The 56,335-nt window shown below is 38.8% G+C and carries 61 protein-coding genes, 2 tRNA genes and 3 rRNA genes (2 of these 66 cut by a window edge); 33 read left to right on the top strand and 33 right to left on the bottom strand.

What is annotated here, in order from left to right; genetic code table 11:
* The 3 genes from abc-f to CYO92_RS01645 all read left to right on the top strand — a co-directional run.
* Positions 1-84, top strand: partial view of a ribosomal protection-like ABC-F family protein gene (abc-f, locus tag CYO92_RS01655; protein WP_103559239.1) — the final stretch only. 1,848 nt of this gene lie to the left of the window's left edge; the window shows 84 of its 1,932 coding nt (coding positions 1,849-1,932); its start codon lies beyond the left edge, outside the window; the stop codon is at positions 82-84.
* 1 nt (position 85) lies between these two features.
* Entirely contained in the window at positions 86-289 is a 204-nt protein-coding gene (locus tag CYO92_RS09290) for a hypothetical protein (protein ID WP_180997864.1), read from the top strand.
* A 538-nt stretch (positions 290-827) separates the two neighbouring features.
* Positions 828-1,187: a hypothetical protein gene (locus CYO92_RS01645; RefSeq protein ID WP_223315351.1), complete on the top strand. Its 360-nt coding sequence runs from the start codon at positions 828-830 to the stop codon at positions 1,185-1,187.
* Between the two features lie 185 nt (positions 1,188-1,372).
* Here the strand turns inward: CYO92_RS01645 and CYO92_RS01640 are convergent, their stop codons facing one another.
* Both CYO92_RS01640 and CYO92_RS01635 read right to left on the bottom strand, forming a co-directional pair.
* A complete protein-coding gene (locus tag CYO92_RS01640) occupies positions 1,373-1,858 on the bottom strand; it encodes an ankyrin repeat domain-containing protein (RefSeq protein WP_103589317.1) in 486 nt (161 codons plus the stop codon).
* Positions 1,855-3,291, bottom strand: a complete 1,437-nt coding sequence (locus CYO92_RS01635) for a catalase (RefSeq protein WP_103559240.1) — start codon at positions 3,289-3,291, stop codon at positions 1,855-1,857. The genes CYO92_RS01640 and CYO92_RS01635 overlap by 4 nt, the downstream gene beginning before the upstream one ends.
* 223 nt (positions 3,292-3,514) lie before the next feature.
* On the opposite strand from CYO92_RS01635, the gene CYO92_RS09285 reads away from it, so the two are divergent.
* The 5 genes from CYO92_RS09285 to CYO92_RS01620 all read left to right on the top strand — a co-directional run bounded on the left by CYO92_RS09285 (position 3,515) and on the right by CYO92_RS01620 (position 9,080).
* A complete protein-coding gene (locus tag CYO92_RS09285; RefSeq protein WP_180997865.1) occupies positions 3,515-3,652 on the top strand; it encodes a hypothetical protein in 138 nt (45 codons plus the stop codon).
* A gap of 400 nt (positions 3,653-4,052) precedes the next feature.
* A complete protein-coding gene (locus CYO92_RS01630) occupies positions 4,053-5,567 on the top strand; it encodes a DKNYY domain-containing protein (protein ID WP_103559241.1) in 1,515 nt (504 codons plus the stop codon).
* The gene (locus tag CYO92_RS01625) at positions 5,564-6,574 is read left to right on the top strand and encodes a DKNYY domain-containing protein (protein WP_223315350.1); all 1,011 of its coding nucleotides are present in this window, start codon (positions 5,564-5,566) and stop codon (positions 6,572-6,574) included. The genes CYO92_RS01630 and CYO92_RS01625 overlap by 4 nt, the downstream gene beginning before the upstream one ends.
* Positions 6,534-7,013, top strand: a complete 480-nt coding sequence (locus CYO92_RS09445) for a hypothetical protein (protein ID WP_223315352.1) — start codon at positions 6,534-6,536, stop codon at positions 7,011-7,013. The genes CYO92_RS01625 and CYO92_RS09445 overlap by 41 nt, the downstream gene beginning before the upstream one ends.
* Before the next feature lie 126 nt (positions 7,014-7,139).
* Positions 7,140-9,080 carry a BCCT family transporter gene (locus CYO92_RS01620; RefSeq protein ID WP_103589316.1) on the top strand — a complete coding sequence of 647 codons (1,941 nt, stop codon included), beginning with the start codon at positions 7,140-7,142 and terminating at the stop codon, positions 9,078-9,080.
* Positions 9,081-9,437: 357 nt separating this feature from the next.
* Here CYO92_RS01620 and modD read toward each other — a convergent pair whose 3' ends face one another.
* The 10 genes from modD to CYO92_RS01570 form a co-directional block, all read right to left on the bottom strand.
* On the bottom strand, positions 9,438-10,271 hold the full coding sequence (gene modD / locus CYO92_RS01615) for a ModD protein (protein ID WP_087579344.1): 834 nt from the start codon (positions 10,269-10,271) through the stop codon (positions 9,438-9,440).
* A 1-nt stretch (position 10,272) separates the two neighbouring features.
* A complete protein-coding gene (locus tag CYO92_RS01610) occupies positions 10,273-10,533 on the bottom strand; it encodes a helicase (protein ID WP_103589315.1) in 261 nt (86 codons plus the stop codon).
* Between the two features lie 12 nt (positions 10,534-10,545).
* Entirely contained in the window at positions 10,546-12,009 is a 1,464-nt protein-coding gene (locus CYO92_RS01605; protein WP_223315349.1) for an alanine/glycine:cation symporter family protein, read from the bottom strand.
* Between the two features lie 14 nt (positions 12,010-12,023).
* Positions 12,024-14,114 (bottom strand): heavy metal translocating P-type ATPase, encoded by a 2,091-nt coding sequence (locus tag CYO92_RS01600; RefSeq protein ID WP_429827515.1) that lies wholly within the window; start codon positions 14,112-14,114, stop codon positions 12,024-12,026.
* Positions 14,083-14,406, bottom strand: coding sequence for an oxidoreductase (locus tag CYO92_RS01595; protein ID WP_084042187.1), 324 nt, complete (start codon positions 14,404-14,406; stop codon positions 14,083-14,085). The genes CYO92_RS01600 and CYO92_RS01595 overlap by 32 nt, the downstream gene beginning before the upstream one ends.
* Positions 14,406-14,720 (bottom strand): hypothetical protein, encoded by a 315-nt coding sequence (locus tag CYO92_RS01590; RefSeq protein WP_103589312.1) that lies wholly within the window; start codon positions 14,718-14,720, stop codon positions 14,406-14,408. The genes CYO92_RS01595 and CYO92_RS01590 overlap by 1 nt, the downstream gene beginning before the upstream one ends.
* A gap of 9 nt (positions 14,721-14,729) precedes the next feature.
* The gene (locus CYO92_RS01585) at positions 14,730-15,041 is read right to left on the bottom strand and encodes a hypothetical protein (RefSeq protein WP_051288446.1); all 312 of its coding nucleotides are present in this window, start codon (positions 15,039-15,041) and stop codon (positions 14,730-14,732) included.
* 31 nt (positions 15,042-15,072) lie between these two features.
* The gene (locus CYO92_RS01580; RefSeq protein ID WP_103589311.1) at positions 15,073-15,723 is read right to left on the bottom strand and encodes a ferritin-like domain-containing protein; all 651 of its coding nucleotides are present in this window, start codon (positions 15,721-15,723) and stop codon (positions 15,073-15,075) included.
* Positions 15,716-16,039: an HMA2 domain-containing protein gene (locus tag CYO92_RS01575; RefSeq protein ID WP_021091233.1), complete on the bottom strand. Its 324-nt coding sequence runs from the start codon at positions 16,037-16,039 to the stop codon at positions 15,716-15,718. The genes CYO92_RS01580 and CYO92_RS01575 overlap by 8 nt, the downstream gene beginning before the upstream one ends.
* A gap of 101 nt (positions 16,040-16,140) precedes the next feature.
* On the bottom strand, positions 16,141-16,587 hold the full coding sequence (locus CYO92_RS01570) for a Fur family transcriptional regulator (protein WP_054196789.1): 447 nt from the start codon (positions 16,585-16,587) through the stop codon (positions 16,141-16,143).
* 150 nt (positions 16,588-16,737) lie between these two features.
* Here CYO92_RS01570 and CYO92_RS01565 point away from each other — a divergent pair, with 150 nt between their 5' ends.
* The gene (locus CYO92_RS01565; RefSeq protein ID WP_002942234.1) at positions 16,738-16,947 is read left to right on the top strand and encodes a hypothetical protein; all 210 of its coding nucleotides are present in this window, start codon (positions 16,738-16,740) and stop codon (positions 16,945-16,947) included.
* A gap of 91 nt (positions 16,948-17,038) precedes the next feature.
* Here CYO92_RS01565 and CYO92_RS01560 read toward each other — a convergent pair whose 3' ends face one another.
* The gene (locus tag CYO92_RS01560; protein ID WP_103589310.1) at positions 17,039-17,701 is read right to left on the bottom strand and encodes a lipid-binding SYLF domain-containing protein; all 663 of its coding nucleotides are present in this window, start codon (positions 17,699-17,701) and stop codon (positions 17,039-17,041) included.
* 117 nt (positions 17,702-17,818) lie between these two features.
* On the opposite strand from CYO92_RS01560, the gene CYO92_RS01555 reads away from it, so the two are divergent.
* Positions 17,819-18,427 (top strand): trimeric intracellular cation channel family protein, encoded by a 609-nt coding sequence (locus CYO92_RS01555; protein ID WP_103589309.1) that lies wholly within the window; start codon positions 17,819-17,821, stop codon positions 18,425-18,427.
* A complete protein-coding gene (locus CYO92_RS01550; protein WP_103589308.1) occupies positions 18,424-19,410 on the top strand; it encodes an SAM-dependent methyltransferase in 987 nt (328 codons plus the stop codon). The genes CYO92_RS01555 and CYO92_RS01550 overlap by 4 nt, the downstream gene beginning before the upstream one ends.
* Here the strand turns inward: CYO92_RS01550 and ybaK are convergent.
* Positions 19,399-19,881 carry a Cys-tRNA(Pro) deacylase gene (gene ybaK, locus CYO92_RS01545; protein ID WP_103589307.1) on the bottom strand — a complete coding sequence of 161 codons (483 nt, stop codon included), beginning with the start codon at positions 19,879-19,881 and terminating at the stop codon, positions 19,399-19,401. The two genes, CYO92_RS01550 and ybaK, sit on opposite strands and share 12 nt — an antisense overlap.
* A 58-nt stretch (positions 19,882-19,939) precedes the next feature.
* Here ybaK and fliL point away from each other — a divergent pair, with 58 nt between their 5' ends.
* From fliL to CYO92_RS09440, 3 genes are all read left to right on the top strand, one after another.
* Complete coding sequence (fliL, locus tag CYO92_RS01540; protein WP_103589306.1) at positions 19,940-20,476, top strand: flagellar basal body-associated protein FliL; 537 nt, start codon at positions 19,940-19,942, stop codon at positions 20,474-20,476.
* Complete coding sequence (acpS, locus tag CYO92_RS01535) at positions 20,473-20,817, top strand: holo-ACP synthase (RefSeq protein ID WP_103589305.1); 345 nt, start codon at positions 20,473-20,475, stop codon at positions 20,815-20,817. Before fliL ends, acpS begins: the two co-directional genes overlap by 4 nt.
* A gap of 144 nt (positions 20,818-20,961) precedes the next feature.
* On the top strand, positions 20,962-21,789 hold the full coding sequence (locus CYO92_RS09440) for a polyribonucleotide nucleotidyltransferase (protein WP_103589304.1): 828 nt from the start codon (positions 20,962-20,964) through the stop codon (positions 21,787-21,789).
* A gap of 137 nt (positions 21,790-21,926) precedes the next feature.
* On the opposite strand, the gene radA is transcribed toward CYO92_RS09440, so the two are convergent.
* The 4 genes from radA to CYO92_RS01510 are packed head-to-tail and all read right to left on the bottom strand — an operon-like array spanning position 21,927 to position 25,095.
* Positions 21,927-23,267 (bottom strand): DNA repair protein RadA, encoded by a 1,341-nt coding sequence (radA, locus tag CYO92_RS01525; protein ID WP_103589303.1) that lies wholly within the window; start codon positions 23,265-23,267, stop codon positions 21,927-21,929.
* Entirely contained in the window at positions 23,242-23,604 is a 363-nt protein-coding gene (locus tag CYO92_RS01520; RefSeq protein ID WP_084110091.1) for a VanZ family protein, read from the bottom strand. Before CYO92_RS01520 ends, radA begins: the two co-directional genes overlap by 26 nt.
* The gene (ftsY, locus tag CYO92_RS01515; RefSeq protein WP_103589302.1) at positions 23,597-24,463 is read right to left on the bottom strand and encodes a signal recognition particle-docking protein FtsY; all 867 of its coding nucleotides are present in this window, start codon (positions 24,461-24,463) and stop codon (positions 23,597-23,599) included. The genes CYO92_RS01520 and ftsY overlap by 8 nt, the downstream gene beginning before the upstream one ends.
* Positions 24,463-25,095, bottom strand: a complete 633-nt coding sequence (locus CYO92_RS01510) for a TlpA family protein disulfide reductase (protein WP_103589301.1) — start codon at positions 25,093-25,095, stop codon at positions 24,463-24,465. The genes ftsY and CYO92_RS01510 overlap by 1 nt, the downstream gene beginning before the upstream one ends.
* Before the next feature lie 49 nt (positions 25,096-25,144).
* Here CYO92_RS01510 and CYO92_RS01505 point away from each other — a divergent pair, with 49 nt between their 5' ends.
* The 11 genes from CYO92_RS01505 to CYO92_RS09625 all read left to right on the top strand — a co-directional run bounded on the left by CYO92_RS01505 (position 25,145) and on the right by CYO92_RS09625 (position 35,915).
* Positions 25,145-25,777 carry a 5-formyltetrahydrofolate cyclo-ligase gene (locus CYO92_RS01505; RefSeq protein ID WP_103589300.1) on the top strand — a complete coding sequence of 211 codons (633 nt, stop codon included), beginning with the start codon at positions 25,145-25,147 and terminating at the stop codon, positions 25,775-25,777.
* Positions 25,710-27,263 (top strand): ribonuclease Y, encoded by a 1,554-nt coding sequence (gene rny / locus CYO92_RS01500; protein ID WP_072594345.1) that lies wholly within the window; start codon positions 25,710-25,712, stop codon positions 27,261-27,263. The genes CYO92_RS01505 and rny overlap by 68 nt, the downstream gene beginning before the upstream one ends.
* Positions 27,264-27,272: 9 nt before the next feature.
* Entirely contained in the window at positions 27,273-27,869 is a 597-nt protein-coding gene (locus tag CYO92_RS01495; RefSeq protein WP_054196777.1) for a lipid-binding SYLF domain-containing protein, read from the top strand.
* Positions 27,869-28,435, top strand: a complete 567-nt coding sequence (locus CYO92_RS01490; protein ID WP_103589298.1) for a DedA family protein — start codon at positions 27,869-27,871, stop codon at positions 28,433-28,435. The genes CYO92_RS01495 and CYO92_RS01490 overlap by 1 nt, the downstream gene beginning before the upstream one ends.
* Positions 28,432-29,772 (top strand): DUF945 family protein, encoded by a 1,341-nt coding sequence (locus tag CYO92_RS01485; RefSeq protein ID WP_103589297.1) that lies wholly within the window; start codon positions 28,432-28,434, stop codon positions 29,770-29,772. Before CYO92_RS01490 ends, CYO92_RS01485 begins: the two co-directional genes overlap by 4 nt.
* A 264-nt stretch (positions 29,773-30,036) precedes the next feature.
* Positions 30,037-31,547, top strand: a 16S ribosomal RNA gene (locus CYO92_RS01480).
* Positions 31,548-31,641: 94 nt separating this feature from the next.
* Positions 31,642-31,718, top strand: a tRNA-Ile gene (locus tag CYO92_RS01475).
* A gap of 12 nt (positions 31,719-31,730) precedes the next feature.
* A tRNA-Ala gene (locus CYO92_RS01470) sits at positions 31,731-31,806 on the top strand.
* 326 nt (positions 31,807-32,132) lie between these two features.
* Positions 32,133-35,036: ribosomal RNA gene (locus CYO92_RS01465) — 23S ribosomal RNA — on the top strand.
* Between the two features lie 133 nt (positions 35,037-35,169).
* Positions 35,170-35,288: ribosomal RNA gene (gene rrf / locus CYO92_RS01460) — 5S ribosomal RNA — on the top strand.
* Together the 16S, 23S and 5S rRNA genes with 2 tRNA genes alongside form the textbook arrangement of a ribosomal RNA operon.
* Before the next feature lie 180 nt (positions 35,289-35,468).
* The gene (locus CYO92_RS09625) at positions 35,469-35,915 is read left to right on the top strand and encodes a helix-hairpin-helix domain-containing protein (RefSeq protein ID WP_103588717.1); all 447 of its coding nucleotides are present in this window, start codon (positions 35,469-35,471) and stop codon (positions 35,913-35,915) included.
* Positions 35,916-36,060: 145 nt separating this feature from the next.
* On the opposite strand, the gene CYO92_RS09390 is transcribed toward CYO92_RS09625, so the two are convergent.
* The 3 genes from CYO92_RS09390 to CYO92_RS01440 are packed head-to-tail and all read right to left on the bottom strand — an operon-like array spanning position 36,061 to position 37,994.
* The gene (locus CYO92_RS09390) at positions 36,061-36,324 is read right to left on the bottom strand and encodes an Rrf2 family transcriptional regulator (RefSeq protein ID WP_219808115.1); all 264 of its coding nucleotides are present in this window, start codon (positions 36,322-36,324) and stop codon (positions 36,061-36,063) included.
* Positions 36,324-36,668 (bottom strand): hypothetical protein, encoded by a 345-nt coding sequence (locus CYO92_RS01445; RefSeq protein ID WP_072595345.1) that lies wholly within the window; start codon positions 36,666-36,668, stop codon positions 36,324-36,326. The genes CYO92_RS09390 and CYO92_RS01445 overlap by 1 nt, the downstream gene beginning before the upstream one ends.
* A 3-nt stretch (positions 36,669-36,671) precedes the next feature.
* Positions 36,672-37,994 carry an NFACT RNA binding domain-containing protein gene (locus CYO92_RS01440; protein WP_103588324.1) on the bottom strand — a complete coding sequence of 441 codons (1,323 nt, stop codon included), beginning with the start codon at positions 37,992-37,994 and terminating at the stop codon, positions 36,672-36,674.
* A 234-nt stretch (positions 37,995-38,228) separates the two neighbouring features.
* On the opposite strand from CYO92_RS01440, the gene CYO92_RS01435 reads away from it, so the two are divergent.
* From CYO92_RS01435 to CYO92_RS01425, 3 genes are all read left to right on the top strand, one after another.
* Positions 38,229-40,373: a TonB-dependent siderophore receptor gene (locus tag CYO92_RS01435; RefSeq protein ID WP_103588323.1), complete on the top strand. Its 2,145-nt coding sequence runs from the start codon at positions 38,229-38,231 to the stop codon at positions 40,371-40,373.
* An 84-nt stretch (positions 40,374-40,457) separates the two neighbouring features.
* Positions 40,458-41,723, top strand: coding sequence for a 3-isopropylmalate dehydratase large subunit (gene leuC, locus CYO92_RS01430; RefSeq protein ID WP_103588322.1), 1,266 nt, complete (start codon positions 40,458-40,460; stop codon positions 41,721-41,723).
* An 8-nt stretch (positions 41,724-41,731) separates the two neighbouring features.
* A complete protein-coding gene (locus CYO92_RS01425; protein WP_103588321.1) occupies positions 41,732-42,199 on the top strand; it encodes a hypothetical protein in 468 nt (155 codons plus the stop codon).
* A gap of 100 nt (positions 42,200-42,299) precedes the next feature.
* On the opposite strand, the gene CYO92_RS01420 is transcribed toward CYO92_RS01425, so the two are convergent.
* Positions 42,300-42,521 carry an SWEET family sugar transporter gene (locus CYO92_RS01420; protein ID WP_258030503.1) on the bottom strand — a complete coding sequence of 74 codons (222 nt, stop codon included), beginning with the start codon at positions 42,519-42,521 and terminating at the stop codon, positions 42,300-42,302.
* Between the two features lie 127 nt (positions 42,522-42,648).
* Here CYO92_RS01420 and CYO92_RS01415 point away from each other — a divergent pair, with 127 nt between their 5' ends.
* The 5 genes from CYO92_RS01415 to CYO92_RS01395 all read left to right on the top strand — a co-directional run bounded on the left by CYO92_RS01415 (position 42,649) and on the right by CYO92_RS01395 (position 47,467).
* Entirely contained in the window at positions 42,649-43,137 is a 489-nt protein-coding gene (locus CYO92_RS01415) for a hypothetical protein (protein WP_103588320.1), read from the top strand.
* Between the two features lie 105 nt (positions 43,138-43,242).
* A complete protein-coding gene (locus CYO92_RS01410) occupies positions 43,243-43,818 on the top strand; it encodes a molybdenum cofactor guanylyltransferase (protein ID WP_103588319.1) in 576 nt (191 codons plus the stop codon).
* Entirely contained in the window at positions 43,811-44,776 is a 966-nt protein-coding gene (locus tag CYO92_RS01405) for a phospholipase A (protein WP_103588328.1), read from the top strand. Before CYO92_RS01410 ends, CYO92_RS01405 begins: the two co-directional genes overlap by 8 nt.
* 166 nt (positions 44,777-44,942) lie before the next feature.
* On the top strand, positions 44,943-46,337 hold the full coding sequence (locus CYO92_RS01400) for a GntP family permease (RefSeq protein WP_103588318.1): 1,395 nt from the start codon (positions 44,943-44,945) through the stop codon (positions 46,335-46,337).
* Positions 46,334-47,467 (top strand): glycerate kinase family protein, encoded by a 1,134-nt coding sequence (locus CYO92_RS01395; protein WP_103588317.1) that lies wholly within the window; start codon positions 46,334-46,336, stop codon positions 47,465-47,467. The genes CYO92_RS01400 and CYO92_RS01395 overlap by 4 nt, the downstream gene beginning before the upstream one ends.
* A gap of 316 nt (positions 47,468-47,783) precedes the next feature.
* On the opposite strand, the gene CYO92_RS01390 is transcribed toward CYO92_RS01395, so the two are convergent.
* The 11 genes from CYO92_RS01390 to CYO92_RS01340 form a co-directional block, all read right to left on the bottom strand.
* Complete coding sequence (locus tag CYO92_RS01390; protein ID WP_103588316.1) at positions 47,784-48,848, bottom strand: tyrosine-type recombinase/integrase; 1,065 nt, start codon at positions 48,846-48,848, stop codon at positions 47,784-47,786.
* Between the two features lie 76 nt (positions 48,849-48,924).
* Positions 48,925-49,785, bottom strand: coding sequence for an AMIN domain-containing protein (locus CYO92_RS01385; protein ID WP_103588315.1), 861 nt, complete (start codon positions 49,783-49,785; stop codon positions 48,925-48,927).
* A gap of 5 nt (positions 49,786-49,790) precedes the next feature.
* Entirely contained in the window at positions 49,791-50,081 is a 291-nt protein-coding gene (locus CYO92_RS01380; protein ID WP_103588314.1) for a septum formation initiator, read from the bottom strand.
* Positions 50,078-51,328, bottom strand: a complete 1,251-nt coding sequence (eno, locus tag CYO92_RS01375; RefSeq protein ID WP_103588313.1) for a phosphopyruvate hydratase — start codon at positions 51,326-51,328, stop codon at positions 50,078-50,080. The genes CYO92_RS01380 and eno overlap by 4 nt, the downstream gene beginning before the upstream one ends.
* On the bottom strand, positions 51,328-52,425 hold the full coding sequence (gene recA / locus CYO92_RS01370; RefSeq protein WP_002940852.1) for a recombinase RecA: 1,098 nt from the start codon (positions 52,423-52,425) through the stop codon (positions 51,328-51,330). Before recA ends, eno begins: the two co-directional genes overlap by 1 nt.
* Positions 52,426-52,487: 62 nt before the next feature.
* Entirely contained in the window at positions 52,488-52,976 is a 489-nt protein-coding gene (locus CYO92_RS01365) for an addiction module antitoxin (protein ID WP_103588312.1), read from the bottom strand.
* A gap of 8 nt (positions 52,977-52,984) precedes the next feature.
* Positions 52,985-53,782, bottom strand: a complete 798-nt coding sequence (locus CYO92_RS01360; protein WP_103588311.1) for a UDP-N-acetylmuramate dehydrogenase — start codon at positions 53,780-53,782, stop codon at positions 52,985-52,987.
* Complete coding sequence (gene fliQ / locus CYO92_RS01355; protein ID WP_223154231.1) at positions 53,779-54,048, bottom strand: flagellar biosynthesis protein FliQ; 270 nt, start codon at positions 54,046-54,048, stop codon at positions 53,779-53,781. The genes CYO92_RS01360 and fliQ overlap by 4 nt, the downstream gene beginning before the upstream one ends.
* Positions 54,045-54,860 carry a menaquinone biosynthesis family protein gene (locus tag CYO92_RS01350; protein WP_051288386.1) on the bottom strand — a complete coding sequence of 272 codons (816 nt, stop codon included), beginning with the start codon at positions 54,858-54,860 and terminating at the stop codon, positions 54,045-54,047. Before CYO92_RS01350 ends, fliQ begins: the two co-directional genes overlap by 4 nt.
* Before the next feature lie 112 nt (positions 54,861-54,972).
* Positions 54,973-55,470: a chemotaxis protein gene (locus CYO92_RS01345; RefSeq protein ID WP_103588310.1), complete on the bottom strand. Its 498-nt coding sequence runs from the start codon at positions 55,468-55,470 to the stop codon at positions 54,973-54,975.
* A gap of 8 nt (positions 55,471-55,478) precedes the next feature.
* Positions 55,479-56,335, bottom strand: partial view of a nicotinate phosphoribosyltransferase gene (locus CYO92_RS01340; RefSeq protein WP_103588309.1) — the 3' portion only. The gene runs 232 nt beyond the window's last position; only the last 857 of its 1,089 coding nucleotides appear in the window; its start codon lies off the right edge, out of view; it ends in the stop codon at positions 55,479-55,481.

Genomic DNA, 56,335 nt, shown 5'->3' with positions numbered 1-56,335 from the left:
GAGCTTGAAAAGGCAAAAGCTGAGCTTGAAAGCCTAGAAAATGAGTATTTTGAAGTGCTAGAGATTGCCGAGGAGCTAGAGTAGTTTGAAAAAGATCGGTAGGATTGGCGCGCTATATACAAGAGTTGTTAGGCAAAATTTTGTTGTAAGCCTTAGCATTGTGGTTGATGAGAAGAGATTTAGTGAGACATTTTCACCTGATATATGCAAATATGAAGTAGGTGATCTAGTGGAGATAAAATATAAAAAGGTTGGAGATAGAGAGCATTGGGCTAATCGCAACAAATAGAGAAAATTCGGACTTATATGAAAGGTTGAAAAATTTATTTTATTTGATTATGTCTTTGTATTTTTCTCTTTTTTTGTTGATGGTGATTTATTATGGGGTTTTAAAGAATTTTAGTATTATTGGAGCTATTTTAGCGTTATGTGCTGTTTGGCTATTAAATACAGTAGTTCGGATAGTATATTATGATTTTTTGATATTTCGATATTTTATATTTGATTAGGTGCTTTGAAATTTAAATGTATGAAAGGTTTTTGGCGTTTTTAAATGATTTTACAAATTTCGCCCGTAGACGGACTTTGCGTCCTATCTTGGGACGAAAATTGATAAAAAACATTTAAATTTGCTCAAAAATTCTTTGCCGCGAGCTTTGCGCTTGAAATTTGTGAAATAAATAAGCAAGCAGTTTGATAAATTTTACGCCTTTAATAAAATTTATACCAATCTAGCAAAAGGATGCAGTTAAGCCTCAAAATCCAGTTTCAAATTTCATTTCAGCGAGTGATGAGATGCTTACTTTTGTGTCAAATTTGGGCCAAAAGTGGCGCGTGAGCGACGGCGGGGCGGAGTTTATGGGGCAAAATTTAGTTTTATCGGCTCAAAGCCGGTTTTGCAAAATTTAAAAGACTACAAAACGGCTGATTATAAAAATTTTGCCGATATCAAAAACTTTCTAAACTCAAATCCAAATATCCAAAGTAAAATTTTAAGTGGCGAGATAAGTTACGTCGGAGACAATCTAAGCGGCACAGGGGTCAAATTTGCCCCCGAGTATTTTTACGATTTTTTAAAATTTACGGTTGAAAACATCCCAGAGCATCGCTATTTTTGCGCTTCCGAGGCGGGCTGGATTTTACTCGTTGCGATGGAGGGATACGTAGAATTTGGCGTTTTGGACTAACGGAGCCTCTAAATTTAACCCTTTACAAGCTTGCGTGATCAACATAAGCCAGCCTTGCTTGGGGTGCTTAAATTGTGCAAATTTGCAAAATACGTTATCGCCGTCTATCTTGAGCTACCCGCACTAAAGTTTCTAAATCCCGCCTTAAATCAGACGGAGTTTAGAAGGTTGTAAATGAGTCAAATTTAGGCGGTTTTTGCGCTCTTGTTGCCAAAAATTTCTAAAAATTTAACCGCTAGTTTTTGAAATAGATTTTTTTTGCGTTTGCTAAGTAAAAATTTTGCCGTCTCGCTTCTACCAAACATCACCGCAAAAGCCCAAGGCGTCATGCCTAGTCCATTATTTGCTTCGATATCGGCCCCAGCATCAACTAGCGCTTTTACTACATCTAAGTGCCCCTTAAACGCAGCGCCCGCAAGCGGAGTTTGCCCGCGGTCGTTGCGTTCATCTACTCTAGCGCCGTTTGAGAGCAGCATATTTACGGTATTTAGAGCATTGTTATAACTAGCCAGCATCAAAAGCGTATCACCTTTGGCTGATTTTAAATTTACGCTAAGCCCCGCCTTTATCATCTTTTCTAGCTCGTCTGCTTCGTTTTGCCTCGCAAAATCAAGCGCCATGGCGCAAAGTTCGCTATATCTTTGCTCTTCAGCCTGCGTTAAATTTGTCAAATTTTAGCCTTTAGAGCTGCTCTGACGCCGTTTGCGTACTCTGGCGAGATTTGCTCAAAATGCCCTATCGCGCGCTCTTTTATCGCTTCGCTCACACCAGCCATGCTCTCTGCGATATTGCTAAAAAGTTGTGATTTTTGGCTATCGTTCATTAGTGCAAAAAGTGCTCTAGGTTGCGAGTAATAATCCTGATCCTCGGCTCTATGGTCGTATCTTTGCATTGCGCCTTCTAAATTTATATCAGGCTCTAGCAGGCTTCTATCTTCTTTGCCGCCACCAAAGCTGTTTGGCTCATAGTAGGCCTTGTCGTCGAGTTCATACATTCCGTTATTCATCGCACCGCCCACGACGTAGGTGTTTATTTCGCTTATCGGACGATTTACGCTTAGCTGCGCGTAGTGCGTGCCTATGCGATATCTTTGAGCGTCCGGATAGCTAAAGATTCTTGCTTGAAGCATTTTATCGGGGCTAAAGCTGATACCAGGGACTATATTTGACGGGCTAAATGCGGCTTGCTCTACTTCGTTGAAGTAATTTTTAGGGTTTTCATTTAGCGTCATGACACCAACGTCGATAAGCGGAAATTCCTTATGTGACCATGTTTTGGTTAGATCAAACGGGTTAAATTTGACGCTTTTTGCTTGATCTTGGGTCATTATTTGGATTTTAAAATCCCAACTTGGAAAATCTCCTTTTTCTATGCTTTCAAAGAGGTCTCTTTGGTTGCTCTCCCTGTCTTTTGTGATTATTTGCGCGGCTTCATCGTTGGTTAAATTTTTAATGCCTTGACGAGTTTTAAAGTGAAATTTGACCCAAAATCTCTCGTTTTTGTCATTTATAAAGCTATAGGTGTGGCTGCCAAATCCATGCATATGGCGGTAGCTAGCAGGTATGCCGCGGTCGCTCATTAAAATCGTAACTTGGTGCATAGTTTCAGGGCTCAAGCTCCAAAAATCCCAAGCGGCTTCGTTTGAGCGTAGATGCGTGCGCGGGTCGCGTTTTTGAGTATGGATGAAATCGGGGAATTTATACGGGTCTTTGATGAAAAAAATCGGAGTGTTGTTTCCGACTAAGTCCCAGTTACCCTCTTTTGTGTAAAATTTAATCGCAAAGCCCCTTACGTCGCGCTCGGCATCAGCCGCTCCAGCCTCTCCGGCTACGGTAGAAAATCTCAGGAACAGTCTCGTTTTCTCGCCTTTTTGCAAAACATTTGCTTTCGTATAGCGCGAGATATCGTGCGTGATCTCTAGCGTACCGTACGCAGCGCTACCTTTTGCATGGACGGCTCTTTCCGGGATGCGTTCTCTGTTTTGGTGGGCTAGTTTTTCAAGTAGTTGATAATCTTGCAGCATTATGCCGCCGCGGCTACCCGCAGTAAGCGAGTTTTGATTGTCGGCTATCGGATTGCCTGAAGTGGTGGTTAGTTTTTTCATATTTTTCCTTTTTAATAAAAATTGTTATTTCGGAATTATACTTATTTAGAATAAAATTTTTCTTAAGTAATAAAAATTATTAGTAGAAAAATTTATAAATTGTGGATATTGGAAAATTAACTGCATTTTGGCGATAAATTTGCTATTCAATATTTTAAAATTTGACTTATTCGCTTTTTAGGATATGTTAAGAGAGTCTTATAGATATCGGCAAAAAAGAAATATGATAAAATCACAAAAGTCTAAATTTAATCTTAATGGTTTTAAAAGCATTCATAGTAGAGCATTTTGCTTCATTGATGACGTAAAAGTCTATGCTGTGGTATCAAGCGGCGTTATGGCGTGGATTGATGGCTGCTAGCTCGGGGTGGAGGCGGTTATCTGTTTTGGTTGGTTTTATTAGCTACCGGAGTTGCCGAGCTAAATGAGGGACTTAGCGATCCTATATTCTCATCGCAAAAAGCAGCGAAGAGTCAGGGCTTTCTGCAAGGATTAAAAACTTATTTTATTTGCTTGCTGCCTTGTATTTTTGTTTTCTTGCTTTGGGAGTTATCTATTATGGGTTCAAGTTGGAGTTTAGTATTTATAGGCTTTTTGTTATGTTGGCAGCTGCATGTTTTCTATTTTGGATGGGTAAATCCGCATATATTAGGTTTTTGATATTTAGATATTTTATATTTGGTTAGGTACTTTGAAATTTAAATGTATGAAAGGTTTTTTGGCATGATAAGCTCGCTAAAATTGTTTGATATGGAGCTAAAATGCTAAAAAAACATCCGCTAATTTCCGTAATGATCGCTATTGTTGTAATCTTTTTTGCTATCTATGTTTTTATCTTTGGGTTAGCTACTATTTTATATGACGACATTGGCGATAGTAAAGAGTTAAATAATAGCTTTTTTTACGTCAAAGATGACAAGGTCTATGCCATGGTGCCAAGTGGCGGTAAATTTGAGCTAATAGGCGTGAAAGCCAGCAAATTTAGATACATTGACACCGGCAAATACGACAACAGAAACGTTGGCGCTAGCGATGAGGCGGTGTATTGTGGCAACCTCTTGATGAGCGGGCTTGATCCAAATGGCGTTAGAGCGCTTGGCAACGGCTATTTTGGCGATGGCAAGATCACATATTTTTGTGATAGCGTAAGCGAGACAAACCTTGAAATATCCGCACTTAAAGAGTTTTGGGACATCTTCTCACATAAAATGTTTGATACGCCTAAAGCGCAAACTCATATCTATAAATTTAGACAGGTTGATAACGTAAATTTAGCAGCGATCTTGGGCTTTGGCTACGCAAGCGACGGAGTAAAGGTCTATCATGAGGGCAAAGAGCTAGATGGCGCAAATGCCAGCAAGATGCGATATATCGAGCAGATATCTGGCAGAAAGAGCATGCATTTCACGACTGACGGAGAAAATGTCTATTATGACAGCACAAAACTAGGGATCAAATTTAGCCCGCAAATGCGTGATATCGGCGAGATATGGCGCATTCACTATCTGTATGAGCCAAATTCTGGCATGGTCTATGCAAACGATCATGAATTTGACCCAAAATTTGCCCCATACGAGCCACTTTTTAACCTAAAAGATGAGCACTCCTATCATGCGCTCTTTCGTGGCAAAGGCGGTATCTATCACTGGGAGCGAAAGTGGCAGTGGTATAACAGCATAGATGAGGGCGAGTTTGTAAGAGACGGAGATGATCCATTTAAAGGCGAGATAACGCCGCTATATGGCGACGTGGTGATAAGTGATGGCAAGACATATTTTCTAAAAACCTATGAAATTTGGCACAACACGAAAAATGATCACAGCCTAAGCTCACGCCACACGTGTATCGTAAGGCTCGATACAAAAGAGCAGTGGCGAAAGATAGGGCTTGTAAGAAACGATGGCTACGGAGCGGTTTATGCAAACGGAGATAAGACATATTATTTTGATAACGTCGGCTACGGCTGGCATTTTAACATCAGTGTTTATGATATAAACGACCTTGGCGTGGTTGAAATTCTCACTCGTCCTTATGGTCCAAATGTTAAGAATTTAAAACTAGATGAGATAGTAAAAATGGTAGATCAAGGCGCTATGGTGCCAGCTGAGGGCGAGGTGGTGATCGATGCAGTAAGCGACTTTGATGATTACTCGCAAAAATATGCCTACTGGATATTTCTTGCCATTGCATTTATAGTCTCGGTAATTGGCGCTATTTTTAAAAATAAAAATCAAAAAAGCGAGCTTAAAAAAAGGATAGATGACTATAGATCATGAGAAAAATTACTATTAGGTTTGTTTATTTTTTAGTCATTTTGACGCTATTTTTTGTTTTGGCGATGCTTTATCTATGGCATGAGGGCGAGTATCAAAGAGGCTTTGCAAACATAGATAGTAGCGAGTTTTACCGCTCGCCAGATGGTAAAATTTACGTTCAAATTTCAGGCAGTGGCAAGTATGAGCTAAAAGGTGTTGATGAGGCTAGTTTTAGGGTCTTAAAGCTAAAACACGCATACGACTACTCAAATGTGGCGGCTGATAAAAATCATGTCTATTGCGCTAGAGAAATTTTGCCTGGTCTTGATCCAAAAAGTGCCAAAGTGCTTGGCAATGGCTATATAAGTGACGGCAAGATAAGTTATTTTTGTAGCACTAGAAGCGAGAAAGAGGCGGGATTTAGCGAATTTAGTGCCATTATGAAAAACCTTGCTCACATCTTTATAAAAAGCTACGATGATAGCACTTATTTTTACAAGACAAAAAGGGTTGAAAGCACAAATTTAGAGCCTATATTTGACGCTGGCTTTGCAAGAGATGGAGCTACGCTTTACTACAAGGGCGAAAAGCTTGACGCAGATTCTAGCGAGCTAAGATACATCACGACAGAAAGTGGCGCTGCTAGCGGATATTACACAGATGGCAAAAGCTTGTTTATGGGCTTTTATAGGCTTGATGCAAGCTACGGAGATGAGACGCGCCGGATTTGCTACGATGCTAAGCACGATATAGAATATCTTTTTGAGCCAAAAAGTGGTGCGGTGTTTGCAAATGAGTTCAAATTTAGCGCTCAAAATATGCCTTATAGTGCCATTCATAGCGTGGATAACGTGCACTCGTTTTGGCCTCTTTTTGCCAGCAAAGATGGAATTTACTTTTGGGATAGCACGAAAAACGAGCAGGCTAAAATTTCAGACTATCAGCTAAAAGGCGAGCTAAAAAGGCTCTATGATGACGTTTTTGTAGATGAGAGCTCAGCGTATTTTTTACAGCAAGGCGAAGAGTGAGTGGCAACGCTCAAAGCACGGCAGGCACTTAGTGGCGCAAACTGTCTCTTTATATAAATTTGCCCCAAGCAGCTCTTGGCGCAAGATAGGGCTGGTCAAAGATGGCGAGTATGGCGCAGTCTATGCAAACGGCGATAAGGTCTATTTTTTTAGCAGTATAAAGCCATTTTATGGCATTAGACATAGCGTTTATGAGGTGGCTGATCTTAGCGTAATTGAAATTTTAACAAGAGCGTCTAAAGAGCTTAGCGCAAAAGATATCAGTCAGATGATAAAGCGCGGCGAGCTAGTGGAGGCAAGCGGCGAAGAGGTCGCGAGATCTAGGATAGAGTTTGACTCGCCAAAGATCATCTTGTATATCACATTTGGCATCGCTTTTTTTGTCATAGTGCTAATAACTCTTGCAAAACCAAAAAGAGATAAAAGCGACTTGAGATAAATTTCAAAGTGGCTATTTTTGATGGTTAAAGCTTAAAATTTCATAAAAAATTTAAAGAGAAAATTTGACCTATTTACTCTTTTTTGTTAGTTTGAAAAGAAGCTGACATTACAAAAAGGAGGAAAAATGATCAAATTTCAAAGATCAAAATTTAATAATTCAGTATTTATCCCATCGCTTATTGTGATAGTTTTAATAACAGCATTTGCAGCGATATTTCCAAATTTCTCAAATGAATTTTTTAAGGGTATGCAAGATTACATCTCGGCAAAATTTGGCTGGTTTTACATCCTAGCCGTCGCCGTCATACTTCTAAGCGTCATCATACTTGGCTTTAGTAAGCTTGGTGAGATCAAGCTAGGGGCTGACCACGTAAAGCCAGAGCACAAAAATATCTCGTGGTTTTCTATGCTTTTTGCCGCTGGCATGGGCATAGGACTTGTGTTTTTTGGTGTGGCTGAGCCGCTCATGCACTATCTAAACCCGCCGGTCGGCGACGCGCAAACTATCGCAGCGCAAAAGCTTGCAATGAATATCACCTTTTTTCACTGGGGCATGGGCGCATGGTCGGTCTATGCTATCGTGGCGTTAATCCTCGCCTTTTTCTCGTATAGGCACGGCTTGCCGCTAACGCTTAGATCGGCATTTTATCCGATCATCGGCGATAAAATTTACGGCAAGATAGGTAGCGCCATCGATACATTTGCCGTTGTGGCGACCCTTTTTGGTGTGGCGACCTCGCTGGGATACGGCGTACTTCAGGTAAATGCTGGCCTTACGCACGTTTTTGGGCTGCCGACCATGCATATCACGCTTCTAATAGTGCTTTGTTTTGCAGCTACCATATCAGCGGCAAGCGGCGTTGATAAGGGGATTAAAATTTTATCAAACTCAAATATCGCGCTAGCTATATGTTTTATGTTTTTGATACTATTTTTGGGCGATACGACGCAGCTTTTAAAGTCGTTTGTACAAAACAGCGGCGACTACGTCTCGACGCTCATCTCAAATACATTTAATCTCTACGCCTACGAGAGGCAAAACGAGAGCTGGCTTGGCGGCTGGACGCTGCTATACTGGGCTTGGTGGCTATCTTGGTCGCCGTTTGTGGGGCTTTTTATAGCTAAAATTTCAAAAGGCAGGACGATAAGAGAATTCGTCATAGGCGTGCTTCTCGTGCCAACTGGCTTTACTTTTGCTTGGATGAGCTTTTTTGGTAACTCAGCGATCGCTTTAGTGCAAGGCGGCTTTAGCGAGCTAGCGACCACGGTAAATTCCGACCCAGCCTCAGCACTTTTTATGTTTTTGGAGAAATTTAGCTTCTCAGGCGTGCTAAGCACCATCGCAGTCTTTATGATCGTCATATTTTTCGTGACTTCCGCTGACTCTGCGGCGATCGTTATGAACATGCTTTGCTCAAACGGCAAGGACGATACACCAGTTTGGCAAAAGGTCTTTTGGGGCGTTACAGTGGGCGTCGTGGCGGCATTTTTGATGCTAGCAGGCGGTCTTGGCTCACTTCAAGCACTTACGATCACGACCGCACTACCATTTGCCATAGTGCTACTTGGCGCCATTTACGGGCTATTTAAGGCGTTACGTGTGGATCTAACCAAAAAAGAGACAAATAACTTTAACAACATGCCTATTAGTGATCTTTCAAAGCCGTGGCAAGAGCGCCTAAGTGCGATCATCACGCTGCCAGGCAAGAAAGATGGCAAGAAATTTTTAAACGAGGTTGTACTAAAAGCGTTTAACGAGCTAAAAGAGGAATTTGCCAAAAACGGCCTTGAAGCAAAGGTCACAAATGGTGAAAATTTTGTAAATTTAAATGTCGGACTTGGCGACGAGATGGACTTTAGATATGGCGTCTATCTCACCAAAAGCCAGAGCCCAGACTACACCAGAGAGCTTGACGGCGACGATCTTTACTACAGGGCTGAGGTCTATCTAAAAGAGGGCGGTCAGGACTACGACGTGCTTGGCTGGAGCGAAGCCACGCTGATAAACGACGTCATCGAGCAATACCGCAAACACATGCAGTTTTTACATGTTGTTAGAGAGTAAATTTGAGTGAAATTTGCCTGGAATTTGAAAATTTCTAGGCAAATTCTAAATTCTACTCACTCGTTATCGTTTGTTACTGAATTTAAAAGCGTGATATACTTGTTTGTAAATTTTAAAATTTGATTGAGTTTTATGCACGTGGTGTAAAGCAAGATATGAGTGTCCTTATTTTTTAGAGAAAACAAATTAGAAAATTTAACTTTATTAGTTTGTATTTTTGCTTGTAGCTATGAGATAAATTTGAAATAAAAAATGTTAATTTTTTGTTGCGTATCGTTCAAATTCCAGAGCCAAAATGCATTTTCTGTAAATTTTTAACTTTGATAGATGTTTTGCTGTATCGGTCATTGTAAAAATTTATAAAATCTCAAGTCTGGTGCTGATATCAGCAACGCCTTTTGAATACATAGCTGACGTTACTATCGCATCGGCTTTTGCGTATTCTTTTACATTTGCTAAATTTATGCCACCGGCTGCTAGTATCATTGTATTTGGCGAAATTTCATCTCTTAAAGAGAGTACGTTTTTGATAAGCTCTTGGCTAAATTTATCACACTGAACAACGTCGCAATTTGCTTTTAAAAGCTTGCTTGCTTCGTCTAAATTTTCAGCTTCAACGCAGATTTTTTTCTCAACCATTTTGGTTTTAAATTCTGGCAAAAGAGATACAAACTCATCAAAATTTCTATAAGCTTTTATATGATTTTTAAAAAATAAAATGCTATCACTAAGCCCAAGCCTATGCATTTTACCACCACCTTCAAGTACCGCTTTTACGCAAAATTTCTTAGCAAATGGAAAGCTTTTTCTAGTTGCTAAAATTTCACATTTTTCATTGATGCTCTTTGTGGCATTTGCCATTTTGTTTGTATAAGTTGCGATGGCACTGGCATATTCTAGTGCGACTTGAGCTAGTTTCCAAGCTTTATGCACATCTTCGTAGCTGCCATAAATTTTTATGATCACATCGCCAGCTTTGCAAATTTGAGAATTTTGCACAAAAATTTTACTCTCGCATCCAAGTAGCCTCGCAACACTTGCGGCTACATCAACGCAGCTAACACAAATTTCATCACGTGAATAAATTTCAAGTGAGGCTTTTTTATCGATATTTTGAAGCGACGTAGTAAGATCAAAATAAGGTATATCTTCATTTATATAGCTTAGAATTTCTGCGTCGCTAAGTATCATTTTATGCCTTTTTTACCTCATTTTTTGCTTTTATTATCATTTTTTTAAAGATTCCATTGTCATAAAGTCCAGCATGATAAAGAGCAAAGCAAGTAAATGCAATGCCTGAAGCAACGTGAAATTTCTTAACGCTTTTATTTCTTTTCATAAAAAGGGCGCTTAAGCAAACTGAGGCTAAAGTGATGCCCATACCGACCTTTGCTACCTTTCTGTGAGTATTTATGTCAAGTAGTTTGCCACTTATTTTTGTATCGTTTTTCAAATTCTTCTCCATTTAGTTTTTATTCCAGCAACTTGTATTTTTGATGCCAAGGCTTTCTGGGTCAAATTCTGGATTTAGCCCAGCCTTTCTTTGAGCTTCGTAGTCTTTGACTGCTATTATCACTACTTTTGAAAGTAAGAATATAGCGATGATGTTGATAGTTGCCATTGCAGCCATTGTGATATCAGCGATATTCCAAGCGAGCTTTAAATTCATCTGAGCGCCAATAAATATCATAACGACGGCCGTTATCTTAAATAGCAATGTAAGCTTGTGGTTTTTGGTTAAAAATTTCATATTTGCCTGAGCGTAGTAGTAGTTGCCAATAAGCGAGGTGATGGCAAAAAGTACGACTGCAAGAGTGGTAAAATGAACTCCAAATTCACCAAAATACTCTTTCATTGCAGCTTGAACGAGAGGAAGTGCTGTTAGCACCTCACCACTTGATCCAGCCTGCTTCGTAAGATAGGCCTGTGAAAATAGCACGATCATACCAGAAGCGATACATATCGTCATGTCTATAAAGACTGCCATTGCTTGAACTAGGCCTTGTTTTACTGGGTGGCTAGTATGTGCTGCGGCTGCTGCGTTTGGAGCTGAACCCATGCCAGCTTCGTTTGAGAAAAGGCCTCTTTTGATGCCTATTACGATCACGCTGCCGGCAAATCCGCCAAATATCGCTTTAAAATCAAAGGCATTTTCTAAAATCATCTTAATAACATCAGGAATTTCTTTGAAATTTAAAACGATAGCGATAAGTGCTAGCGAGATGTAGGCAAGTGCCATAAAAGGCACGATGTATGAGCTTACTTTGCCGATGATGTGACTTTTGCTAAAAAACATTACTGCTGCAAATGCCGTAAGTATAAGGCCGATGCCAACAGGTAGACCACTTTGTGCAAAGCTAACGTTGCTACCAGCTTTGTCGTAGTAAATTTCAAAGGCTGATGTCATAGTATAGCTTTGAAGGCCGTTAAAGCCGTACGCGTAGGTGATGATGAGAATCACCGCAAAAAGCGAAGCTAGCCACTTTATGCCAAGGCCATTTTTGATGTAATAAGCTGGACCGCCTTTAAATCCAAAAACGTCTTTTGTCTTATAAATTTGTGCTAGTGTGCTCTCTACAAAAGCTGAAGCTGATCCTAAAAATGCCATCAAGCACATCCAAAAAAGAGCACCAGGACCGCCCGCGACGATGGCAGCTGAAATTCCAGCAATATTGCCTATGCCAACGCGCGAAGCAGTCGAGATCATAAGTGCTTGAAACGGCGTTAAATGGTGCTTATTGTACTTGTCCTTTTTTTCTACTAAGACCCTGCAAGCTTCAAAAAACATCCTAAACTGCACAAAACGAGTCAAATAACTAAAATAAATTCCCGTAGCCACAAGAATAATGACTAAAAAATATCCATATAAAAAGTCGTTGGCTACGTCCATTTTGCCGTTTAAAAAATTTAAGAAACTATCAAGCACCATCTACCCTTTCAAATTTATTTCGATTTGAATTTTACGCCCTTCATTGAGTTTAATAAAAGCCAAATCGTTGTGCCATTATGAAGCATGGCAGTTGCTATTGGATTTAACATACCAAGTGTCGCAGCGCTTAGTATAGCTGTGTTTACGCCAACTGTTGAGCGGAAATTTGAGCTAATTAAATCCATTGTTTTATTTGCAAGCTCTTTTACAAGAGCTACGCTCATGATATCGTCTTTTAAAAGACTTATATCAGCCGTCGCTTTAGCTATATCAGCACCCTTGTGCATACTTATGCCCACATTTGCCTTAGTTAGGCTTGGAGCATCATTTATGCCATCTCCCACAAAGGCTACTTTTTTGCCCTCGCTCTTTAGCTCTTCGATGATAGCTGCTTTATCTGTTGGTAAGCACTCTGCATAGACCCTATCAAGCCCAAGCTCTCTTGCCACCTCTTCAGCCTTGCTTTTGATGTCACCACTTAGCATGACGACCTCTTTTACGCCAAGACTGCGTAGTTTTGCCACCATATCTTTTGCATTTTCTCTCATATCATCTTTCATAGCGATGACTCCGACTAGCTCTTTATCGTATCCAACGTAGAGTAAAGTTAAGCCGCTATTTAATGCTTTACTTATTAAAGCTTCATGAGCCTTAAAGCTTATCATCTCGTCATCTTCTAAAAAGTGTCTACTGCCGATAACTACCTCTTTGCCGTGCATCGCAGTTTTTACGCCATGAGCTACGATAAATTCGACTTCATCGTGATGAATATGGTGGAAACCACGCTTGTTTGCAGCTTCAACTATTGCTTCGGCTACTGGATGAAAGTAGTGCTCCTCGGCACTTGCAGTTAAATTTAATATATCATTTTGAGAAAAGCCTTTTTTAAATGAGTAAATTTCAACTACACTTAGGCGTCCATGTGTAAGAGTGCCGGTCTTATCAAATACAAAAGTGTCAACTGAGCTTAAAGCTTCGATCGCTTTTGCACCTTTTACAAGAATGCCATTTCTGCCTGCTTTTGAGATACTTGATTTAAAAGCAACTGGTGTAGCAAGCTTTAATGCGCAAGAGTAGTCCGCTTGAAGTACGCTAGCAACGCTATTCATATTTTTATTTATAATGTATGAAAGTCCAGCAAGCGAGAGCGTAACAGGCACAAGTTTATCAGCTAGTTTTAACGCTTTTACACCAATGGCTGATTTTTCATTGAGTGAAGTTTGTATATACTCTTTGATCCTAGCTGTCGCTGTATCACTGCCTACATTTTCAGCCCAAATTTTTATCCTACCTTCATCAACCACGGTGCCGCTTATAACACGGTCACCTCTAGCTTTTGGTATAGGTTCAGCCTCTCCAGTCATTGAGACTTGATTTACATCGGCGTTACCTTCAACGATATAACCATCAACGCCTATCGTCTCACCAGCTCCAACTACTACGATGTCGCCCTTTTTTAAATTTTCGGTTTTTACTTTTTCAAGCGTCTTTTCGCCATTTAAATTTCTCTCGACCCAGACTTCTTCGATATTTGGTTTTGCTAGCTCTTTGATGAGATCATCACTTTTGTGACTAGCACTTTCTTCCATATATTCGCCGATATTTATCATCAAATTTGTGCTATTTGCTGCTAAATGATCGCCCATTGCTAGGCTAGTACCAATGGCAGTTGCCTCAAGCACTTTTGAAGTGATACCCTCATGCCTTAGCTCTTTTGCACCTTCTATTAGATTTGGAGCTGTGGCGTAAAGAGTCACGGCTGATTTTAGAGTTTTGTTACTCATAAATGGCGTTATGCCAAGTGCAGCAGCAGCCTTATAGATATTTGCCTTGCTTGGCAAATTTGGATCTTTTGCCTTTGTTGGAAATTCATAGCTCTTGATAAAGTTTAAAATTTTATCGTAGTTTTTATCGTATTCAACGATAATGCTTTTTGCGTATTTATTTACACGAACACTTAGTGCATCAGTTCGCTCTGAGATCGCAGCCTCGATAGCGCTGACGTCGCTTCTAGCGTTTAGGCTCTCGCAAATAAACCTCGCTCTATTTTTACTCTTGTGAGCTAGAGTGATCTTATTTTTGTGAGTCAAGTTCTGCTTTGACATCTTCAAAACGCTCTTTTAGTTCTTCTATGCCAGCATTTATAAGCTCGCCACCTTTGATAATCGCTTTAAATACGCACTCTTGTGCTTTTGGATTAGTCAGTACATAAGCTGCGATACCACCTAAAACTAGACCTTTTACAAAGCCAGCAGCATTAAAATTTTCAGGCACAAATGGTAAATTTTGAGCTGCATTGTTTATTGCATTATCGATTGCGCTTGGCTGAGCAGCTGCTGCATTGTTAGCTGCAGTTTCACTTGCTACGTTTTCTTCGTTGATGTAAGGGTTGTTCATTATTTACTCTCCAATTTTATTAGTTTTTCTGCTATCAAAAGACCGCCGATACCAGCTGCTGTAAAAGCTGCTGCATTTAGATATTTTTTTTGTGCTATTAAATTTGAAGCATGAATGCCAACAGCACCTACAAAACCACCTGTTACAGCGTATTTCGCTATCTTTTTAGCGATATCTTTTTTAGTTGCTCTATTATTTAGATAGTCGCTAAAGCCAAGTGCAGCTGCACCCATGCCAGCGATTAAAGCTCCGCTGATGAAGTGATCAAATGGAAGTCTTGTGCTTGAAAGTGTAAAAAGACTATTTTCTTGCATTCTCTATCCTTAAGCTATATCGTTTGGTGTGATAGCTTTTGGAGCAGCTGGCTTTTTAGCGCGTGGTTTTCTTGTTTTCTTTACCACTTTTTCAGCCTCTTTTTCTACTTTTTTAGCACCACGTTTTGCTTTTTTCTCTTCTTTTACTATAAAGTCTTTTGCATCTTTTGCAACACTTTTACCTTTTTTGTAAAGATCTTTTGCGGCCTCTTTGCCTTTATCAAAGCCATCTTGGGCGTACTCTTTGATCTTATCTCTTTTATTCCAAGCAGCTATTGCTAAACCGCCTACTGCTAAACCTGCTAAAAATGGTAATGCCATTTTAAATCCTTTCTTTGTTTGATTTTGTAAATTATTCATTTTCTTCATCCTTATTAAAATTTTTACTAACTACTGAAATGCCTAATGCCCCAAGCGCAAGTCCGCTAAAAAACGAGAAATTTGGATTGTTGGTTATCTTTGCTAACTCGCTTTTATCAGCCTTGCCACTTGCGATATTTTGCAAGCTTTTAGTTATCTCATTAAAGTCGTTTTGATAGTTTTCTAAAATATTTGTTATGCCATTTTGCTCAAAATTTTGTGAAATTTCATTTAAATTTAGCTCATTTTTTATTTCACAGCCACTATAAATTTCTTTTAAACGTTGTTTTAAAGAGGTGACATATTCGTTATTTGAAGTAGCCCAAAGTCTAAAAAATAGATCTTTTAGCTCTTCATCGTCTAAGCTTTCACAAAATTTTTCATACATTTTATTTAGCTCTAACTCGTAGTTTAAAGCTTGTATTAGTGCATCTTCTTTATTTTTTGCCGGCAAAAATATAGCTTCATTTTCGCAAGCAAGCTCGTAATCATGTGTGCTCGCAAATTTTTCTATCAAGATGATCGCATTTTTTCTGATATTTGCGATCTCGTTAAAAACATCACCAAACGAAGCTAAATTTTCATATAAGCTAAGTGCGTTTTTTTCGCTGGTGTATGATGCATTTAAAAGTTCATTAAGCATATTTCACTTCTTTTGCAACTTCATTTACTCTAGTTGAAATCTCTTCCAAATTTTGCCCTTTTAAGAGATCCTCCCAGAGATTTTTAGGGAAAATTTCATGATCGTATTCGATCGTTACAGAGCCGATTAGCTTGTTAAATTTTACATTTTTTATACCATTTATTTGAGCTATCACATCATCTAGGCTAGCTAAATTTACGCTGCTACTTAGCTCTTTTATCTTTGGACTAACTCTTACTCTTAGTCTACCGTTTGTATGAGCTATCATTGAAAAATAGCTTGCAACTTGTGCTAAAGTTTGTGTTTTTATATCCATTTTCATCCTTTTTTTAATTGCGTATTATCTATTTCACAGCTTAAATAAATCTGAAATTTTTTTGTTTTTCATTATCAAAAAGTAAAATGAAATGATAAAATTTAATTTCCATTTTTCTCTTGGCAATCACTGCAAATGCCATAAAGTATCATCGTATGCGACTGCTCGCTAAAATTTTTTTCTTTGCAAATTTGCTCTTGCCTTTGCTCTATCATCTCATCTTCAAAATCAACTATCTTTTCACAAATTTCACATATCAAATGATCGTGCGATGATTTTAAATTTAGTTCAAATTTCTTTACTCCATTTTCTTCAAAGCAGTTTGCAAGATGATGCATTTCGAGAAAATTTAAAAACGAGTAAATTGATGTCATTGAAATTTCATTCTTGTGGATTTTGTAAATTTCTGAAGAAATTTCTTGAGCACTTAGATGAGAGTTACTAATGAAAAGTACATGCAAAATTTGTTCTTTTAACTCTGAGCTTTTTTGCCCAAAGGCTTCCAAAAACTCTTTAAAATGCTTATAAAATAGTTCAAAATTATCCACAAAAACCTAACTAAAATGATAATGAATATAAGGATTTTACAACTTTACTTATAAAAAAAGCATAAAATTTCTTACGAATTTCAAGTAAAGTATTTTATAAGATTGTTTTGGTATAGTGTCGCATTTTTTAAATCAAAATTAAGGAATAAAATGACTTACGACGAGCTCGAATTAGACGCCGTTTTGTTAGAGGTTTTAGAAAATAGAGGCAGTTTTGATTCTATGGACGATGAGGAGCTTTACGAGCTTATCGAACAAGTTGCACAATATACAGATGGCGATTACGAAGAAGCGTTTGAGTATATGACTCAATTTTCTCCAATCCCTAAAAAACGCTTTGTTTCACTATTTATGGTTTAGCAAAAAGCTAAGCCATAACTTCTATAAAATTAATCATAAAAGTAAAAATAAAAAGAGCTCTTGACCCACTTAATGAGCCAAGAATTTTGAGCTATAAGAAATATTTTGAGATTATTTCTTTAAATTTCAGAGTGTATTTACTAGCTTTTGGGCTATTGTTGTAGATATTTTCAAAATCATACATTCGCTCATAGTAATCATTTGTATCTTGTATATTTATTTTAAGCCTTGCCACATCTAGGCTAACGCCTATAAAGGCACCACTTGTCTTGCCACGCTCCTCAGCAAATGCTGAAATTTCAGGCAAATCACTTGTGATCGCTACTTCATTACCAACGCCACCAGTTGCTTCTGCTTTTAGGCTGATCGTATCTTTTGCATTAAATAAATTTGCATAAGCTTCTGAATTTTTAAATAAAATGATCATATCAGCTGAGCTGTAACCAAGCTGCAAGCCTATGCTACCAGATGTGTAATTTAAAAAAAATGGACTTGACCATTCACCATCATCGTTTTTAGCGATAAATACGCCTTTACCTGTTGATCCAGTTACAACAGCGCCTGCTTTTGTCACATCAGGGATTATAGCGATCGCTTTTATGCCTTCAAATTTAGTGTTTGGCTTTAAATTTCTTGTACCAAAAGCATTTAAAATATTTATTGCATTTTTTAGCTTTTGATTTTGGATCACATCAGCGTTTAAGTTTGGCGTGAAAAATAAACCAGCAAGAAATATGATTAATAGTCTTTTCATTAAAATTCCTTCCTTAAATTTTTTGTTATTATAGCCTAAAATAAACTAATGGTAAAAATATTATTAATGATTTTTTATGAGAGTTCATTATAAAATGCGACCTTTTAAGGGAAAAATATGAGTTTAATACTTTTTGTCGAATACGTTGGTATCGCATCAGCTGCACTTAGTGGGTTTTTATTTGCAGTAAAAAAGGAGTGCGACTGGCTTGGAGTCTTTTTGTCTGCATTTTTGACCGCACTTGGTGGCGGTATCATGCGTGATATGCTCGTTGGCAGGGCAGTTTATTCATTTACGCACTATATGCCAGTAAGCGTTGTTATTTTTATGTTGATTGTTTCAAGAGTGGCAAATTTACATATAAAAAGAGAAGGTTTGGAGCGAAAATTTGTATTTATTTTCGCCGATGCGATCGATGTTATTTGTTTTTCGATCGTTGGCGCGATGGTTGCTATTGAGTACAACTACAACATCTTTGGTGTGATGATGATCGCCTTTTTTAACGGCGTTGGTGGAGGTATCTTAAGAGATATTTTGCTAAACGAAATTCCATGGTTTTTACGCACTGGACTTTACGGCACGATAAGCCTTGGTGTGGGGCTTGCTTACTTTGTGCTATATCATCTAGGCCTAACCAATATATTTTTTACTATGCTCTTGCTTGCTGCTGGCATAACGATTAGGATGTTTGCGTTTTATAGAGGCTGGAAGCTGCCTGATCTATGAAATTTAGCGAGTTTTTTGATATCTGGGTCAATGAAAACTACTATAAATTTGGCGTAGATATCGGTAAAAAGGGCGATTTTTACACAAATGTAAGCGTTGGCTATCTCTTTGGCGCCTGCCTTGCAAACTATTTTTTAAAACTGCTTAAAAAAGGCGAAATTTCTAGCTCTTGCAAGGTCGTGGAGATCGGTGCAAACTCAGGCGATATGCTAGCTGATTTTGCGCAAGGCATCTTTACGCTTGAGCCAGAGATCTTAAAAAATTTAGAGTTTATTATCATTGAGCCTCACGAAAATTTAAGGAAAAAGCAGCTTGAAACTTTTACAAAGCGCTTTGGCAATGATGTCAAAATAAGACATTATAAAAATTTAGACGAGTGCTCGTTTGATGAAATTTTTGTCATCTCAAATGAGCTACTTGACGCATTTAGTTGCGAGGTGATAGACGGACAAAATATACTTTTTGTGGATGATGATCTAAAATTTCACTGGCAAAGAGCGGATCAAAATTTGCTAGCCCTTGCAAAGAAATTTGGCATAAAAAAAGGCGAGATATCAACTAGCTACACCAAATTTGCGCTTCAGCTTGCAAATGCGGCAAAAAAGGTGAGATTTTTAAGCTTTGACTACGGCGAATTTGAGCCAAAAAATGAATTTAGCTTAAGAGTTTTTAAAGACCATCAAGTTTTTTCATTGTTTGAAATTTCAAACCTTGCGCCATATTTTAAAAGCTCAGATCTAACTTATAGCCTTTGTTTTAAGCAGGTCAAAGAGGCTTTTTGTGAGGCCGGCTTTTTGATGCTTAAATTTAAAAAACAAAATGATGCTTTGGTTTGCGACTTTGGCGTGGATGAAATTTTATCTTTAGTGCTTGAAAAAGGCAGCAAGCAAGCCTATGAAAATGCAGCTAAACAGGCGAAATTTCTACTCTCGCCCAAGTTTTTAGGCGAGAAGTTTAAATTTATAGAGTTTTTAAAGAGCTAGCCTAGCGATATTGGCAAAACTTGCCTCACAAGCCTTTAAAAGATCGTTTGGTGCTATTTTGATTTGTTTGCCTCTTACTCCAGCGCTTACTAACACGTATTCTTGCTCCATAGCGCGTTCGTCTATAAAAGTCGCAAAATGCTTTTTCATCGCAAGTGGCGAGCAACCACCTCTAATATAGCCAGTTATTTTTTCTAGATCCTTTAAATTTATAAGCTCGCAGCGTTTTGCTCCGCATGCGTGAGCAAGCGCCTTTAGGTCAAGCTCCAAATCACCCTGTAAGCAAGCAACAACGAAATTTTTAGGCTCACACTCGCAAACGATAGTCTTATAAATTTGCTTTATATTTTGCTTGGTGCTAGCTGCTACGTGAATGGCTGAAAGATCGTTTAAATCGACCTCATACTCTAAAATTTCATAATTAATTTTTAGCTTGTCTAAAGCTCTAGCAGCATTTGTCTTATGTATCATTTTTTCTCATTTTTGCGAATTTTTTGTATAATTATAGCCAAAACTTAAAGGAGGAAAGATGGCTGAAGAAGTTGAAGAGAAAAAAGCAAAAAAAGGTGGCAATGGTGCATTAATGATAATTATCATTGCGATATTTGTTTTGCTGCTAGTTATTGGAGGGCTAGTCGCGTTTTTGATGCTTAGTTCTGACGAGCCAAAAGAGGCAAATATGGCGCAAACACCAGCTCAGACTCAAACGCAGTCCATGCCAGCTCAAAATAAAGCAAAGCATAGTAGCAACGACTATTCAAATATGGGACCGATATATCCGCTTGATCAGTTTATTGTAAATTTGCTTAGCGAAAATGGCTCAAGATTTCTTAAAACCAAGATTGATATGGAGCAAAGCGATGAGTTGCTAACTCCTGAGCTTGATAAGAAAAAGGCACTTTTAAGAGATATTATCATCAGGACACTTTCGTCAAAAACTTACGAAGAAGTAAGCACCGCAAAAGGCAAAGACAGGCTAAAAGACGAGATCGTGGGTAAGTTAAATGAAGTACTAAATGATGGCTACATCAAAAATATATTTTTTACTGATTTTGTGGTGCAATGATAGGTATTGATATCATTAAGATAGATAGAATTTCTAGACTTAAAGCTCGTTACGGCGAGCTTTTTTTAAAAAAATTTCTTAGTGATGACGAGATCACGCTGGCAAAAAATGATGCGACTTTGGCTGGATTTTGGGCGGCCAAAGAAGCAGCTAGCAAAGCCCTTGGTGTGGGTATTAGCAAAGAGTGTGGTTTTTTGGACATTGAGCTTAGCAAAGACGCAAAAAACGCACCAAAGATAAAATTTAGCCCAAAAATTTATACAAATTTTAATATCAAAGAAGCAAGCCTTAGCATAACTCACGACGGCGGTTTTGCTGTAGCTGCAGTGATGATTGTCTAAAATTTATACATTTTTACAAAGCTTTTTAATATCTTTTAACTACTTCTAATAAATTTAAAAAATGTATTTTTATAAAATTTTTTAAAGAAAAGACGATATCTCTAATTAAGATTTAATGGAGCTAAAGAAACTAAGGATAGTAAAATGCAAATTTCTAATAACCTCCCAACTACTAACTACCTCTCAAGAGAGAACATAGCAAGAGAGATAGGCTTTAAATTTAACGATATAAACGAGATACTTAATAACGATATGGGATATGGTATGAGCTTTCCTAAATACGCAGGGCTTGATAGAAAATCTCAAGCCGCGGCTTACGATAGACACATATATCCACTATCTGGCTTTACAAAAGGCGATGAAGCAAAAGTCACTATCATAGGAAAGCTTAGAGGTTATGATCCTAACTTTACAAGCGAGCAGCTATCAGATCTTAAAAATTTCATAAATGAAAGTAAGGGCTTGTTTGTAGAGTATATACAAGGTCAGCAAGCAAAACCAGACAATGATAAGCCAAAAATTTTAAGAGATACCCCATACACTGTAAATGAATTTTTAAATGAATATCGCGGCAATAGCGATTTGCTATTTACTAAAAACTCAAGGACTATTGATCTGCTTGATAGCGATATGAGCATCGATGAGTTTAAAGAGGAGTGGGCTAAATATGTATTAAAAGAGCGATTTGATCTAACTCTATCTGGCGAAGATGCTAAAAATGCTGTTAATATATTAAAAGAGCTAAACGAAAAAGGTGTTCAGAATATAGATAATCTTGAAAAAGAAGACAACGCCAAAGATAAGAAATTTACACCTATACAAGTTACTAAAAAGTCTCAAACCTATAAGTTTGAAGCTGATGAGAGATTTAAAGAGCTTTATAAATTTATAAAGAGTGAATTTGATAGTGGCAAGAGTATGTTTGAAATTTTAGAAAAAGTTGCAAAGCTTAAAGTGGATAAGAAGGCATAGGTATTTTATAGGCAAAGAATGGAATTTTTATAATTTAAATTTCGAAGAAAAGCATAGATATCCTAAGACTTATACAAAAGATAAAAAATATGGCCTAGCCAGCAAATTATTGATGTTAAATCGCTGGCAAGACAAATTTACATCCACTCAAGCACTTGCGTGATATCTTTGGCGTAAAAGCACTTTAGCCCTTGTGTGTCAAGCGGTTTGTTTGGGATGATGGCGTTTTTAAATTTCTGCGTTTTTGCCTCTTTTAGTCGCTGGTCGAGGTTGAAAATTTCTCTTATCTCACCATTTAGGCTTAGCTCACCGATGAATACACTATCCTTGCTGATAGGGCGGTTTTTAAAGCTACTTATTATCGCTGCTATAACGGCTAGATCTGCCGCAGTTTCGCTTATCTTAACGCCACCTGAAACGTTTATAAAGACGTCGTAGTGCCCAAGTGGAATTTCTAGCTTTCGCTCAAGTAGGGCTAGCAGCATATCTAGGCGGTTTCTCTCAAAGCCAGTCGAGCTTCGTTTTGGATAGGCACTTTCGCAAACGAGTGCTTGTATCTCGATACTAAGCGCTCTTGAGCCTTCCATTATGATAGTTATCGCACTGCCACTCATCGCTCCGCCACGTGTGAAAAATTTACTAGAAACCTCGTTTGCGCTCACCAGTCCGTGCTGGCTCATCTCAAATATACCAACCTCACTCGTTGAGCCAAAGCGGTTTTTAAACCCACGTAAAATTCTCAGCTCTCTACTTGCATCGCCCTCAAAATAAAGCACCACATCGACCATATGCTCAAGTACCCTTGGCCCTGCGATCGAGCCCTCTTTAGTAATATGACCGATGATGAAAACGCAGATACTTTGGCTCTTTGCAAGTCTCATTAGCTCAAATGTGATCTCACGAACCTGCGTGATTGAGCCTGGAGCGGAGGTTATATTTTGGCTATAAAGTGTTTGAATGGAGTCAATGACTAGCACCTTGTAGTCGCTCTTTTGCACCTCTAGCATGATATCTTCTAGGCAAATTTCAGTTAACAGGTATAAATTTTTATCCACCGCATTTAGCCTGTCAGCTCTCATTTTTATCTGGCTTTGGCTCTCTTCGCCGCTTACATAGAGCGTTTTTTTACCGTCTTTTGCTAAATTTGAGCCAATTTTTAGAAGCAATGTTGATTTACCGATGCCCGGGCTACCGCCTATAAGCACAAGTGAGCCCTCGACTACACCGCCACCAAGAACAAGATCTAGCTCGCTATCTTTAGTGCTAAACCTCGTGAAATTTTGAATTTCAACTTCGTCTATGCTTATGGCTTTGCTGGCTACTCCGGTGCTTTTTGCTATCTCTTTGCTTATCTTTATCTCTTGCTGGCTAAGCTCGACAAAGCTATCCCAAGCCCCACATTGTGGGCATTTGCCCAGCCACTTTGCCTGTTGATTACCGCAGGCTTGACACTCAAAAACTGGCTTTGCTTTTGCCATAAATTATCCTTTTTAAAATTTCAACTACTATCACTCCAAAAGCCGCTCCGATCATGTCAGCCACGATGTCAAGCAGGCTAAAGCTCCTGTTTGGTAAAAACGCCTGAACGATTTCTATTTGCACTCCGAAGGCTAAAAGTAAGGCTAAATTTTTAAAAATTTTAAACTCATAGCCAAGGTAGAGCAGTATATAAAGGACGAAAAAAGCTAAAAAATGATTTGCTTTATCCCACGAATTTTCGATGATAGTAGGAGATTTTGGAGTAAATGCAAGAAAATCAATTGCCAAAAGAGCAGCGAAAAAGCAAATTTTACTAAGAAATTTTACCCTACTCAAAAATGGCGTCCATTAGCTCGTCTAAAAACTCGTCTGGATTAAATTTGATGATATCATCCATGCTCTCACCAACACCTATATAAAATATAGGTAGCTCAAGCTCTCTTGCCACGCCAAATAGTGCTCCGCCCTTTGCAGTGCCGTCAAGCTTTGTGATGATGACACCATCAAGCGAGATGATATCGTTAAACGCTTTTGCTTGTGCAACTCCGGCGTTACCTTGCGTGCCATCAAGAATCAAAATTTTGCGGTGAGGCGCCTTTTCGTAAGCTTTTTTGCTAATACGAACGATCTTTTCTAGCTCGTTTGCTAAATTTGTCTGATTTTGAAGCCTGCCAGCCGTGTCTAAGATGACGCGGTCGATGCCTTTTGCAAGGGCTGAGCTGATCGTATCGTAAGCAACAGCCGAAGGATCATGACCTTGCTGTGTTGCGACTATTGGCACATTTAGTCTAAGTGACCATTGGCGTAGCTGCTCGATCGCTCCAGCTCTAAATGTATCGCAAGCGCCTAAAATGACGCTTTTGCCGTTATTTTTATATAAATTTGCAAGCTTTGCGATGGTTGTCGTCTTACCAGCACCATTTACGCCGAGGATGAGATCGACAAATGGCTTATCAGGCTCGATCACACGTTCGTTTTCGTAGATAAAATAGCTGCTCATAACGCGCCTTAGATCGGCTCTACTTACTTCATCTTGTGGCGGTAAGTAGTATAAAATTTCTTCCACGATCTCATAGGCTACGTCAGCTTCAAGTAAAATTTCTTCTAAGCTCTCTTTGTCTATCTTTTTTGACTTCTTCGCTGAGCTTATCGCTCCAAAAGTCTTCTCAAAGCCTTTTTTTAGAAAATCAAGCATTATTTTGTGGCCCTATTTATGTCATTTTCAAGCATCTCTTCAGGCACAAGACCGATGTAGCCTTGGACATAGTCGCCATTTGCTTTAAAAAGTGCTGACGCAGGCAAGCCTTTTATGCCGCCCATCGCTTTTTCAAATAAAAAATTTCCCTCGCCGACTGCGACTTCGTATTTTATTTTATATTTTTGAGCAAAATCTTTTACTTCATCTTCACTTTTGTCTTCAAGTAGCACACCAACGATATCTAGTTCGTTTTTAAATTTCTCGCTTAGGTTGTTTAAGTGTGGGATCTCAGCCTTGCACGGAGGGCACCAAGTGGCGAAAAATACGTAAAGAGTTGCTTTTTTGCCATCTTTTACATCAAAGCCATTACTTCTTTTTGTAATCTGCATAGTTGTGCCATTTAGTAGCTTTAGATTTATCTCTTTTATCTCGTTGTCTTGGGCATTTTCACTCATTTTTGGAGTGAGTGAGTCTTTGCTTAAATTTTCATCTTTGCTAGCATTTTTATCTAAAATTTTGCCCTGCGTTTGTTCGCTTGTATTTTGCTCTTTTTTTTGCTTGTTCTCGTCACCGCATCCAAAAAATGCAAAAATGCAAAGTGATGTTATAATTGCTCGTTTTAATGTCATAAATTTCCTTTTGAATAAGATTTCAGGATTATACAAGAAAGAGCATAAAATGAGTGTTAATTTAGAAAAAAATGAATTTAGAAAAAATGCAAGAGCAAATTTGATAAAACTTACTAAATTTAAGGCCAAATGCTCGCACTATAAAGCTACGAAAACTCTTTTAAAATTGATAAATTTTACAAATTCTAAGAAAGTATTGTTTTATTTGCCACTTAACTACGAAGTCGATGTGCTTAAAATAAGACGAAATTTATCACATAAATGTGAAATTTTTGCCCCTTTTATGGTAGGTCTTAGCTTAGAGATGGTAAGATTGCGACTGCCATTTCTAACTTATAAATTTAATGTCAGACAGCCATCTGGCAAAAAAATTAATAATGTTAAACTCGATATGGCGGTAGTTCCAGCGATTGGGGTTGATGGAGCTATGGCAAGGATAGGGCATGGAAAAGGATTTTATGATAGATTTTTTGACTCTTTGCCCATTAAGCCAAAACGGATAGTTTTTCTTGAGATAAAAGACTTTTATACCAAAGATGTGCTTTCAAATGCACAAGACGCGGTAGCAGACTTTTATATAACCCCAAATAAAAATTATATAAAAAGAGGAATAAATGATAGAGGTTTTAATAGGCTTAGGAGCCGGTGTGGCGGGCGTTGGAGCAGGGTATCTATACGCTAAAAAGATAAATGATGCAAACTACAATATCTTCTTAGAACAAGCAAAAGCAAAGGCAAAAGCTATTGAGTATGAGGCTGAGCTAACGCTTAAAAATTCTAAAATTTCAGTACAAGAGGCTGAATTTGAGGCTAAAAAAAGATACGATGACAAAACAACAAAGCTTCAAAAAGAGTATGCGAGTAAATTTGATGAACTAGCCAAAAAAGAGAAAATTTTGCTAAATGAGCAAGAGCTTTTAAACGAAAGTAAAGAGCTTTTTGAAAAAGATAAGCAAGATGCAAAGATAACTTACGAAGAGGGCTTAAATTTAAAAGCGACTTATCAAAACAAGGTAGAAGAAGCGATAAGAGTGCTTGAGCACGCTGCTGGCTTAACGGAAGAAGAGGCAAAAGAGGTCGTGCTTAAAAAGGTCGAAGAGAAGTCACGTGCGGATATTGCTCACATCGTCAGAAAATATGAAGAAGAGGCTAAAAGAGAGGCTAAAAAGAGAGTTAATTACATCTTGGCGCAGGCTACGTCAAGATTTGCTGGAGAATTTGCGGCTGAGCGTCTAATAAATGTCGTAAATATTAAAAACGATGAGCTAAAAGGTAGGATCATTGGCAAAGAGGGACGTAATATCAAGACCCTTGAAATGGTGCTTGGCGTTGATATTATCATTGATGACACACCACATGCAATCATACTAAGTAGCTTCAATCTTTACAGACGTGCGATCGCAACAAGAGTGATCGAGCTTTTGGTAGAGGATGGAAGAATCCAGCCTGCGAGGATAGAAGATCTTCACAAGAAAGTGACTGAAGAATTTGAGCAAAGCATACAAGAAGAGGGCGAAAACATCGTCATGGATCTTGGTCTAAATAAAATTCATCCAGAGATCGTAAAACTAATAGGCAAGCTTAAATTTAGAGCGAGCTACGGTCAAAATGCCTTGGCTCACAGCCTTGAAGTAGCTCACCTTGCTGGTATCATCGCAGCTGAGTGTGGTGGAGATGAGAAGCTTGCAAAAAGAGCTGGCATACTTCACGATATCGGTAAGGCGCTAACTCACGAGTACGAGGGCAGTCACGTTGATCTTGGAGCAGAAATTTGTAAGCGATACAAAGAGCATCCAGTAGTCATCAATGCTATCTACGCTCACCACGGCCACGAAGAGGCAACAAGTATAGAAAGTGCGGCTGTTTGCGCAGCTGACGCACTAAGTGCGGCTCGTCCAGGTGCAAGGCGTGAGGTGCTTGAGAGCTTCTTAAAGCGTGTTGAAGAGATCGAGAACATCGCAAAAAGTAAAGATGGCATCAAGCAAGCTTACGCGATAAATGCGGGCCGTGAAATCCGCGTTATCGCAAACGCTAAGCTCATAAATGACGACGAGGCAGTGCTTGTAGCAAAAGAGATAGCTCAAGAGATCGAGAGCAAGGTGCAGTATCCTGGTGAGATAAAAGTAAGTGTCATCAGAGAGACTCGTGCTGTTGATTTTGCAAAATAACGGCAGAATATGAAATTTCTTTTTTCAATTTTATTATTTTTCTCACTTGGCTTTGCCAGTGAGGAGCTCGTGCTGGACTCGGCTAACTCGTTTATAACAACGATGAGAGGTGCTAGAAACGCTCCTATAAAAGAGCTAATCGAGCAGTCAAAAGCGACGATCATCTTTCCAAGTGTTAAAAAGGTCGGTTTTGTAGTTGGTGGCATGGGCGGAGATGGCATCATGGTTGTTGGTAACATTAACTCGCCAAGTGAAATTTTACCAGTTAGCATAAGTGGCGGTAGCATCGGTATACAGCTTGGCTATGAAGATAGTTCACTTGTGCTTTTTATATTTAAAGATAGCATTATCCATGATATTAAAGATGCCAAGATCACGCTTGACACGAAGCTATCAGTAGCTTTTGGTGATATTGGACGCAATTACAGTAAAGTAAGCGATTTTAAATTTTCAAGTGATATCTATGCTTACGCTGCAAATGATGGTTTTTTTGCGGGAGCTAGCTTTGGTGGAGCAGTCATCAGTGCAAGAGAAGAAATTTTAAAGCAAAGTGGCTATGCCTATGAACAGCTAATAGCCTCCGCATCCAAACTTTTAGGAGATTAATGCAAGATATCATAAACTCAGTTTCAACATACGGCTATATTGTATTGTTTTTTTATAGCCTTGGTGGTGGCATGGTTGCATTAATCGCCGCTGGAATTTTAAGTTTTGCCGGTAAGATGGATATCACTCTTAGTATAATTGTCGCTGCTGTGGCAAATACAATCGGCGACACGTTAATTTTTTATGTCGCAAGATTTAATAAAAACTCACTTATGCCTTATATCAAAAATCATAAAAGAAAGCTTGCTTATGCAGGAATTTTGGCTAAAAAACATGGCGATAAGATAATATTTATCAAAAAATTTATCTACGGAGTTAAAACTTTGGTTCCTATCGCACTTGGACTTACGAAGTATTCATTTTATAAATTTAGCATTATAAATTTGATCTCGTCAGTGCTTTGGGCGATCATTATCGGATTTGCCAGCTTTAAAGCGGGTGATTATTTTGTAGGCGCAAGCGACTATCTTGGCGAGCATGGATATATTATGCCTCTTGCCATGGTTTGTTTGTTGTTTGGAATTTGGTTTTTTTTACAACATATTACAAAAAGGAGAAAAGTATGAAAAAGGTGATATCTGCTTTAATCGTAGTTATCATGGTAGCCATTGGGGCGGTTTATTTTGCTTCAAATGAGGTGGAAAAGAACTATCAAAGGATAGTGAATGATCTAAACAATATTAAGGGCTTTAAAATTTCTAATAACAATTACAAAAAAGGTTTTTTTGGCTCAAAAGGATCATTTGATTTTAGTGTTTCAAAAGATCTTTTGGAAAATATATTTGGTAAAAATGTAAATGAGGATTTGGTTTTTAAAGTAGAAAATGAAATTTCTCATACAGCGCTTGCTTTTATAGATGGCTTTGAAATAGACTCAAAAATTTCTATTCAAAACGATATGATTAAAAACATTATCGCAACATTTATGGGTTCAAATGTCATTGCAACAACTAAAACAAAAGTTAGTTTAACTGGCGATAAAGATGTGGATATTAAATTTAGCAATATTGAATTTAATGATAAGCAAAAAACTGCATTTAATACAAAAGATATAAAGATTGGTATGACGCTTGATTCAAAAGATAGTATAAACAGCTTAAAGATTGAAGCGGACAAGATCGCTTTGAAAGATGTTAGTGAATACAACAAAGTTGATCTAAATATCGAAGGATTTTATATTGACTCAAGTTATAAAGAGCCAGTTAAGATTTCAAAAATTTTAGAAAGCCAGCTTGTACCTTATTTGGCAAAAGTTAAATTTAAAAGGGTGTCTTTCGCTTCTAATGATATAAGTAATATTTTGATAGATGATTTTAAGTATGACTCAAAATTTGAAATCTCAAATGATCTTGGAAGATCAGACGATGTTATAAAAATAGGTATAGTAGCAGTTGATAAAGTAAAATATACAGATTTTGTCTTTGATAGCAAAATCGCAAATATCAATGTGCCTGCATTAAATAATGTATTAGACAAGCTTAATAATTTAAATAATGAAGAAAATTATAATGTTTTAGCTGGATTAAATTTTGATGAGATAATAGATCAAATCTTAGAAAAGAATCCAAGCATAAAAATAGATACATTAAGCTTTAAAAAAGGAGATAAGGCTTTAAAGCTAAATTTGGATGCAGCGGTAAATGGCTTTAAAAAGGGAACAAATCAGTCAGAAATTTTTGATAAATTATCTCTTGGTGGAAAAATAAGCGTCGATGAAAGTCTGACGAATTTTTTTGATACACTAGTGCCAGAAGTAGCTTTTGTTGAGCCTACTTTGATATCTGCTGGATATTTTAAAGAAGAGGACAAAAAAGTAATAAGTGAATTTAAATATGATCCAAATAAAAAAGATATTATATTTAATGGAAAAGTTGGACTTCAAAATTTTTTTATGGGTTTTTAAAAAATTAGCCTGATTTTTATCTGCATTTAAGCATCACTTCTATATACTTCACTTTCTGTTTTGCAAAACGCAGAGTAGAAAGTTCTTTTAACTTACAATTGTTAAACTATTAGTCAATCTTTGAAATCTAAACAAGTGATCGATTGAGCCAGTCTATTATTTTATAATTTATAATAGATTAGACAAACTAATATATAAAACTAAAAGTTTTTTGATTAAAAACTTCATAATAAAATCCTATTAAATAAATTTTGATAGGTAATTAATATGGAGAGTTTGATCCTGGCTCAGAGTGAACGCTGGCGGCGTGCCTAATACATGCAAGTCGAACGGACAAGTAAGAGCTTGCTCTTATGAGTTAGTGGCGCACGGGTGAGTAATGTATAGCTAATCTGCCCTACACTAGAGGACAACAGTTGGAAACGGCTGCTAATACTCTATACTCCTGTCTTACATAAGTTAGATAGGGAAAGTTTTTCGGTGTAGGATGAGGCTATATTGTATCAGCTAGTTGGTGAGGTAATGGCTCACCAAGGCTATGACGCATAACTGGTCTGAGAGGATGATCAGTCACACTGGAACTGAGACACGGTCCAGACTCCTACGGGAGGCAGCAGTAGGGAATATTGCTCAATGGGGGAAACCCTGAAGCAGCAACGCCGCGTGGAGGATGACACTTTTCGGAGCGTAAACTCCTTTTGTTAGGGAAGAACAATGACGGTACCTAACGAATAAGCACCGGCTAACTCCGTGCCAGCAGCCGCGGTAATACGGAGGGTGCAAGCGTTACTCGGAATCACTGGGCGTAAAGGACGCGTAGGCGGATTATCAAGTCTCTTGTGAAATCCTATGGCTTAACCATAGAACTGCTTGGGAAACTGATAATCTAGAGTGAGGGAGAGGCAGATGGAATTGGTGGTGTAGGGGTAAAATCCGTAGAGATCACCAGGAATACCCATTGCGAAGGCGATCTGCTGGAACTCAACTGACGCTAATGCGTGAAAGCGTGGGGAGCAAACAGGATTAGATACCCTGGTAGTCCACGCCCTAAACGATGTATACTAGTTGTTGCTAAGCTAGTCTTGGCAGTAATGCACCTAACGGATTAAGTATACCGCCTGGGGAGTACGGTCGCAAGATTAAAACTCAAAGGAATAGACGGGGACCCGCACAAGCGGTGGAGCATGTGGTTTAATTCGAAGATACGCGAAGAACCTTACCCGGACTTGATATCTAACAAATCATCTAGAGATAGAAGAGTGTCTGCTTGCAGAAATGTTAAGACAGGTGCTGCACGGCTGTCGTCAGCTCGTGTCGTGAGATGTTGGGTTAAGTCCCGCAACGAGCGCAACCCACGTCATTAGTTGCTAACAGTTCGGCTGAGCACTCTAATGAGACTGCCTTCGTAAGGAGGAGGAAGGTGTGGACGACGTCAAGTCATCATGGCCCTTATGTCCGGGGCGACACACGTGCTACAATGGCATATACAATGAGAAGCAATATCGCGAGATGGAGCAAATCTATAAAATATGTCCCAGTTCGGATTGGAGTCTGCAACTCGACTCCATGAAGCCGGAATCGCTAGTAATCGTAGATCAGCCATGCTACGGTGAATACGTTCCCGGGTCTTGTACTCACCGCCCGTCACACCATGGGAGTTGATTTCACTCGAAGCCGGAATACTAAATTAGTTACCGTCCACAGTGGAATCAGCGACTGGGGTGAAGTCGTAACAAGGTAACCGTAGGAGAACCTGCGGTTGGATCACCTCCTTTCTAGAGTACATATAGATATTCTCTCACAAGATATCTATAAGAAAGATATTCTCAATCATCCTTGTTTAGTTTTGAAAGATTGATAGACCTATAGGGGCCTATAGCTCAGCTGGTTAGAGTGCACCCCTGATAAGGGTGAGGTCACAAGTTCAAGTCTTGTTAGGCCCACCAGAGAATTTAATTGGGGAATTAGCTCAGCTGGGAGAGCGCCTGCTTTGCACGCAGGAGGTCAGCGGTTCGATCCCGCTATTCTCCACCATAAAATAGTTTAACTATATTAAGTCTAATTAGAGAGCTTAAAAATTAAACTTTCTAATTAGACTTTTGTCTAAATGTTCTTTTAATTAATATTGTTAATAGTCACAAGCAAGTTTTAAAAACAATTTTACAGGACTTGTTAAAGATTTAAATTTCTATTCTCTTTGCATTTAATGCAAAAGTTTGACATCACAATCTATTTAGGATTTAAAACTTATCTAAATAGTAGTCAATGCTTTCCGTCTTGAGAGCTAGAATTTAAATACAGTAACATAAAGTTATCTTTAACAAGGAAGTGATGCGAATTAGAATAATCTAATATAGAAAAGGTAAGCTACAAAGAGCAAGTGGTGGATGCCTTGGCTAGTAGAGGCGATGAAAGACGTGCCAGGCTGCGATAAGTCTCGGGGAGCCGTCAAGGGGCTTTGATCCGGGAATTTCTGAATGGGGCAACCCAGTTAAGTGCGAGCTTAACTACCTAATATGGAGCGAACGAGGGGAATTGAAACATCTTAGTACCCTCAGGAAAAGAAATCAAAAGAGATTACGCTAGTAGCGGCGAGCGAACGCGTAAGAGGGCAAACCACTAGTTTACTAGTGGGGTTGTAGGACTGCAATATAGACTAAACTTAGCTAATAGAATAATCTGGAAAGATTAAGCATAGAGGGTGATACTCCCGTATATGAAAGCTTTGTTTTACTTAGCAGTATCCTGAGTAGGGCGGAACACGTGATATTCTGTCTGAAGCTGGGTAGACCACTATCCAACCCTAAATACTACTACTAGACCGATAGTGCACAAGTACCGTGAGGGAAAGGTGAAAAGAACTGAGGTGATCAGAGTGAAATAGAACCTGAAACCATTTGCTTACAATCATTCAGAGCCCTATGATTTATCAGGGTGATGGACTGCCTTTTGCATAATGAGCCTGCGAGTTGTGATGTCTGGCAAGGTTAAGGAAACCCGGAGCCGTAGCGAAAGCGAGTCTTAATAGGGCGTTTAGTCAGACGTTGCAGACCCGAAACGATGTGATCTATCCATGAGCAGGTTGAAACCGGTGTAAGAGCCGGTGGAGGACCGAACCCGCTAGCGTTGAAAAGCTATGGGATGACTTGTGGATAGGGGTGAAAGGCCAATCAAACATCGTGATAGCTGGTTCTCTCCGAAATATATTTAGGTATAGCGTCATGTAGTAATACTAGGGGGTAGAGCACTGAATGGGCTAGGGCATACACCAATGTACCAAACCCTATCAAACTCCGAATACCTAGTGTGTAATCATGGCAGTCAGGCGGCGAGTGATAAAATCCGTCGTCGAGAGGGGAACAACCCAGACTAACAGCTAAGGTCCCTAAATCTCATTTAAGTGGAAAACGATGTGGAGTTACTTAAACAACCAGGAGGTTGGCTTAGAAGCAGCCATCCTTTAAAGAAAGCGTAATAGCTCACTGGTCTAGTGATTCTGCGCGGAAAATATAACGGGGCTAAAATGAGTACCGAAGCTTTAGACTTAGTTTTACTAAGTGGTAGGAGAGCGTTGTATTTGCGTTGAAGGTATACCGGTAAGGAGTGCTGGAGCGAATACAAGTGAGCATGCAGGCATGAGTAGCGATAATTGGGGTGAGAATCCCCAACGCCGTAAACCCAAGGTTTCCTACGCGATGCTCGTCATCGTAGGGTTAGCCGGGTCCTAAGCAAAGTCCGAAAGGGGTATGCGATGGAAAATTGGTTAATATTCCAATGCCAACTATAATGTGCGATGGAAGGACGCTTAGAGTTAAGCAAGCTAGCGAATGGTAGTGCTAGTCGAAAGGTGTAGGTTAAGATCCAGGCAAATCCGGATCTTTTTAAGCCGAGACCCCACAGGCGTTTGAAGTTCTTCGGAATGGATAGCGAATTGCCGATACTGTCGAGCCAAGAAAAGTTTCTAAGTTTAGTTATAGTTGCCCGTACCGTAAACCGACACAGGTGGGTGGGATGAGTATTCTAAGGCGCGTGGAAGAACTCTCTTCAAGGAACTCTGCAAAATAGCACCGTATCTTCGGTATAAGGTGTGCCTAACTTTGTGAAGGATTTACTCCGTAAGCATTGAAGGTTACAACAAAGAGTCCCTCCCGACTGTTTACCAAAAACACAGCACTCTGCTAACTCGTAAGAGGATGTATAGGGTGTGACGCCTGCCCGGTGCTCGAAGGTTAATTGATGACGTTAGCTCTGCGAAGCGTTTGATCGAAGCCCGAGTAAACGGCGGCCGTAACTATAACGGTCCTAAGGTAGCGAAATTCCTTGTCGATTAAATATCGACCTGCATGAATGGCGTAACGAGATGGGAGCTGTCTCGAAGAGGGATCCAGTGAAATTGTAGTGGAGGTGAAAATTCCTCCTACCCGCGGCAAGACGGAAAGACCCCGTGGACCTTTACTACAGCTTGACACTGCTATTGGGATAAAAATGTGCAGGATAGGTGGGAGGCTTTGATCCATAGACGCCAGTTTATGGTGAGCCATTGTTGAGATACCACTCTTTTTTATTCTGATAGCTAACTAGCTTGAGTTATCCTCAAGTAGGACAATGTCTGGTGGGTAGTTTGACTGGGGCGGTCGCCTCCCAAAATGTAACGGAGGCTTACAAAGGTTGGCTCAGAACGGTTGGAAATCGTTCGCAGAGTATAAAGGCAAAAGCCAGCTTAACTGCGAGACATACACGTCAAGCAGGGACGAAAGTCGGTCTTAGTGATCCGGTGGTTCTGTGTGGAAGGGCCATCGCTCAAAGGATAAAAGGTACCCCGGGGATAACAGGCTGATCTCCCCCAAGAGCTCACATCGACGGGGAGGTTTGGCACCTCGATGTCGGCTCATCGCATCCTGGGGCTGGAGCAGGTCCCAAGGGTATGGCTGTTCGCCATTTAAAGCGGTACGCGAGCTGGGTTCAGAACGTCGTGAGACAGTTCGGTCCCTATCTGCCGTGGGCGTAAGAAGATTGAGGAGAGTTGACCCTAGTACGAGAGGACCGGGTCGAACCAACCACTGGTGTACGAGTTGTTCTGCCAAGAGCACCGCTCGGTAGCTATGTTGGGATGTGATAACTGCTGAAAGCATCTAAGCAGGAAGCCAACTCCAAGATGAATCTTCTTTTAAGAGCTCATATAGACTATGTGTTTGATAGGCTGGGTGTGTAATGGATGAAAGTCCTTTAGCTGACCAGTACTAATAGCTCGTCTGCTTATCTTTTAATAAGCATCACTTCCTTGTTAAGGATAAAAACTTAATAAGATATGTTTTTATAAAACTTTGTTTATGACTTTTAACTTTATCAAGTAGTGTTAAATAAGAGATTTATCTGATATATCTTTTATTTAACACTGCCCGTGACTATACAGACGAGGAAACGCCTTGCTCCATCTCGAACCAAGAAGCTAAGCTCGTCCTGGCTGATGATACTCTCCCTTACTGGGATGTTGGAAAAGTAGGTCGTTGCGGGCTTTGTTAATTTTTAATATTCTTTATCTAAACAATCATCTTTTAATATTTATATTCTTAAATAATTAGACTTTTTATCTTTACATTTATAAATATTTTTTAGTTTATGCTTTTATACGAGTGTTGACTAAAAACACCAAATATGATAGACTCCAAACCCAAATTTACCCAAAAAGGACAAAAATGAAAAAGATTATAATCTCACTATTGGCAGCAGCTTCTACATTACTAGCAGCCATAAATTTAAACACCGCCACAAAAGAAGAGCTAATGAGTTTAGATGGTATAGGATCTTCAAAGGCAGATGCAATAATAGAGTATAGAAAAGCAAATAAATTTAACTCAATAGAAGATATAAAAAATGTAAATGGTATAGGCGACAAGACATTTGAAAATCTAAAATCAGATATATCAGTATCAGGCACTACAAAGATAGATGACACAAAATCTAAAATAAAATCTAAAAAAGATGAGATAAAAGAAAAAGCAAGTAAAAAGAGTGATGAAGCAAAAAAGAAAAAAGATAGTGCTAAAGATGATAGTATAAAAGAGATAAAAGATAAGAAAGAAGGCCTAAAAGATAAAGCAGAGAAAAAGAGTAAAGCTAAAAAAGAGAAGAGCAAAGAGTAATAAATCTAGAAATTTATAAAAATTCTTACATAAAATATATAAAAATAGTTAGGAGCGCATAGCGTTCCTAATAAAAAATAGATTGGTTTTTATATATTTGCCTACTTTTTAAATTCTATAACTTAGTTTGTCAACTTTTTAAATTTTATAGATTAATAAGTTCATCTAATAGATCTTGTAAAGTAATGCTTCTTAAACTATCCTCTAAGGCTTCTTGTGCTTTTAGGAAGTGGTTGGTTAAGAGGCCCTCGATCTTACTACCAAGTGGGCAGGCTTTGGGTGAGTCAGAGTGGATCTTAAAAAGTTTTTCTTTATCATTTATTGCGTTAAAAATTTGAAGGAGGGTTAGATGTTGGGGAGTATCACTGACTTGAGACGTGGTGTTTGTGTAGCTGGGGTGTTTAGGCATCAAATAGTTATGTCAAGCATATGATGTTCGCTAGGCACTATTTCCTCATTATCTGCTATATCGTCCAAATCTTCCTCGTCACTATCTCTTGAATTTTGTTTTTCGCTCTCAAACTCACTTGCTTCTTCTTCATTTTTTTGGCGCTCATGCTCCTTTTCAGGGTCTATTTTATAAGACTCTTCCATCGGACGTACCTCTTTGATTTCTTCACTTTGTTGCGAGGCAAGCTCAGCTGCCATTAAAGACTGCATATCAAATCTAGCTTGTTGATTTGCATGCACTTGCGATACTACTGGGGCATTTTGATTTATAAAGTTACTATTTCCTAAAGGTGTTACAGCCATTTTTTAGCCTTTATTTATGATGATAGTTTTATAGTTCGTATAAGTGACATTTGCGCCATTTTCACGTTTTAAATTTTCACGCTTAGTGTAGTCTACCTCGTATCTGCCAGCTCCCTTTACACTAAATTCTACGCAGAATTTAGCTGCCATTTCTAGCACATCTTCAGGCACCCTGCTCTTGTTTGTCTTGATGATGACATGGGCGCTTGGGTTATCCTTTAGATGTAACCATATATCGTCTTTTTTGGCAAGATCAAGCAAATTTATATTGCCTTTTTCGTTTCTACCAACTAGTATTTTAAATTCTCTAACGTAAAAAATTTCAGCATTTTCACTCACATCTTTTACGTGGCGTTCTCTTTGTTTTGCCTTGTTTTTTGGGCTTAAAATTTCAAGCTCATAAAGACTGGTCGCTTCTTTTAAAAGAGACTTTAATCCTTCAAAAAACTCGATTTTTTCTTTTAAATTTCTTTTTTCTATATCTACACCAATGGCTTTTGCACGAAATTTTTTTGATCTTGCGTAAAACTCATTTGCACTATTTTTTGGTGTATCGCTAAGAGTTAGTTTTATCTCATTGCCATCAAAATCCTTCAGACAAATTTCCCTCTCGTAGCCCTTAAAATTTCCCAGATTTGCAAGCAAAAGCGATCCTAAATTTGCAGCTTCTTCACTCTTTCTCATTAGCTCATCTTTGTCTTCAAGTGAGTTTAAAATTTCGCTCATGCTATCTATCTTTTTTTGTACGCTTGCAAGCTTCGCCTCTTTTAAGCCAGCTATCCTGGACTCATTTACTCTGGCCGCTTCACTTCTAAAAAACGCCTCAAAGTCAGTTATGGGCTCGCACGGTTTTTCTTTGATAGCGATGGCTGGAAGCTCCCTTAAAACTTCGCCGGTTTCTATCTTTCGGTAGCTATTATCGATGTGTCTTAACGCTTCGATGATTACGTTATTTTCATCAGTTATCACAGCATTTGTAAAGCGCCCAGTAAATTCAAGATAGAGGATAAAATTTTCACTTTTATATGAGCCACTTTGCGTGCAGATAAATTTTAAAATTCTATTATCTTTTAAGCACTCAACGCTTTTTATATGCGAGGCGTTAAAGCGCTTTTTTAGGACATTATCAAAAGGTGCTTGATAAGTTTTTGCTTCTTTTAACTTGTCATCTTTGTAGATAGCAGAGTTTGATTTGTTTAGATCAAAGATGATCTTCTCGCCATTAAATTCGATCAAAATAGCCATATCATTAATGCGTTTTGCTTGGTTTATCTTTGTAAAATTTGATAAATAACTTGCTATTTGAACTAAATGTGCGTACTTCATGTGGGGATTATATCAGAAATGTTGCAAAAATGTTTTAATAAAAGCTTTATCACTAGCTATGAAAAGAATAGTAAAAATCTGTTTTCTGATCCATGTTTAATTTTTCCAAATGTTTTATTTGTAATGTTATTAAAATATAAATTTTTCGTAAATTTTTTTCATAAAAATTTAAAATATATTTTTATATAATGATAACTATTTTTATAATATTAAATTTTCTTTAAGGGATGATTAATGAATAAATTTCGCATTAGTGCGGTGCTTTGTTTTGCTATTTCTGCTTTAAATGCTACTGATGTAAGCTTGGATGGGATCAGTGTAGAAGATAGCGCAGACGATGGTTACAGAGCCACAACGAGTGAGGTGGGCAAGACAAATACGCCAATTCTTGAGATACCACAGACAGTAAACGTCGTAACCCAGCAGCAGCTAAAGGATAAGAAGCCAGAAAATTTAATGGAATCTCTTCAAAACGTAAGTGGTGTTAGCTATGCGAATACAACTTCAGGAAATTTTGATGCGGCTTTAAAGCGTGGCTTTGGTGGCGGACGTGATGGCTCTATAATGCGTAATGGTGTATCGGCTGGTGTGACGCACAACTTTAATGCAACTGTACAAAGCGTCGAGGTGTTAAAGGGTCCAGCAAGCTTACTTTACGGCGTTCAAGATGCCGGCGGTATCATAAATCTAGTAACTAAAAAACCGCTTTATGAAAATAGCAATGAAATTTGGCTTGGCACTGGTAATAAAAAGTATAGAGGTTTTGGCTTTGATTCAACTGGGGCTTTGGGTGAGAGCGGTTTTGCGTATAGATTTATATTTGATTGGTCGGGTAAGGATTATTGGAGAGAGTATGGCGAATATAAAAATTTACTCATCGCTCCAAGTATAAGTTATAAAGGCGACGACTATCGTATTGATGCCGCCTACTCCCATACAAAATACACCGACCCCGCAGATCGCGGCATGTATATGCTAGAATCAGGACAAATTTTAGATATAGATAAAAAAGTCAGGTTAGATGAGCCATTCAACGAAATAGATGGCAAAGTAGATACTTTTGATCTAAGTTTTGAGAAAAATTTTGGCGAGAATTGGCTATTAAAGGGAGCTTATGCATTTTCACGCTCACTACATGAATATGGGCAAGCTCGCATTATGAATATAAATTTAGCTAGCGGAATCGCAAAAAGACGTATGGAGTGGTATGAAGATTTTGAGCATAAGACCCATGCTGGATCACTTACATTAAACGGCATAGTAGAAACTGGAAGTATAACTCATAATCTCTTATTTGGAGTAGATGCTAAAGAATATCTAAGACAACGTCCAGAAGCTCGTCAGATCGAAGCAAACGATGCTAGAAATAATATAAATATCTACTCACCGATCTATGGCAGAGTTAGCGTAGATGACATCAAAAGTAGAGGCGCTAGCAAAAAGACGCAATACCACAAACTAAAAACGATCGGTACTTACGCACAAGATAGTATAAATTTAACCGATAGCTTAATATTTGTAGCGGGACTAAGGTATGAATACTACAACCAAATAGTAGGCGATCAAAACAGATATGCCGCTAGACCTGTACCATTTACAAAAAGTATAGATAAAAGTGGTGGCAAGCTGCTTTATAATGTCGGACTTTTATATCTACTAACTCCTGAGTGGTCAGTTTATACTAGTCATTCTCAAAGCTTTAAGCCACAAACTTCTATCGGCAGCAAAGGTGCTGTCTCATTAGAGCCAGAAGAGGGAAAATCTATCGAGTTTGGAACAAAATTTCAAAACAATAGCATAACCGCAATGGCAGCTTTATTTAATATCGATAAGAAAAATATTATAAACAATGTAAACAATATATCATATACGAGTGGTAAAGCAAATTCTAGAGGAGTAGAGTTTGATTTTAATGGACGTATTACAGATGGACTTAGCGTAAGTTCAAGCTATACCTACACCAAAACTAAATTAAAAGAAGATAGAAATATGGCTTGGAAGGTGGGTAGGCCACTTGAGGCTACTCCAAAGCATCAAGCGAGTTTATTTGCTAATTACGATTTTACTCATCTTGGCGTAAAAGGTCTAAGAATAGGTGGTGGCGCCAGGTATTTTGGCTCTTGGTATACTTACAATCAACAAAAAAGCTCAGCAGCTTATGGAAGCTTTTATAAATTACCACATGCTATTACTTACGATGCTTTTGTTAGCTATACGACTAAAATTTCAGGCTATGAGACAAATTTTGCATTTAATGTGAAAAACCTAACCGATAAACTTTACTACGTAACAGCATCATCTGGAACCGACTCTTCAGTGCTGCCTATCACCCCAGGTTATGCTCGTCAGTTTATGCTGACCGCTAGCGTTAAATTCTAAATTTACTAGGCCTTTTGGCTTAGTAAATTTTCTTTAAATTTAGCAATTTTCGTTAAAATCGCCTCAAAAATTTAAAGGAAATTTATGAAACAAACTATCACCGAGAAAATATTTTCAGATCACGTTGGCAAAGAGGTAAGCGCAGGAGAGATCATTGAAAGCAAGATCGATATGATCATAGGTAACGACATCACGACGCCTATTTCGATCAAGCAGTTTGAGCGAAGTGGCGCTAAAAAGCTAGCTAACCCAGACGGCTTTGCCATCGTTATGGATCACTACATCCCTACAAAGGACATCCTAAGCGCAAATCAAGCTAAAATTTCACGCGAATTTGCCTACAAACACGACCTTAAAAACTATTTTGATGAAAAAGATATGGGTATCGAGCATGCGCTTTTGCCTGAAAAGGGGCTAGTCATCCCAGGCGACGTCATCATAGGCGCAGATAGTCACACCTGTACGCACGGCGCTCTTGGAGCGTTTAGCACTGGTATGGGCAGTACCGACCTAGCTTATGCGATGATCACTGGTAAAAACTGGTTTAAAGTGCCTGAGAGCATCAAGGTCATCTTTAAAGGCAAGCTTGATAAACACGTCTACGGCAAGGATCTTATCCTTGAGATCATCCGTCAAATAGGCGTTGATGGCGCACTTTACAAGGCGCTTGAGTTTAGCGGCGAGGTGATAGAGGGCCTTAGCATGGATGATAGATTTTCAATGTGTAATATGGCGATCGAAGCTGGTGCAAAGAGCGGTATCATCGCGGTTGATGAGATCACAAAAGAGTTTTTAAAAGATAAAAATTTACGCGATAAACCAAAATTTTTCTACTCAGACGAGGGTGCCAAATATGACAAAATTTTAGAGATCGATATTACAAACCTTGATCCAGTCATCGCATATCCATTTTTACCAAGCAACGGCAAGAGCGTAAGACAGGCGGTTCGCGACGATATAGCTATCGATCAGGCATTTATCGGTTCATGCACAAATGGCCGCCTAAGCGACCTTCGAATCGCAGCACAAATTTTAAAAGGCAAAAAAGTAGCCCGCAAAACAAGGCTCATCATCACTCCAGCGACGCAAAAGATCGCAAGAGCTGCCGAAAAAGAGGGCTTAATCGACATTTTCATCGAAGCAGGAGCGGTTGTGAGCAATCCAACTTGTGGCGCTTGCCTTGGCGGATATATGGGAATTTTAGGTGCAAATGAACGCTGTATCTCAACAACAAATAGAAATTTCGTCGGACGTATGGGCGATAGAACGAGTGAAATTTATCTAGCCAACTCAGCAGTTGTAGCAGCCTCAGCCATAGCAGGTAAAATCGCCGATCCAAGGGACTTATAAAAAATAATATGGATAGTTTGATATCTGACTTATTGAAAATTGTACTTGGTGCAGTCCTAGCAATGTGTGCGCAATGGGTGTACGCTAATCTAAACACAAAAAAAGAGAAAAATAAACTCAGGCGACAAAAGCTAGAGGAAGCGTTTATTATAGTTGGGGATATTTTAGGGGGAATACATTACAAAGTAGCTTTGTTGATAAATCCAAATTTAAATATAGAAAATCCAAAATTTGAAATTGGTAAATTACACTCAATTATCAGTTTTTACGCACCAGAACTGCAAGAGGACTATAAGGATTTTATGTCTACATATCAAGATTTCGGTCCGCTTATCCTAAACAAATTCAGAACTTTAGATAGTGATGACAAAAGAATAGAGGCAACAACTGAGGAGCTAGTGCAAATGATCTTTTCGCTAAGCTCAAAAGGCAATATAATTAAAGAAAAGTTAGCCAAAATAGCGCAAACACTATAAATTAGTTGTTGCGGCGAAGCAAATAATGTTTTATTGTAAAATCACCACAACATCTAAATGGTGCATTAAAACGCCGTTATCGTAGCCAAAAGACCAAAGATTATACCTGGAAAGTTTGCGGCAGAAAGTGGATAGTCTTTTTAGCTTTTAATAGGCCGTAGCTTGTCCAGATCGTGCAGTTTAGCGCAGCCGCTAGTGGCTGTATAAAAGGCGTCTTGTTGCCGTCAAGGTTACCCATTATTTGTGGGATGTATGAAAAGTACATAACAACTGATAGGCAAGTGCCAATCCAGCCTAAAATTTGTAGATTTTTTTCGCTCATTGCTTCTCCTTAAATAAAAGCACCATTGTATCTTTTTTAATCATAGCAAGCAAATGGATAAAATAGCCATGATTTTTACTGCGATTAAGATGGTTTTAGTAAAATTGAGCATTTTAAAAGGATAAAAATGCCAGATATAATATATGACAAAGCAAAATGGCATTGGGGTGCGAAAGATGCGCCGACTGATATACCGCATGAAAACGGTGCGACACACATTGCATTTTTCTTTCGCTGGTGCATGGAACACAAATTTTATTCAAAGGAATTTGCAGCAGATTTTGCGGACGATATAGCACAGATGGACGAAAATTTTAACTATCGTCAGTATCTTTTTGATGCTATGGACGGCGTACTTGGAAGTACGGAGCTAAGTACTGTTGGTAAAGCCTTTGCAAAAGCTTACTATACGACTGATCGGACAAAATTCGCCAAAATGTATGGTTGGTATTTGCAGGATTATACGGATTTTGTTTCGAAAAAATTTGGTGAAAAATACTTTGATAACGCCTATTTTTATATAGAAAACTCACAAGAAAACTATGTCTTGATCAAAGCCATCATTGATCGTCGCTACGAGGAATTTTTAACAATGAAAAGGGCAAAGCAGGCTTAAAATTTCACAAGTAGCATAAACAAAAATAAGTTTTTATCACATATTTTTGGTAGATCAAAGCCGCTTTTAGCTAAATTTAGCCTCATAACTTTCTTAAGGGAAAAGATGCAAACTTGCGTGATTTTAGCAGGTGGCAAAAGCTCACGTATGGGGCAAGATAAGACGCTTTTGCCATTTGGTGGTTTTAAGACGCTTACTCATTATGAGGTTGCGAAATTTAGCAAAGTTTTTGGTGAAGTTTATGTAAGCTCAAAATTTGAGAAATTTAGCCCGCCACTAAAGCTTATAAAAGATGAAAATAGCGATAGCTATTCGCCAATGCTCGCACTTTACTCCATTCTTAAAAATTTTGATCATAGCATTTTTGTGATACCAGCTGATATGCCATTTTTTGATCTTTCTAGCCTTAAAGAGCTTGTTAAATTTAAAGATGAATTTGATATGGTTGTGGCCAGTGATAATGAGCACATCCACTCACTTTGTGGTTTTTTTAGTCCAAGGCTTGCCATTTTGGCTCATGAGTTTTATTTAAAAAATGAGCATAAAATCGGACTTTTGAGAAAAAGCTGTAAATGCAAAGTCGTAAATTTTAAAGATAGTGAGCAGTTTTTTAATGTAAATTTCCCTGACGAATACGAAATGGCAAAGAAAATCCAAGAAAAGAAGATAGATGATGAGTAAAATTTTATTATTTTTAAGCCTTGGCCTTAGTTTTTTGATGGCAAGTGGGTTAGATGATTTTAAAAGAGCACAAGAGCTGGAGCAAAGTGGTGACATAAAGGCTGCGATGCAAATTTATAAAGAGCTAGCCAAAAGCTCTTTAAACGAGCAAAACGTGATACAAAATGTACAAGCAAGCGAGCCAGCACCAAGAGAGGCAAAGCTAAAGCAAGCTGATCTTTTAAGAGAAGATAAAAGTGGTAAAAATTTACAAAATGCACTTGGTATCGAGCTTTATAAATTTAACTACCTTTTGCCAGTAACTTATGCTAAAAATGTGCCAGATGATGAGCGAAAAAGCGTTGAAACTAAGTTTCAAATAAGCCTTGCAAAGCCGTTGTTTTATGACCTGTTTGGATTTAGAGAGAGCCTTGTGGCTGCCTATACGCAGACATCTTGGTGGCAGATAACAAGAACTTCAGCGCCGTTTCGTGAGACAAACTATCAACCAGAAATTTTTCTAAATTTTGCTTCGCCAAAATATTTGGATCAAATAGGTGTAAAAAACCTAAAATTTGGACTTTTGCATGAGTCAAATGGACGAGATGGTAGCAATTCAAGAAGCTGGAATAGAGCTTATGTGCAAAGTGATTTTGTTTTTGACAAGCTTAGCATTTCGCCAAGAGCTTGGATGATAGTAGGCAATAAGGGCGATAATAAAGATATATTAAAATACATAGGACACGGCGATGTAAGGCTTAGCTACAACCTTAATGATCACATTTTTAGCCTAATGCTAAGAAATAACTTACATTTTGATAAAACAAATAAAGGTGCTGCTGAAATTTCATATATGTTTCCTATCTTCTCAACCGGAGTTTATGGCTATTTGCAGTATTTTACGGGATATGGCGAGAGTTTGATTGATTATAATAGACATACTGATAAATTTGGTCTTGGTTTTGTTATTTTAAAATAAGCTAAAAATTTTAAACTTACAAAATGGCTAAATTTAGGCAAATAGTCATAAATTTACTCAATTATGTCAAAAAAATTTAATTAATCAAAAAACTTAAAAATATTAGAAAAAATACAAGCAAATTTTGCTAAAATCTTAAGCAAAATCTCAGAGCAAAGGAGTTTTTATGAGCGGAATCTCACTAATTGTCTGTTTTGTTGTAGCCATCATACTTATGATCGTTATGATCTCTAAGCTAAAAGTGCATCCATTCTTGGCACTTATGAGCATTTCTTTGGTTCTTGCGATCGTCGCAGGTATCGATCTATCAAAGATCCCAGCGATGATAGGTGTCGGCTTTAGTGGCACATTTAAGAGTATCGGTATCGTTATTATCTTTGGAACGATCATCGGCACCGTGCTTGAAAAAACGGGAGCTGCTTTAAAGCTAGCTGATATGGTCGTAAAGCTAGTCGGACAAAAGCGTCCAGAGCTTGCTATGCTCATCATGGGCTGGGTTGTTGGCATTCCGGTATTTTGCGATAGTGGATTTGTCGTTTTAAACTCTATTCGTGAGGCGCTTTATAAGAAAATTTCAGCAAGCCCAGTCGCGATGTCAGTCGCACTTAGTGGTGGTCTATACGCATCTCACGTCTTCATACCACCAACACCAGGCCCAATAGCAGCCGCAGGAACACTTGGTCTTGGCGGAAATTTACTCCTTGTTATCATTATGGGAACAGTCGTTTCAGTGCCTGTTTTGATAGCTGTTTATTTCTTTTCAAAGAGTGTTGGCAAAAGCGTGACTATCAGCGACAAAGATGCTGACGCTACTATCACAGCTAGTTACGAAGAGCTTTTAAAGAAATTTGGCACGCTACCTAGCGGATTTTTGAGCCTTGCTCCTATCATCATGCCTATCATTTTTATGGCGATCGGCTCTATTGTCGATGTTTTAGCAAAACAAGGCATGTTTGATAAAACGGCTCTCTTGCCAAAGATACTTTTATTTTTAGGAAATCCTATCGTTGCTCTTGCAATCGGCGTGATCTTTTGCGTGTTTTTATTAGTAGAAGCCAGAAAGATAAGAGAATTTGACTATATCACGAATGAATCTTTAAAGATTGCTGGACCGATACTCTTTATCACAGCAGCTGGCGGTGTTTTGGGTAATGTCATCACTGAGGCTGGCTTTGTAAATTTCATAAAAGAAAATGCAACCGCCATAAAAGCGATAGGAATTTTCTTCCCATTCATTATCTCAGCCGTGCTAAAAACCGCTCAAGGAAGCTCAACTGTGGCTATCATCACGACAGCATCTATCATGGGCGCATTTAGTGCTGATAGCTCGCTAATGCATACACTTGGCTTTACGAGTGAAATTTCAGCTGCACTTTGTGTCATGGCGATAGCATCTGGTGCGATGTGTGTATCTCACGCAAATGACAGCTACTTCTGGGTTGTGACAAATTTTAGCAAGATGAGTGCAGAACAAGGATATCGCACACAAACAGCTATGACGTTTATAATGGGTATCGTTGGTATAATTAGCGTTTACATATTATCTTTGGTGCTTTTATGAGAATTTTAGTTGCGATTGATTCATTAAAGGGCTCGCTTAGCTCGCTTGAAGCGGGCCTTGCTGTAAAAGAAGGACTAGAAGAGATCGGCTGTGAGGTCGTTGTCAAGCCTATCGCAGATGGTGGCGAGGGTAGTGTAGAGGCGATGGCTGATGCACTTGGTGCGAAATTTATAGATACGATAGTTAAAAATCCACTTGGAATTGAAATTTTAGCTAGATATGCACTAAAAGATGACCTTGCAATACTTGAAATGTCAAGTGCTTCTGGCCTTACGCTCATAAACCCAGACGAGAGAAATCCACTAAAGACTAGCACATTTGGTTTTGGTCAGATGATAAAAGATGCCATTGCTAAAGGTGCCAGAAAATTTATCATTGGCATCGGTGGAAGTGCGACAAATGACGCTGGTACAGGCATGCTTAGCGCACTTGGCTTTAAATTTTATGATAAAGATGGTGCTTTACTTGAAGGAAAAGGCGAAAATTTAGTCAAAATTTATGAGTTTACAGATGAAGAGGCGCTAAAAGAGCTAAAGGATTGCGAGTTTTTAATAGCCTGCGATGTGGACAATCCGCTTTATGGTATGAATGGAGCAGCCCATGTTTATGCTCCTCAAAAGGGTGCAAATGGCCGTATGGTAAAAGAGCTTGATGATGGGCTAAAACACTTTGCAACTCTTGTAAAGGAAAAGACCAATAGCAAATTTCACACACAAAAAGGTGCTGGTGCCGCTGGCGGACTTGGCTTTGCATTCGTGGCATTTTTAGGAGCGAAACTTCGCCCAGGTATTGAGATCATTACGCAGACTATCGCGCTTGAGGATGAGATCAAAAAGGCTGATCTAGTCATCACTGGCGAAGGCCGTATGGACTTTCAAAGCTCAATGGGAAAGACTCCGACTGGGGTTGCAAAACTAGCCAAAAAGTATCATAAGCCAGTGATCGCATTTGCTGGAAGTGTGCAAAAATGTGCCAAAGATTGTCACAAAAATGGGATTGATGCCTATTTTTGTATATTAAATGAGCCAGTAAGTCTTGAAGAAGCGATGAGAAAAGACGTTGCAATTAGAAATTTAAAGATGACAGCAGAGCAAGCTGTAAGACTCTTTAAAATAGCAAATAAACTTTGATGTTTAGCAGGCTGGTAAAATTTTACTAGCCCTTAAATCTAATGATCGATTTATAAAAATGGCTATTGTTGGTTTGGGATATAAATTTAAAGTGTTTTATTGATCTCAAATATCAACTAGAGCTTTAAATTTTTATTCCTCAGCCTATATTTATTCTTAAATTTTGCCATCATTTTTTCATTGTATTTATATGAAAGATGTTTTTAAACCCCAACAAATCTCACTACTAAGCGGGCTTATCTAAATTTATAAATCACATATAAGTTTTCTCATAAAGCTTTTTGTTTATTGTGGCTTTTTACACAAGAAGCAAAACCTACTCTCCCGCTAAATCCTCAGCCACCTTTGCGGCAAGTCTCAGCTTATCACTGTCAAAATGAGTGTAAATTCGCGAGGTATTTAAGCTTGCATGCCCTAATGCTTCTTGCACCAGAACAAGGTCTTTTTGCTTTTTGTAAAGCATCGTTGCAAAGGTGTGGCGCAGCATGTGGGCACCATTTTTCTCTTTTCTGATACCAGCTTTAAAAAGGATCTGCTCTACTATGCGACTTACGTAGGCTTGCGTCAGTCTGGTACCTTTTTTATTGATAAAAAGATAGCCTTCTTTATTGATGTAGTTTATTGCAATCGCATTTAGATGAGCTTCTATTAAGTGTCGTTTTATCATAACAACGCGGTATTTGTTACCTTTGCCCCGGATCCTAATGATAAAAAGATCGCCATCTTCAGTGATGTCCTTTCGCTTTAAATTTAGAGCCTCACTCACACGAATGCCAGTAAAAATTATCGTTTTTATTATGAGCTTATTGCGATTTGAGTTTTGCTTAAAATCACTCTCCTCGATCGCATCAAGAAATTTTTTGACCTCATCTTCACCCATAAACTCAGGTAACTTTTGCCCTTTATTGCCACTCACTCCGCCCCAGTTTTTTAAATTTATATCAAAAACATGGGCCTTGCCATCCTCTTCGTTTTGTTTGTCTAAAAACGCAAAGAAATTTATCACTGAGATGCGGTAATTTTTCTTACTAGCATCGCTTAGTCCGCCAGTCGTGCTAGCTAGTATTTCGCTTAACAGCTCTTCATCGATCTGCTTTAGGCTGCTAAGCTCGTAAAATTTCATCGTTTCATATATTTTTTTAAGTGGATTAAAGTAGGTATTTATACCAGTAAGCCCTGCATTTCTCGCACTTTTTACCAAACCATCAAGCTGATCAATGTTCTTTACCTCACGGCTTAGAGCGTAATTCACACTTGCAAGTGCCTTTGGATCTCGAAGCTCTTTATTCGAAAGTGAGCTAAGTTTAAATTTGACGTAGCGAGTGAGCCAAAATATAAATGAGTTTTCAAAATTATCTTTACAATCAAGCGGGTATTTCAAACCAATAACCTTAAATTTTTATTTTGAAAAGTATTATATTTGAAATTTTATAAAATCTACTCTTTTTAAAATTCAACTATAAAAGCTTAAGCAAATATCCATTTTCAGCGGCTTCAAGCTTATATTTATGCATCTTATCAAGTTCTAAAACCACTCTGAAATATCTATCATGCCAGCCTATGATCACATTTTTAAAATATTCATTTTCAAGTTTTAAGCTCTTAGTTTTAAAGCTTCTTGGCGGCTTTGCAAAGTCAAGAACGATCTTATTTTTTTCATAAGCAAAATGCTTTAAATTTTTAGCTTTTGTAGCGATTTTTAGCTCTTTGTTATTGGCTAGAAAGCTTATAAAACCTAGAAATTTAACATCTTTTCCATTTTTTGTGCTATCAACTGGTTTTGTGCTAGGCTCAATCTTTATTTCGACTACCTTTTGTTCAGGTTTTATGGTAGTTTCTTTTGTTTTGTCTGTGCTAAGATCGATCACTACAACACTTGGAGTTGGCATATCTGAGGTTTTGTTTCTATCTTTGTTTGAAATTTTAGTTTCATTTTTTTCTATTATCACAGGAGTGCTTACTTTTTGGCTAGGCATATTTGCCATTGTGACCGAAACATCTAGCTTTTTTGCCACGACTGGTTCTGGATTTTTTACCTTATTTAAAGCAAATTCATCGCTGTAATCGATAGTTTTATTTATATCGGCTAGCCTTTTTTCCTTTATAGTACCGTCATTTGCTCTATATCTTATGGTGACATCTAGTAAAAGTGCCGCATCGCTTGGAAATTTAAACGAAAGAGAATCAAAGCTATCAAATTTTTCTATGATATTTGTTGTCATAACGCTTGTATTTAGCTCGCTAATAGGCATAAATGGGTTCTCTCTAGCAAACACGCTTGCTGCAAATATAGATAAAACTAACCAAATTTTTTTCATCATTCCTACTTTTTATTAAAGTCCGGCTCAAGGCCTTGTAATTCAAAATAATCTTTTTGCAGACGCGCGTTCATTTTTTTTAAAATTTCCACGTCCTCGCTAAGTCTATCTTTTTTACTCTGAAGACTTAGCATAACATCAAGTGAGCGTTTGCCAAACATCATATTGCCTACATAAAAAGCAAACATAGCCACACAAATGGTGGCTATGACGTAGCGTAATGTCGGTCTAATGTATTTTAAAATTTTATGAAATATGCCATCTTCTTTGCCATATTCATCTAAAATTTCGCTCAAATATTATCCCCTAAAAACTCACCCGCCTCAAGCTCGATCTCAAGCAAGCGGTTGTATTTTGCGTTGCGCTCGCTTCTTGAAGTGGCACCTGTCTTTATCTCGCCAGTGTTTAGCGCGACTGCAAAGTCAGCGATAAACGCATCTTCGCTCTCGCCGCTTCTGTGGCTCATTATGCAGCGGTAGCCGTTTCTTTGAGCAAGGCGGACAGTTTGCATAGTTTGCGTGACTGAGCCTATTTGATTTGGCTTGATTAAGATCGCATTTGCGATGTTTTTCTCGATGCCTTCGCGTAAAATTTTCTCATTTGTGACAAAAAGATCGTCGCCAACTAGCTGCACCTTGCTGCCAAGCCTTTTTGTAAGCTCAGCCCAGCCGCTCCAGTCATCCTCGCTAAGGCCATCTTCGATAGAGAATATCGGATATTTTTCACAAAGTTTTTCGTAGTAGCTAATAAGCTCGTCGCTGCTAAATTTCTTGCCTTCAAGCTCGTATTTGCCGTCTTTGTAAAGCTCGCTTGAAGCGACATCAAGTGCTAGCTTTATCTGGCTGCCTAGCTCATATCCAGCCTCTTTTATAGCTTGTGAGATAAGCTTTAGTGGCTCTTCGTTGTCTTTTAAATTTGGAGCAAAGCCACCCTCGTCGCCGACAGCAGTGCTGTGACCAGCTGCGTTTAGGATAGATTTTAGCTTGTGATAAATTTCAGTTGCAGCTCTTAGTGCCTCGCTAAATGTGCTAAAGCCAAATGGCATGATCATAAATTCTTGAAAATCAACGCTGTTATTTGCGTGCGCGCCGCCATTTATGATGTTAAACATCGGCACTGGCAAGATGCTAGCGTTTGCACCGCCAAGGTAGCGATAAAGCGGGATATTTAGACTCTTTGCAGCTGCGCGAGCTACCGCCATAGATACGCCAAGGACAGCGTTTGCGCCTAAATTTGAGTAGTTGTGCGTGCCATCAAGCTCAAGCATCTCCGCATCGACTGCTTTTTGGTTATAAGCATCAAGTCCTATCACTGCTTCTGCGATCTTTTCATTTACGTTTGAAACAGCCTTTAAAACGCCTTTGCCAGCATATCTCTCGTCTTTATCACGAAGCTCGAGCGCCTCACGCTTGCCAGTGCTTGCGCCACTTGGTACGATCGCGCTTGCCTCGGTGCCGTCGCTTAGTCTAACTGTCGCACGAACTGTTGGGTTGCCTCTGCTGTCTAAAACCTCGTGAGCTTCTACATCTTCAATAAATACCATTATTCATCTCCTGCTTCGTTTGTGTCGTCGTCTTCGTCTTTTGCGCCGCTGCTTATTAGGTGGTCTATACCCATTGAGCCTTTGATCGCCGCTACTATCTCATCAGAAATTTCTGGGTGCTCTTTTAGGTAGGCTTTGGCGTTTTCTCTGCCTTGACCTAGTTTTTCGGCCTTGTAGCTAAACCACGCGCCTGATTTGTCGATGATATCGAGCTTTACGCCATAGTCGATGATCTCGCCCTCTTTGCTCACACCCTCGCCAAACATAATGTCAAATTCAGCCACCTTAAATGGAGGCGCGACCTTGTTTTTAACCACTTTTGCTTTTGTGCGGTTGCCGATAGGCTCGTCGTTTTGTTTAAGTGTGGCTATCTTTCTGACATCGATCCTTACAGATGAGTAAAATTTAAGCGCATTACCGCCAGTCGTGGTCTCTGGCGTGCCATATCCCATCATACCAATCTTCATACGAATTTGGTTGATGAAGATAACAGTTGTCTTCATCTTGCTTAAAATTCCAGTTAGCTTTCTAAGCGCCTGACTCATAAGCCTTGCTTGCAGGCCAACGTGCTGATCGCCCATATCGCCGTCTATCTCGCTCTTTGGAGTAAGAGCAGCGACGCTATCAACTACGATAAGATCGATCGCACCGCTTCTTGCAAGTGTCTCAACGATCTCAAGTGCCTGCTCGCCAAAGTCAGGCTGAGAGACATAGAGGTTGTCGGTATTTACGCCTAAATTTGAGGCGTATTTTACGTCTAGTGCGTGCTCTGCATCGACAAACGCACAAATTCCGCCAGCCTTTTGCGCTTCAGCGATGATGTGAAGTGTGAGCGTGGTCTTACCAGAGCTCTCTGGTCCATAGATCTCGATGATCCTGCCTTTTGGAACGCCGCCTATGCCAAGAGCCAGATCAAGCCCTAGCGAGCCAGTCGGTATCGACTCGATAGCCTCAACCTCTTTGTCGCCAAGTCTTAAAAGCGTGCCTTTGCCAAAAGCTTTATCGATCTGCTTTAGTGCAAGCTCAAGCGCCTTTTTCTTGTCCGCTTCGCTCTCTGGGATAGCTATCTTTTTGTCACTATCTTTTTCTTTTGCCATTTTTTACCTTATAGTTGAAATTTGGCTTGATTTTATCTAAAAAGAGATGAATTTTACTTGATTTACTCGCAAATTATAATATTTTCGCCAAGCAGTGCAGCGCTATCAATAAGAGCAAAAAGCTGCTCTTTTTCAAACAAAAATCCATAAATTTGATCTTCGTTTTTTAGTATCGCAAGCTTAAATGGCTCCACAAGCGAGCTTGCGCAAAGGTTTAAAAAAGCTTCATCGATACTGTTTTGCGAAATTTGTGGTTTGGTTTTGAAATTTTCATCTTTTATAAAAGAGAGAAATTCCTCTTGTGAGGTAGATTTATTAAATTTAAAAATTAATTTTTCTTTTAAGGCCTCAGCCAAAATTTCATCAAATTTAACTAGATCGATATGATCTTTTACGCCTAAAATTTTGGCAAAATTTAGCAAGTTTTTGTCATAACTAGCCACATTTTTCTCATGCTCGCTTTGCGCCTTTTTAGCCCTATAAATGGCATAAAAACCGATAGCTATAAACAAAAGTGAAAGGGTAAAAACTTCGCTAAAAAACTCACTCATCATCATCCTTATAAAATGCAAACTTCAGTCTTAAGCTCTACGCCAAATTTCTCTAAAACTCTAGCTCTAGCCAAATTTATAAGGCTAGTGGCGTCCTCAAAGCTTGCGTGGTTAAAATTTATCAAAAAATTTGCGTGCTCTTCGCTAAATTTCGCTCCGCCGATAGCGTATCCCTTTAGTCCAACTGCCTCAAGCAACGCCCCTGCAAAGTGCCCTTCAGGATTTACAAAGCAGCTGCCAAAGCTAGCTCCTTTTGGTTGATTTGCCCTTTTTGCGCTTATAGCATTAGATATGCTTGCATCAAAGCCGCTATGAAGCTCAAATTTAGCCCCCAAAATAGCCTCATCTATGCCGCTGTGGCGGTAGCTAAAGCTTATCTCTTCTTTTCTCACCCAGCCACGAGCCAGACGCAAATGCGTGAGGTTGTCGCTTATGCTAAATTTAAGCAGTCCAGCGTTCATTTTGATAAGTCCGCCAAGCGTGCCTGGGATATTTTTTAAAAACTCAAGGTTTGCGATGTTATTTTGTTTGCAGAAGTTATAAATTTTAGCTGATTTTGTCGCAGCACCTATCTCAAGGTAAATTTTCTCATCACAAATTTCTAAATTTATATAGTCAAAGCTCTTGCCAAGCATTGCCATTTTTGGGGGATTTGGCGAGATAAGAAGGTTGTTGCCCCCGCCTATCATTACAGCGCCTAAAAAGTAAGGTGAGCTTAGATCTTCAAGGCTATCAACCTCGAAAATTTCATGCACGCCGCCTATCCTAACTGAGGTAAATTTAGAAAAATCAACAAGCCTCGTCACTGGATAAATTCCGGTATAAAATCAAGCATGCGAGTGGTAAATTCAACCATCATCGAGATCATCCAAGGCATTAAAAATATGATGACAACGACGACTAGCAAAATTTTTGGCACGAAGCTTAGCGTGGTTTCGTTTATCTGTGTGGTCGCTTGAAAAATGGAGATGATAAGACCTGCTATTAGTCCGCTTAGCAGCATCGGAAGGCTGATATAAAGGGCGATCTTAAAGGTTTCAACTCCAAGTGAGACAAGCGTGCTTTGCATCAGCTAAACCTTACTTCGTTGTATTCAGTTGGGATTAGATAGTCGTTTACGTCGATAGCTTTTTCAAAAAAGCCTTTGTCATAGCCTATTTGATAGAGCTTATTTAGCGCTTTTAGTTGCGTTTCGTTCATGCTTATTGACTCGTCATTTGCGTATAAATTTAGATACGTTTTAAGCTCATCTTTGCCAACTCTGATGAGATTTCGCTCCATTAGCATGTGAGATAAAAATGGTTTGTGCGAAGTGGCGATCCTAACGGCCTCGCTAAGCACTCTCTCGCACTCTATCGCGTCGGTTATGGGCAGGCTTCGTCTAAGCGCCATACCGCCAAGTGGAAGCGGTAAATTTTCGCCGTTTAGCTCGCTCCAGATGTCCCAAATCTCACGCTCCACGCAGAGCTGGTCTGAGAAATTTAAGATACTTTCATGTATAAGCACGCCAGCATCGACTTCGCCGCTAAGCACGGCATTTTCGATCTCTAAGAAATTTTTATAAACGATCCTTGCCTCTGGGTAGGCTATGCGAAAGAGCAGAGCATTTGTCGTATTTTTGCCAGATAGCGCAACCTTGAAATTTCGCTTTAGCTGCTTATCTTTTAGCTTGATAAGCTTTGGACCATATCCATTACCAAAGCTCACCGCACAGCGCAAAAGTGCAAATTCATCGCAAATTTTAGGATAGAGCGCAAAGCTGATCGCTGTGGCCTCATAAGTGCCTTTTAGCGCCTCTTCGTTTAGCGTTTCTATATCAAGCGCCTTTGATGTGAAGGCTAAATTTTTACTGCTAACCCAGCCAAATTTGACCGCGGCATACATGAAAATATCGTCAGCGTCTGGCGAGTGAGCGACGTTTATGGTTTTTAGATTATGCAAAGATGATCCTTTTTTTGATTACGCCATTTTAATGAAATTTATTTAAAATAAAGTTTTAAGGGCGGTTTTGAAACGATTTTACCAGCTTTGCCTCTTTGAAATTTAGTACGTATTTCACGTCTATGGCGTCTTTAGCACCTTTTCTTCGTGCTAGGATCGTCGAGTAAAACGGATGCTTAAGTTCAAGCATCTTAAGCAGTTTTTTATCGCTATCTTCTTTTTTTATATTTTCAACGATTATTGTCGTTAAAAATTTACCCTCAAACTCGTAAAATGGCCACACTATTACGCCAGCGTCGCTTGTTTTAAAGTCCGTGATTTTAGATTTTTTAGGGATATTTAGCATGGAGATGATCTTTTTGCGGGAGCTGTCCGTATTTTGCACTGAGATCACCTTTACAAGCAGGTCTTTTTTGACGCCGAGGCCATTTTGGCTAAAGCGATAAACTCCGTCTTCAAGGATGCCAGCTTTTTTAAAGGCGTTAGCGTAGTTTGCGGCGGTGCAAGCAGTTAACAAAAGCGACAAAAACATTAAAATTTTTATAAATTTCATCTTTTCTCTTAAAATTTTACTCTCTTTAGCCTATCCGAAGCGAAATTTTTCCTGCCAAATTTTGCTTCATCTTTGCCGTTTAGCTCGACCAGATCGCCAGTAAAGCCACAAATGTCATTTTTAACAAGATAACTTCCAACGCCATAAGTATCAACCGGCGTGTTATAAGCTTCAAATTCTTTTATAATTTTAGGGCTAAAGCCTGAGCTAACGACGATTTTAACGTATTTAAAACCAGCTTTGTCAAGCGCCTCTCTTAGAGCAAATATAAGCTCCTTGCAAACGCCGTGTGGGTCAAATTTGCTCGTGTCTTTGTTCTCAAAATATTTATCTATCAAATTTTTACTAGTATCCACTCTAACCGCGCCAAGCCTCTCTTTTAGGGCGTTTGCAGCCTTTAATGCGTCTGTGATCACGTCGTTGTTATAGTCCACTAAGGCCGTGATCTTCTCATTTTTAAAGGTTTTAGCATAAATTTCTGAGGCTTTTACTATATCCCCGCCGCACATTTGAATAAGCGCATGAGGCATGGTGCCACCACCTTTTAGCCCAGTAAGCTCGCCCTGAGCATCTGTGGCGACCTTTTTGATGCCGCCTACAAATGATGCATAGCCGTCGCCTGGTTGCGTGCAGATGTCATCTTGCCTATCCGCCATGCTAAAGACGTCCTTGCCATTTGCCGCTCTTATCACATCTCTTGAGTTTGTCGCTACACAGCTTCTTCTAGTAAGCGTCGCGTCGATCACATTTTCTAAAAAGCCAAAATTTTCATACTTGCCGCTTATTTTTAAAACTGGCTCGTTTGCGTTTATAATATCGCCATCATCAAGTGCGTAAATTTCAAGCTCGCTTGAGTTTTTGGCAA

The organism is Campylobacter concisus (genome assembly GCF_002913715.1).
Lineage (GTDB): Bacteria > Campylobacterota > Campylobacteria > Campylobacterales > Campylobacteraceae > Campylobacter_A > Campylobacter_A concisus_AG.
The sequence above is the reverse complement of the archived record's forward strand: the minus strand, read 5'-3'. Positions and strand labels throughout refer to the sequence as shown.

Coding starts and splice junctions, on each gene's coding strand:
- CYO92_RS01425 (WP_103588321.1), top strand. CDS start 41,732: ATGGATAGTTTGATATCTGACTTATTGAAAATTGTACTTGGTGCAGTC.
- radA (WP_103589303.1), bottom strand. CDS start 23,267: ATGGCAAAAGCAAAGCCAGTTTTTGAGTGTCAAGCCTGCGGTAATCAA.
- CYO92_RS01420 (WP_258030503.1), bottom strand. CDS start 42,521: ATGAGCGAAAAAAATCTACAAATTTTAGGCTGGATTGGCACTTGCCTA.
- CYO92_RS01435 (WP_103588323.1), top strand. CDS start 38,229: ATGAATAAATTTCGCATTAGTGCGGTGCTTTGTTTTGCTATTTCTGCT.
- CYO92_RS01635 (WP_103559240.1), bottom strand. CDS start 3,291: ATGAAAAAACTAACCACCACTTCAGGCAATCCGATAGCCGACAATCAA.
- ftsY (WP_103589302.1), bottom strand. CDS start 24,463: ATGCTTGATTTTCTAAAAAAAGGCTTTGAGAAGACTTTTGGAGCGATA.
- CYO92_RS01440 (WP_103588324.1), bottom strand. CDS start 37,994: ATGAAGTACGCACATTTAGTTCAAATAGCAAGTTATTTATCAAATTTT.
- CYO92_RS01630 (WP_103559241.1), top strand. CDS start 4,053: ATGCTAAAAAAACATCCGCTAATTTCCGTAATGATCGCTATTGTTGTA.
- CYO92_RS01505 (WP_103589300.1), top strand. CDS start 25,145: ATGAGTGTTAATTTAGAAAAAAATGAATTTAGAAAAAATGCAAGAGCA.
- rny (WP_072594345.1), top strand. CDS start 25,710: ATGATAGAGGTTTTAATAGGCTTAGGAGCCGGTGTGGCGGGCGTTGGA.
- CYO92_RS01365 (WP_103588312.1), bottom strand. CDS start 52,976: ATGAGTGAGTTTTTTAGCGAAGTTTTTACCCTTTCACTTTTGTTTATA.
- acpS (WP_103589305.1), top strand. CDS start 20,473: ATGATAGGTATTGATATCATTAAGATAGATAGAATTTCTAGACTTAAA.
- CYO92_RS01490 (WP_103589298.1), top strand. CDS start 27,869: ATGCAAGATATCATAAACTCAGTTTCAACATACGGCTATATTGTATTG.
- CYO92_RS01585 (WP_051288446.1), bottom strand. CDS start 15,041: ATGGCATTACCATTTTTAGCAGGTTTAGCAGTAGGCGGTTTAGCAATA.
- CYO92_RS01395 (WP_103588317.1), top strand. CDS start 46,334: ATGAGAATTTTAGTTGCGATTGATTCATTAAAGGGCTCGCTTAGCTCG.
- CYO92_RS01560 (WP_103589310.1), bottom strand. CDS start 17,701: ATGAAAAGACTATTAATCATATTTCTTGCTGGTTTATTTTTCACGCCA.
- CYO92_RS01345 (WP_103588310.1), bottom strand. CDS start 55,470: ATGAAATTTATAAAAATTTTAATGTTTTTGTCGCTTTTGTTAACTGCT.
- CYO92_RS01415 (WP_103588320.1), top strand. CDS start 42,649: ATGCCAGATATAATATATGACAAAGCAAAATGGCATTGGGGTGCGAAA.
- CYO92_RS01495 (WP_054196777.1), top strand. CDS start 27,273: ATGAAATTTCTTTTTTCAATTTTATTATTTTTCTCACTTGGCTTTGCC.
- CYO92_RS01605 (WP_223315349.1), bottom strand. CDS start 12,009: ATGGTGCTTGATAGTTTCTTAAATTTTTTAAACGGCAAAATGGACGTA.
- leuC (WP_103588322.1), top strand. CDS start 40,458: ATGAAACAAACTATCACCGAGAAAATATTTTCAGATCACGTTGGCAAA.
- CYO92_RS01400 (WP_103588318.1), top strand. CDS start 44,943: ATGAGCGGAATCTCACTAATTGTCTGTTTTGTTGTAGCCATCATACTT.
- CYO92_RS01510 (WP_103589301.1), bottom strand. CDS start 25,095: ATGACATTAAAACGAGCAATTATAACATCACTTTGCATTTTTGCATTT.
- CYO92_RS09285 (WP_180997865.1), top strand. CDS start 3,515: ATGATAAAATCACAAAAGTCTAAATTTAATCTTAATGGTTTTAAAAGC.
- CYO92_RS01590 (WP_103589312.1), bottom strand. CDS start 14,720: ATGCAAGAAAATAGTCTTTTTACACTTTCAAGCACAAGACTTCCATTT.
- CYO92_RS01550 (WP_103589308.1), top strand. CDS start 18,424: ATGAAATTTAGCGAGTTTTTTGATATCTGGGTCAATGAAAACTACTAT.
- ybaK (WP_103589307.1), bottom strand. CDS start 19,881: ATGATACATAAGACAAATGCTGCTAGAGCTTTAGACAAGCTAAAAATT.
- CYO92_RS09390 (WP_219808115.1), bottom strand. CDS start 36,324: ATGCCTAAACACCCCAGCTACACAAACACCACGTCTCAAGTCAGTGAT.
- CYO92_RS09445 (WP_223315352.1), top strand. CDS start 6,534: ATGAGAGCTCAGCGTATTTTTTACAGCAAGGCGAAGAGTGAGTGGCAA.
- CYO92_RS01565 (WP_002942234.1), top strand. CDS start 16,738: ATGACTTACGACGAGCTCGAATTAGACGCCGTTTTGTTAGAGGTTTTA.
- CYO92_RS01350 (WP_051288386.1), bottom strand. CDS start 54,860: ATGTATGCCGCGGTCAAATTTGGCTGGGTTAGCAGTAAAAATTTAGCC.
- CYO92_RS09625 (WP_103588717.1), top strand. CDS start 35,469: ATGAAAAAGATTATAATCTCACTATTGGCAGCAGCTTCTACATTACTA.
- CYO92_RS01385 (WP_103588315.1), bottom strand. CDS start 49,785: ATGAAAAAAATTTGGTTAGTTTTATCTATATTTGCAGCAAGCGTGTTT.
- CYO92_RS01625 (WP_223315350.1), top strand. CDS start 5,564: ATGAGAAAAATTACTATTAGGTTTGTTTATTTTTTAGTCATTTTGACG.
- CYO92_RS01595 (WP_084042187.1), bottom strand. CDS start 14,406: ATGAACAACCCTTACATCAACGAAGAAAACGTAGCAAGTGAAACTGCA.
- recA (WP_002940852.1), bottom strand. CDS start 52,425: ATGGCAAAAGAAAAAGATAGTGACAAAAAGATAGCTATCCCAGAGAGC.
- eno (WP_103588313.1), bottom strand. CDS start 51,328: ATGGTATTTATTGAAGATGTAGAAGCTCACGAGGTTTTAGACAGCAGA.
- CYO92_RS01600 (WP_429827515.1), bottom strand. CDS start 14,114: ATGTCAAAGCAGAACTTGACTCACAAAAATAAGATCACTCTAGCTCAC.
- CYO92_RS01555 (WP_103589309.1), top strand. CDS start 17,819: ATGAGTTTAATACTTTTTGTCGAATACGTTGGTATCGCATCAGCTGCA.
- modD (WP_087579344.1), bottom strand. CDS start 10,271: ATGATACTTAGCGACGCAGAAATTCTAAGCTATATAAATGAAGATATA.
- CYO92_RS01575 (WP_021091233.1), bottom strand. CDS start 16,039: ATGGATATAAAAACACAAACTTTAGCACAAGTTGCAAGCTATTTTTCA.
- fliL (WP_103589306.1), top strand. CDS start 19,940: ATGGCTGAAGAAGTTGAAGAGAAAAAAGCAAAAAAAGGTGGCAATGGT.
- CYO92_RS01580 (WP_103589311.1), bottom strand. CDS start 15,723: ATGCTTAATGAACTTTTAAATGCATCATACACCAGCGAAAAAAACGCA.
- CYO92_RS01620 (WP_103589316.1), top strand. CDS start 7,140: ATGATCAAATTTCAAAGATCAAAATTTAATAATTCAGTATTTATCCCA.
- CYO92_RS01410 (WP_103588319.1), top strand. CDS start 43,243: ATGCAAACTTGCGTGATTTTAGCAGGTGGCAAAAGCTCACGTATGGGG.
- CYO92_RS09440 (WP_103589304.1), top strand. CDS start 20,962: ATGCAAATTTCTAATAACCTCCCAACTACTAACTACCTCTCAAGAGAG.
- CYO92_RS01405 (WP_103588328.1), top strand. CDS start 43,811: ATGAGTAAAATTTTATTATTTTTAAGCCTTGGCCTTAGTTTTTTGATG.
- CYO92_RS01485 (WP_103589297.1), top strand. CDS start 28,432: ATGAAAAAGGTGATATCTGCTTTAATCGTAGTTATCATGGTAGCCATT.
- CYO92_RS01445 (WP_072595345.1), bottom strand. CDS start 36,668: ATGGCTGTAACACCTTTAGGAAATAGTAACTTTATAAATCAAAATGCC.